This is a genomic window from Bacillus cereus group sp. BfR-BA-01522 (assembly GCF_022662635.1).
Taxonomy (GTDB): Bacteria; Bacillota; Bacilli; order Bacillales; family Bacillaceae_G; genus Bacillus_A; species Bacillus_A cytotoxicus.
Window position 1 is genome coordinate 1 of record NZ_JAKUDY010000014.1, and the last position, 57,671, is coordinate 57,671.

Here is a 57,671-nt window from a genome sequence, read left to right on the forward strand (position 1 = left end):
TTTTTTCGTCATTTTGAAATGTCTCCGATTCTCATTTTTCTCTCATTATACAAGAAATACCCTATAGAATAGACCTTTTTTTAAGTGTCTATCCTATAGGGTACATTTTATCTTTCAATCTGCTTTTTTAACGTTACAGATGAATAGGAAAGTTGTAGATATGGAGGGAAAAAAGTATAGATTTCCTTTTGTTAAAGGAACTTATTCGTATTGTATAAACAGTACCGATATAAGAAAATAATAATGAACAAAGAGCATTTAAGTACATGTTGTTGCCGATGAAAATTCCTTATGTAGAAACTACCAATCCAAACTCATCCTGTCTAAAAAGATCGTTCTTTTTAGACAGGATGATGTATGAGTGTAAAAGTAGTTTACTATTTTTACACTCATACATCATGATTTTATTTGTAATAATAAACCTTTTATTTATAAAATTTAGCCTGTTCTTTTTAGAGAAGATGTTACAATGATAAGATTCTCTTAAAGGAACGGCTTTTTGTATGTAATCAACAAGATAGAAAGGAAAGATAGTAAGAATGAAAAAAAGTAAAAAAAAGTATGGCGCGATGACTTATAAAACATTGCTTGCAATCAATATTTTGTGGGTTCCATTTGCTAGCGGAACCTTTGAAGTAACGAAAGCAGCAGCAGAGTCGATAGAAAATATAGAAACAACATTAGAAGAGCGTACTTTTCTTTTGAAAGGAAAGGGGAATGTCGATCACCTTGCGAATATTCATCAGCGTGCCTTTGCATTCAGTCCATTTGAACCAACAGGGCTATACGCTAAACCAAATGAAACAATAATAATCCATGTTGAAGGAAAACAAAATATTCAAGCATATATAGGCACATATTCCTATGATGGTAATCCTAAGAAATTTTATTTGAAACCTGGGAAAAATGAAATTTCTGCTCCAAAAGGTGGAATGCTATATTTTGAAAATGCTAATCTGAATGGAGAAACAAAAGTAACTGTATCAAGTGGTGGAACGCCTATCCCATATTTCGAATTAGGAAAGCATACGAAAGAAGATTGGGATGCAATGTTAGAGAAGTTCCCTAATGCTTATGCTGTAGAATTAAAAGGAGAAAGAAGCTTATTCACAGTGACGTATAAAGCTGCTAAACAATATTTAGGAGGAAAAGATCCCTCACCGTTATTGCGTAAGCATGATGAAGCGATTCGAATTCAAGATAAAGTATCAGGAGTATCAGAGGAGTATACAGGTGTAGCACAGGCTGATACACATTACGTTCATTTTGTTGAAGATTTTAATAAAAAAGATGGTTGGATGTATGCGACAAACTATCGAACTGGATATGTTTCCGATGCTATGAAATATGTTTTAGATTTAGAACACTTTGAAAAAGATGGATGGGGACCATGGCATGAAGCAGGGCATCAAAGGCAACAAACATGGAAATGGTCTGGTTTAACCGAGGTTACGGTAAATATTTACAGTATGGCAGTGCAAAGAGCTTTTGGGAATCCTTCACGTTTAGAAGCGGAAGAACGATATAACGATATATTTCTTTATTTAATGAAGCCTCAATCAGAAAAAAATTATGATCAGATTGATAATCTTTTCGTGAAATTAGGGATGTTTTGGCAGCTAGATTTAGCTTTTGGAGATAATTTTTATCCGAAGTTGCATCAGATGTATCGTTTAACTTCACTGGAAGAATTAGGGGATGGATCGGATGAAGAGAAAAAACAACTGTTTATAACAATGGCATCCAAGGTGGCAAATCGGGATTTAACTCCTTTCTTTGAAATATGGGGTTTGATGCCGTCAGAAAAAACAAAAAATAGGATTAAACATTTACCTAAACTTCAAAAAGAAATATGGAAGGGAAGAGATTTAAGACCAGTTGTGGAAGAAAGAGTCTCAAAGTACCAAGTTCCAATGGGAGGAATACCAGTTCCAACTACAGTTGATATAGGAGCCATTAATGATATTGACGTAACAAAGCTTGTAACGAATCTTTCACCTAACGTTTATTTGACAGGGAATAGAAGTATAGATATGAGGCAATTTGACTCAGCATCTGTAACGGTTGAAATTGCTGATAAAGAAGGTAATAAGAATGCGGTTATTGTCCCTATGAAAGTAACTTATGGGGATAGTATAGTCTTTCAAGGGTTGAGTGATTGGAATAGTGCAATTATCAGTATTTCTCATGCTAATCGTCAACTGAAAGCTATTACGACGGATGTAACGAAGACAATTCATTACCGTTTTCCAGAAACATACTATTCTTTCAAAGTATATGATAAAGATACAAGACAAGAAAAGCTCTCCGTATCGACAAGCGGACAAGTGGGGGCGAAAGATTTCGTTAGTAAAATACAAAATGTAAAGTTTAACTATGGAGATATAGTCGAAGTGTTCCATAGTGAGCCTAGCAGATTGCATGTATATCATAACAATGAAAAGGTGCCTCAAGATAAGCAAACAACTAAACAATATATTATTACACCAAAAGGATTTCAAGATCCTCAAGATGTAGATTTAGCAGTTATAGATAACAAAGAAAAAGAGAAGAAAGATGAATCTGAAGTTATAGACAACAAGCAAAAAGAGAAGAAAGACGAGCCCGAAGTTATAGATAACACGAAAAATAAGAAAAAAGATGATATCTCTGGAAAATGGTATGAACACGAAATTCGTGAGCTCGCGAAAAAAGGTATTATGGCGGGAGATGGGAAAGGTTCGTATTGGCCAGAGCGCCTTGTAACACGTGCAGAATTTGCGGCGTTAATTGCGCGAGCTTTACAATTATCGGAAGGAACATCAAACTTTAAAGATCTTGGATTGGCACATCCATCATTAGTAGATGGCATAAACCGAGCAGCGGCAGCTGGTATCATTCATGGACGAGGCAATGGTATATTTGCACCAAATGATACGATTACGCGTGAAGAAGTAGTCATTATGGTAGATCGTGCCTTGCAAAGCAAAGGAATTACTGGAGCATTAAAAGAAGTTCCGTTTATAGATCAAGATGCAGCTTATGATAAAAAAGCGCTGCAACGTGTATATGGATTAGGAATTGTTAAAGGAAATGATCAAAATCAATTCTTACCAAAAGGAACGGCAAGCCGTGCGGAAGCAGCAGCATTTTTAAATCGTATGTTAAGAGTTATAGACGAAGAAAAATAATCGATTAAAGAAAACGGCATCTCTCTGCATGAGGGGCCGTTTTCTTTTTGAAGGAATTGTCTTTTCATCTTGATTTTATCTTTTTAGGCGAGAAGATACCCACCTCAAGGAATGTGGAGGGCATAGCCCAATGAGGAGGTGGAAGGCACGTTAGTCAATAAAGCGTATAAGTTTCGCCTCTATCCAAATAAAGAACAAGAGATACTAATTGCTAAAACAACCGGATGTTCTCGTTTTGTATTCAATCACTTTTTAGCGCAATGAAATGAAGCATACAAAGAAACAGGCAAAGGATTCACTTATAAACACTTGTTCTTCTCAATTAACACAACTAAAGAAAGAATGAACTTGGTTAAAAGAAGTGGATAGTATTTCGCTTCAATCCTCATTAAAAAAACTTGCTAATACATATTCACGTCCTTATTAGTAGAATATGTATCAAGCCATGCCCCTGAAGCAACTTAAAAACTATTATAAAGTAGATTGCCACCAATCCATAAAATGAACGAGACAGCAAAAGCGAGTATAAAGTGCCATTTTTTTCACGTTCGCATATAAAACCTCTTTTCTTTACCAAAAGGAAAATGATTGATTCTTTAAAAGACAAAAAATCCGATAAGTTTGTAAAGCATTTCAAGAAATAAAAATAAACAGAGCGAAGATGTCTAATGAATCGCTAGAGTATATATTTTAATCAAGTTTTTGCAGCTAGTTTGGAAAAAATCTAAAATTCCTTTAGAATAGAAATGAAGGTGATAACGATGGAAAAAGAAATTGAGCGCAAAATCAATTTATTAAATATTCTTGTTCAAGAAAAGAAGTGGTTCACGCTTTTAGAATTGGAAAAGCGGTTGAATTCTTCTAGTAAAACGATACGAAAAGATATAGTAGTGATTAATGATTTATTACCAACAGGCACAACGATACATTCTAAAAAAGGAAAAGGTGTAAAGTTATCTTTACCTCAAGATCAATCAATTTCTGAGGTGATTTCGAAACTTTTAAAACAGTCTCGAACGTTTTTAGTTCTTCAGCAATTATTAGAAGAAAGTTCAAGCACAGTTACATCTTTATCAGAAAATTTATATCTACCTATTTCTTCTACTAATACAGTGTTAAGAAGGCTTGCCAGATATATAAAGAAATTTGGTTTGTCTTTACAAAAGAAACCGTTACAAATTATAGGGAATGAGTTTCAAATTATACTTATGTTTTCTGAACGTTATTTAGAAGCTTTTATAGAAGACGAATGGCCTTTTCCAGAATATAAAGAAGAAGTGCTATTAAGTTATGTAGACTATATTGAGGAGAAACTAGGAATTCTATTTTATTCTAACGACCGAAGAAGATTAGTCTTTATTCTGGCAATTCTTTTTAAGCGAATGAATCAAGGATATAAAGTACAATTTAGTGAATGGGTTATTAAAAATACACTTGAATCTTTATATTACAAAAAAATATTTGAAGGGGAGCACATTATAAAGAAAGATGGAAATAGACCTTTACATATTGAAGAACAAGTGTTGTTAATTATCATTATTAAATTATCGAGTTATGTAAGTGAAAATGAAACAAATTCCAAAAGAGAAGAATTAACGCTTTATACAGAAGGGAAAATACAGGCTTATGTTTATATAAAGAATTTCATTGATATGTTGGAGCAAGAATTACAAATGGATTTAGCTAGTCATGAAGATTTTGTATATGGAATGATTGAGTATTGTAGAAATACATTTTATATATTAAAATTCCTTCCTAGAATAAAAGCTCCAGAAAAAGATACGTGTGCATATATAAAGAAAAACTATAAAGAAACGTTTGATTTAGTAAAAAAGGCGTATATAAAATGGGGAAAACAATTGAAACTAACAGATATTCCGGACGAAGAAGTTGCAAAAGTAACTATGAGGATTGCAGCAATAGGAAAACTCCCTAATAAAAATAGAAAAAAAGTGTTACTTCTTACAGGGGAAGGAAAAAGCTGGGAACAGTATATGAAAAGCTGTATTAATAAACGGTATGGTGATCAACTAGAGTTTATAGAAGGGAAAAATAAAAGGGTGTTACAAGGAGATATTGAAGGAATGGATGTAGACTTTATTATTACAACTGTACCGTTAAATATAACTGTAAAATCTATTGTGTATGTATCCCCTATTTTGCAAGAGCGAGATTTTTATGAAATAGGAATTTCTGTAAATCAGTAATAATTGATTTTTTAAGTGTATTTGAGTATAGAATGGGTTAGATAAAAACCTTGCCTTTTTTAGTAAAAGAGAGAATGAATAAAAAGACAAGGTTTTTATAGATCATCTCACTGCCCTAAAAAAGCGGGATCAATAGCCAGATAAAAGAATGTAAAAATATATAAAGATGGGACGGATAAATATGTATGTAACTGTAACAGATACAGCTTATAAAAAAATTATGGATACGATTCCAAACGAGACGAAATTTATGAAGTTATTTTATGATAACGAAGGGTGCGGCTGTGTAATGAGTGGAATTATTGATTTAGTAGCTGTATCTGAAAAAGAGGAACGTGATGTAGACGTTGCGTCAAATAAATTAAAATTTATCGCAGATCGTACAAAGCTTGTATTTATGGATGATAAATTGATTGTCGATTTGCATGAATCGGGTGAGTATTTTCAATTAAAGAGTCCGAGTCAATTTTATAATCCAAATATGAAACTTCATATTCGAGTGTAATGAATGAAGGAGGAGCAAAAATATGCTCCTTTTTTATGGAGTTTTTTAGATAATAAAAACGCAAAATGGATTGAAATTTCTGTATAATTATTCTTATGGGGGAGATAAGAATGAGGAGATGGGGAATTGAAGTATTAATTTTTAGCGTTGTGGTTATATGGGGCATCAATTATACGATTGCGAAATACGGGCTATTAGAATTTACAGCGATTGAATTTACAGCACTTCGGATGATGGCAGCAGCACCGCTGTTATTATTACTTACGTTTTATATTGAAAAGTCGCTCTATATAGAGAGAAGAGATATACCGAGGCTCATTATTGTCAGTGTTGTTGGCATTATACTATATCAAACATTATTTATGGAAACTGTAAAATATACATCTGCAACAAATGCTTCTTTACTCATTTCTATTTCACCTATTTTTACAACACTATTTACAATTTCGCTGAAACAAGAGAATTTTTCTATTCGAAAATTCATCGGTTCTATTATCGCTTGTGCAGGCACAGTACTTGTGTTACGAGCGGGCCATTCATTTGCCAGCTCGTTCTATGGAAATGGGATTGGGGTTATTACTTCAATATGTTGGGGGCTTTATCCAGTATTAGCGGGACCACTTATAAAAAAATATACAGCACTACGTGTCACTGCTTGGTCAGCGGTTGTTGGGGCGATTCCACTTTGTCTACTGAGTGGATGGCATGTCTTTTTATTACCATTTCAAATTGAAAAAGGAATGACATGGTTTGCGCTCTTATATTCTATTTTCTTTGTAACAGTATTTGGTTTGGTAATGTGGTATATAGGGGTTCAAAAAATCGGAGCATCCCATACGATGGTGTATATGTATATTACTCCACTTGTAGCAGTGTTATTTGCAGCGTTATGGGCAAAAGAGCATATTTCTATGCAGCAAATCATTGGTGGATGTATTATTTTTTTCGGATTATGGTTTGTGAAATTTGAAGAGCGAGCATCACAGGCAATCATATCAGAACATATATCAAAATAGGAAAACAGATCAATCGTGATCTGTTTTCCTATTTTTTTATTTTGGGAAGAAATATGAGAAAAAGAATAGCAGTAATAAGAGGGATTAAATTAAGAAACGGTATACGAAATAATGTGATGAGAATGATGCCGGGAAGAAGGACACCGAGAACAGCATAGAAGATACTGTGCTTTTTTGTGTACCAATATAAAGAAAGGCCAATAAGTGCTGGAACAATGAAATGAATAAGAGCCAATAAAAAATAAATCATCAGACGCCCCCTTTATTTATGTGCTTACTACATCATATCCATATGTTTATAGATTGATATCAATTTTTTGGGAAATGGACAGAAAAATGTTTGCAAAAACGTCAAAAAATCTTTAGGATAGGCAGTAAAAATCTTGTATAATGTTATTTTGTAAAAGTATTTTAATAACATAAACGCAGTGTTTATATGATTTTTGTAAATATAACAAATAAAATGTGATGGTATGTAGATAGAAATGAATAACAGTAAAGGAGCATAGTATGATTCGTATGTCATTAAGGGCGTTTAAAATTCAAATGTATTATTTGCTAGGTATTATGCTACTAGGATGGGCAATGACTCCATTTTCTGCACATTTTTTAGGTGTGGGAATCGGTCTACTAGTTAGTATGTATTGTGTTTGGATTTTAGGCAGACGCATTGAAAAGCTTGGGGATAGCATTGTAAAAAAAACAAAGGCACCGTCCCTTGGAATGTTTAATCGATTTGCAGCAGCGATACTGGGTGCAATTATTATGTATGAAATCGAACATCATATGGTAATGTGGGCGTTTGCTGTTGGGATTATGGGTGGTTACATCTTAATTGTCATTAATTTAGGGTATTACAGCATGAAAGATGAGCAGAAATAGATTATAAGTATAAAACGTTCCTTCTTCAAAAGAAGTGAGACACTCTGTTTGGTTTTTGAAGGTAGGATTTTATATAAAGAAAGAAGCTTACGTTTTTTATCGTAAGCTTCTTTTTTATTGTAAGTATGTGTATAACCGATAAAGTCGCATTGGGTTTTGTCGGTGAGTACGCGTAGCTTTATTTTGATTTACAACATACTTATTCATATGGGTAAGAGTCATTCTTAAGCAGTTGGACCGCCAAGGTTGATAATATCTTTTGAGACATTATCGAATTTCTTGAAGTTTTCTTTAAATTGATTAGCAAGTTCAATTGCTTTTTGCTTATAAGCAGCTTGATCAGCCCATGTTTGTTCAGGCATTAATACTTCATCAGGTACACCTGGCACATGAAGTGGAACATCTAGACCGAAGATATCATGTTTTACGGTTTCTACTTTATCCAGTTCACCGTTTAATGCAGCTTGAACCATTGCTCGAGTATAAGCTAAATTCATGCGCTTCCCAACGCCGTATTCGCCGCCAGTCCAACCAGTATTTACTAAGAATACTTTTGCATCGTGCTTTTCAATTTTTTCACCAAGCATTTCTGCATATCTTGATGCATCAAGCGGTAAGAATGGTGAACCGAAGCAAGTAGAGAATGTAGCTTGTGGAGATGTAACACCACGTTCAGTCCCTGCTAGTTTACTAGTGTAACCGCTTAAGAAATGATACATAGCTTGTTCTTTTGATAACTTACTGATTGGTGGTAATACACCAGATGCATCAGCAGTTAAGAAAATAATGGTATTTGGGTGTCCTGCAACACTTGGTAGAACGATATTGTCAATCGCATCTATTGGATATGCAGCACGTGTATTTTCTGTTAACGCTGTATCGCTATAGTCTGCAATGCGTGTTTTATCATCAACTATAACATTTTCTAATACGGATCCGAATTTAATAGCATCAAAGATTTGTGGTTCTTTTTCATGAGAAAGATTAATGCATTTTGCGTAGCAACCGCCTTCAATATTGAATACGCCATTATCAGACCATCCATGTTCATCATCACCGATTAATTTTCGATGTGGGTCAGCTGATAAAGTTGTTTTACCTGTTCCAGATAAGCCGAAGAATAATGCTACGTCGCCTTCTTCCCCTACGTTAGCAGAGCAGTGCATAGAAAGAATATCTTGTTCAGGAAGTAAGAAGTTCATAATAGAGAAAATAGATTTCTTCATTTCTCCAGCGTATTCAGTACCACCAATTAGCACAATGCGTTTTTCGAATGAAACAATAATGAATGCTTCAGAGTTTGTGCCATCAACTGCTGGATCTGCTTTAAAGTTTGGTGCAGAAACAATTGTGAATGGTGCATTATGATTTGCTAATTCCTCTTCAGTTGGACGAATAAATAATTGATGAACGAATAAATTATGCCATGCATATTCGTTTACAACTTGAATTGGCAGACGGTAGTTACGATCAGCGCCAGCAAATCCTTTAAATACAAATAGTTCTTCTTTTTCCTTTAAGTACTCTAATACTTTTGTATATAATTTATTAAAACGCTCTTCAGAAATCGGTTGATTTACAGGTCCCCAAGCGATTTTATTTGCAACCGATGGTTCTTTCACGATAAATTTATCTTTAGGAGAACGTCCTGTATATTTTCCTGTTGAAGCAGAAACAGCACCGGTAGAAGTTAGTTTTCCTTCATTTCTCATCAGTACTTTTTCCACTAACTGCGGAACGCTTAGTTGAATCTGTGCATTGCTTCCGTTCAGTAATTCATGTAATCCAATTTGGACATTCACAGTACTCATAGTTTATATACCATCCTTTTCATTTTATGAAATATTTCTCGTAATCCCCATCAAAAGTATAACACAATTATATAAATAATGTATACTATTTATTTATTTTTGTTTGTGTGAATGTATAATTTTCTTATTTATATTTTAGCGTGAAAAACTTGTAGGAATAAATGAATATTAATTGACAAATGAATAGCATTTCTTTAGTATAGGTTGGGACGGATACTCTCTTATCCCGAGCTGGCGGAGGGACAGGCCCGATGAAGCCCAGCAACCTCACTTGTACTGGTAAAAACAAGTGAATAGGTGCTAAAACCTGTGCGAGGCGAATGGTCTCGAACGATAAGAGCGAAGGGCAAAAAGCAGTATGCAAGTAGCAAACCAAACCTTTCCTCTATATAATGGGAAAGGTTTTTCTTTATACTTGTGTGGGAGAATAAATGAATGTCGCAATTTGTGGCAAGTTAAGGATGAGTTCCGTACAATATATACAATTACTGTAGGGAGGTTTACCACATGACAAAACAACGTCATCTGTTCACATCTGAGTCTGTAACTGAAGGACATCCAGATAAAATTTGTGACCAAATTTCTGATTCAATTTTAGATGCGATCTTATCAAAAGACGCAAATGCACGTGTAGCTTGTGAAACAACAGTAACAACTGGTTTAGTATTGGTAGCGGGGGAAATTACAACTTCTACGTATGTAGATATTCCAAAAATCGTTCGTGAAACAATACAAGGCATTGGGTATACTCGTGCAAAATATGGATTCGATGCAGAAACTTGTGCAGTTTTAACATCTATCGATGAACAATCTGCTGACATCGCTATGGGTGTTGACCGAGCGTTAGAAGCACGTGAAGGTCAAATGACTGATGCTGAGATTGAAGCGATTGGTGCAGGAGACCAAGGTTTAATGTTTGGTTTCGCATGTAATGAAACGAAAGAATTAATGCCACTTCCAATCTCACTTGCTCACAAATTAGCTCGTCGTTTAACGGAAGTTCGTAAAGATGAAACATTAGAATATTTACGTCCAGACGGTAAAACGCAAGTTACAGTTGAGTATGATGAAAATGGTAAACCAGTACGTGTCGACACAATTGTAATTTCTACTCAACATCATCCGGAAATTACATGGGAACAAATCGATCGCGACTTAAAAGAGCATGTAATTAAAGCTGTTGTGCCAGCAGAATTAATGGACGAAGAAACAAAATTCTTTATTAACCCAACTGGTCGTTTCGTAATTGGTGGGCCACAAGGGGATGCTGGATTAACGGGACGTAAAATTATCGTTGATACTTATGGTGGATATGCTCGTCACGGCGGTGGTGCATTCTCTGGTAAGGATGCAACAAAAGTTGACCGTTCTGCAGCGTATGCAGCACGTTATGTTGCGAAAAATATTGTAGCAGCTGGTCTTGCTGAAAAAGCAGAAGTACAGCTTGCGTATGCAATTGGTGTAGCGAAGCCAGTATCAATTTCAGTTGATACATTTGGAACTGGGAAAGTATCTGAAGAGGTACTAGTAGAATTAGTTCGTAACAACTTCGATCTTCGCCCAGCTGGCATTATTAAAATGTTAGACCTACGTCGCCCAATTTACAAACAAACAGCAGCTTACGGCCACTTTGGACGTACTGATGTAGATCTTCCTTGGGAGCGTACAGACAAAGCAGCTGACTTAAAAGAGCAAGCTGGTCTATAATATAATAAAAAAGGTTTTGCGCTTTCGCGCAAAACCTTTTTTATTTATAGTTAGGCTGTAATAGTGCAAAAAGTTCAATATCATGCCATGCCCCATTTCGAAATATCGCTTCTTTACAAGTCCCTTCATGTTGAAAGCCAAGTTTCTTATAAAGATGTATTGCCTTATCGTTAAACGAAAATACTCGTAGAGAAACGCGATGTAAGTTTAATTCTCGAAAAGCGTAGTTTAATAATAGAGTTAATGCTTCTTTACCATATCCTTGTCCCCAGTAATCTTTCTGCCCAATATCGATGATACATTCTGCGTTCTGGTTATAGGAATCAATCTGAATGAGAGAGGTAATTCCTATTGGGAGGTTGTCATTTTTCAATTCGATGATATAACTTTTGGAATTAGCTGCGTGTATGATTTGTTTGCAAAATGCTTCGGTCTCTTCGAATGAATATGTATCAAGTATAGGGCTAGTTGTTTGCATAACTTCAGGATCGTTACGCCAAAGATGATAAGTCGGAATATCGTCTTCTGATAACTTTCGTAAGCGAATTCGGTTAGATTCAAACAATTTGGAAATACCTCCTATTTCATCTCATTATTTTGTTTCGTACATACCTCAGCGCAAGCATTACAATATATTTGTCCATTCAGTTCAATATATTTTTTATATTTGTCATCCCGCTACTAGGGGTAGGCATATGAATCCATGATTTTTCATAAGATTTGATTTCTTTTTTGCAAGACTTACAAAGTATTGGCTTACTGCGGAATATTTGCAATCATCTTCTCTTTTGACGCGCTTTTCCAGCGCAAAATGCACTGCATAGTAAAAAAAACGTGGCAAAACTAATTCCGCCAATCGTTGCATGAGGTACAGCATCTTTTAACGCAAATCCTGCACTTATGGAAGCAGCAAACAAAAGAAGAAATGTTGTTGTAAGTTTTTGATAGAGTCCCATGTATATCCTCCTCATTGTGAAAATACGGTTCGATTTATAGAATGTGAAAAATAGTAATTGTGATTGAGTGAGTCGTAGAGATGATATGTGGTGGAAGAAACAATAAGATTCCTCTTTATGGATTTATATACTAATATTGTAACATATTATTTTGTGTCGTCACTACATAATGATGAAAGTGTGATGTGCTTCATATAAGCAAGGGATTGAATCGGGTATGATAAAATAAAATAGAGTTTGTTAAAAGAGGAGAATGAGCATGAGTGTAGTAGAACATAAAAAACAAGCGCCAAAAGAAGTGCGTTGTAAAGTAATTACTGTGTCTGATACACGTACAGATACAACGGATAAAAGCGGTAAGGTATTACATGAGTTATTAAGCGAAGCAGGTCATTTCGTAACTGCCTATGAAATTGTAAAAGATGATAAAGAAAGTATTAGGCAAGCTGTATTAAGTGGATATCATCAAGAAGATGTCGACGTTATTTTAACAAACGGAGGAACTGGTATTACAAAGCGCGATGTAACGATTGAAGCAGTTTCGGCATTAATAGATAAAGAGATTGTTGGATTTGGTGAGCTATTTCGCACGATTAGTTATTTAGAGGATATCGGGAGTGCAGCAATGTTAAGTAGAGCAATTGGGGGAACAATGGGCAGAAAGGTTGTCTTTGCTATGCCAGGTTCGACTGGAGCTGTGCGTCTTGCGATGAATAAATTGATTTTGCCAGAGCTCGGGCATATTATATTTGAGCTAAATCGCCAATGAAGAGCGTAGCAGGAATTGTATTAGCTGGTGGTATGTCTAGACGCTTTGGAGAACCGAAAGCCTTAGTAAGTTGGCAAGGGTATACGTTTATTGAACGGATTGTTCAAGTGATGCAGGATGTAATGCAAGATATAGTTGTCATTAGTCATGCTAGCATAAAAGAACGTGTAGCTCATTTAATAGAAGTTCCTGTTATAGAAGATATTTCTTTCTATAAAGGAGAAGGACCGCTTGCAGGAATTGTATCTGGTATGGAGCATCTTGAAGCAGAATGGTATATGATTTCACCTTGTGACACGCCGAATATTTCTAGCAAATGGATAAAACAAATAACAGGACAAATTGACGATGAGTATGAAGCGATTATTCCGATTGTTGAGGGGAGAAAGCAGCCGTTATTAGGGGCGTATCATAAGAATGTGAAAGAGAAAATTTATAAGTTATTAGACGAAGAAAAACGGAGCATGGAGCAACTTTTATCACATTGTAATGTAAAGTATGTGACGGGAGATGAATGGAATATAGAAAAAACATGGTTTGTAAATGTGAATACGAAAGAAGAATATGCAGAATTACTTACATGTAAAAAGAAATAAATGGAATGATAACAGAAAAAATGGCTGTTGTGTGTCCAAGATGGAAAAGAATAGCCTTTTAAAGAATGCGATGGATATTTTGCATTTTGGATTGTTAAATAAGGTCGTTTACGTGGATACCATCTTTTTAACATTTGTACAGGAATATGGCTCATTGTTAAGGAAACAGCTGCTGCATAATTTGTAGAATCCCTTTTGAAAAAAATAAGAAGACAAAGGACGAGTGAGATAGAGAAGATTGCATCACCGATGTGTGTAATGATACGGAAAAAGACATTTAATGTTTTTTGATCGAAATAACGGTTAATTCTTTTGAAAATGTAACACGCTATTTTATATAAGGAGCTGACAGATTTCATCTTCATGGAACATCTTCCTTCTCATTTACATATATATTGAGATGATATCTTCTATTTTAATAAGATTTTGTTGAGGAGATAATAAAGTGAAACTTTAATCAGGGGGGCTTCATTCCCCACTGATTATGAGCCCTCACCAATCGGGCTGCCCTAAAATAGCGGGATAAAATTTTGTAAAGAAACTATTTGTATTTTCATAAAATAAGCTGCCATTGTTATGGCAGCAAGAAGAGTTATTTTTGTAATGATTTATAGTATTGTCCTTTTTCAACATATTGCTTACGAATACGTTCCATATCTTTTCGATCTGCATCTGTTAATTCACGAATGACTTTTGCGGGACGTCCAAATGCAAGTGTATGAGGAGGTATTTTCTTTCCTTGTGAAACTAAGCTTCCAGCGCCGATAAAAGCACCTTCACCAATTTCAGCACCGTCTAAAATGATAGACCCCATCCCGATTAAAGCGTCTTTTTTTATCATGCAGCTATGTAAAATTACTTGATGTCCAATTGTAACATCATCTTCTAAAATGAGAGGATATTGCGGACTTTGATGCAGGGTACATTGATCTTGTACATTCACTCTATTTCCGATGATGGTTGGAGACACATCCCCCCGAATGACAGTGTTAAACCAAATGCTGGATTCTTCACCGATTGTAACGTCACCTGTAATCGTAACGTAGTCAGCAATAAAAGCACTACTCGCAATTTTCGGATTTTTATCTTTGTAAGAATAGATCATGTTCAGCCTTCCTTTCCTAGAGACTATTTTTAGTGTATCAAATTATGAAACAGAGTGAAATGGAGGAGAATTATATGTGGAATTATGAAGCGGAATCGGCAAAGGCTGTTATCGTAATTGTGCATGGTGCCATGGAATACCATGGACGTTATGAAGCGCTGGCAGAAGAGTGGAATCACATTGGGTATCATGTTGTTATGGGAGATCTTCCTGCTCATGGAACAACGTCAAGAAATAGAGGACATATTAATTCGTTTGATGAATACATAGAAGAGGTCAAAGTATGGATAAAAGAAGCGAGAAAGTATAGACTACCTATTTTTTTATTGGGACATAGTATGGGGGGACTTATCATCATTCGAATGATGGAAGAAACGAAGCGCGAAGATATAGATGGTATTATATTAAGTTCACCATGCTTAGGGGTGTTAGCTACTCCAGCGGCACCACTTCGAGCTCTGGCGAAGGTATTAAATATTGTTATGCCGAAATTACAATTTCCGACGAATCTTACAGTGGAAATGTCAACAAGAAATAAAGAAGTTCGCGATGCAATGGAAAATGATTCATTGTTCTTGCGCAAGGTATCCGTTCGCTGGTATAGTGAATTGATAAAATCTACACGAATTGCTCATGAAAAAATAGATGAGTTCCCAGACGTTCCGCTCTTGCTAATGCAGGCGTGTGAGGATAAACTAGTAGATAAAACAAGTGTCCGTAAATGGTTTGATAATTTAAAAATCAGTGATAAGGCGTATAAAGAATGGCCGAATTGTTATCATGAGTTATTAAATGAGTATGAGCGAGATGAAGTTTTTAATTATATCAAGTCATTTACTGAAATGCATGTCAATAACAGAATAGAAACAAATAAATAATGAATTTGTACATTTAATAGAGGAGATGAAGGCCGAAGTGAACGTACCGAGTAATCCCATAACGCTCATGGCGAAAGTATACCGTGATGTGTTTCCGGTAGTACACCATGAGCTGGCAATGTGGAAAGAGCGTGCTTATCATATTCCGAATGACGAACTCCATAATCAAGCGCTTGCAAGTATTGAACATAAAACGTTTCATTGTGAGGGTGGTAGTATTTTAGCTCTACTTGCAAATGAGCAAAGGGAGGAATGTATTCGATTTATTGTAGCGTATCAGACGATTAGCGATTACTTAGATAATTTATGTGATCGCAGTACATCGCTTGATCCGAAAGATTTTGCTGCACTTCATGAATCAATGTTAATGGCGTTAACACCTGAAAGTGAAAGTGGTGGCAATTATTATCGATATCGTGATGACCAAGATGATGGTGGATATTTAGATGAACTTGTAGCTACTTGTCAGGATGTGTTAAGGAAAACGAAGCATTACGATAAAATTGCACCTATTCTTCATGAACTTGCATGTTATTATTGTGATTTGCAAATTCATAAGCACGTGAAATTAGAAGAACGAGAGCCGCGTTTACAAACGTGGTTTGAAGCTCATAAAGAAAGTGTTCCACCAATGAGCTGGTTTGAATTTTCAGCATGCGCAGGATCAACTCTTGGAATTTTTTGTCTCGTGGCGTATGCTTTCCATGACGAATTACTTGATGAGGATATTATAAAGATTAAACAAGGGTATTTTCCTTACGTGCAAGGTCTTCATATTTTACTGGATTATTTCATTGATCAAGAAGAAGACCGAATTGGCGGTGATTTGAATTTTTGTAGCTATTATGAAAATGAGCAGGTCATATTAGCAAGAATGAAACATTTTGTGCAAGAGGCGGAAAAAAGTATTAGTGACTTGCCGCATGCGAAATTTCATCGTTTAATTAGCCGCGGATTATTGGGGATTTATTTGTCGGATCAAAAAGTTTTAGAGAAAAAGAATATGCAGCATATAGCACGGCGCATTGTGAAATATGGCGGTTTCACTTCACGATTCTTCTATTGGAACGGTAAGATGTACCGAAAGAAAATGGCGCAGTGACGTAAAAAGACCACTCTGTTTAAGAGTGGCTTTTTACTATTAGCACATAAGGAGGGGAGTCAGTGAAGACAGAGAGAATGCTTTCGATACTTATTTATTTGCTGCAAAAAGATATCATTTCTGCTGAAGAGTTAGCCAACACATTTGAAGTTAGCAAACGAACGATTTATCGAGATATTGATGCGTTATCGGCGATTGGCATTCCGATTATTTCTTATTTAGGAAAGAATGGCGGTTTTACGCTAATTGATAATTATCGATTAGACAAGTTTACATTTAGCGAAGAGGAAAAGCGTTTTTTACTAGAAGGTTTAACTTTAAAAAGCGAGCTTTTTGATGACGAGCAATTATCCATTTTGCAAAAGAAAATAGAGGTATTGAAAGAAACAAAGAGAGATCACACGTCAAATATGACAGTTTCGTTCTCTACGTTACACCGAGAAACGATAGAAGAAGAGACAAAACAAAAGGTGAAAAAAGTGCTTGTGATGATTGAGAAGGAGCAGAAACTGCAGATTTCATATGTATCACAAACAGGACATCTATCAAAGCGAATCATTCAGCCATTAAAACTAAATTTTATGAATGGTAGCTGGTATTTAGAAGCAGTTTGTGTATTAAGAAAGGCTTTAAGAGTATTCAAATTGACTAGAATTAGAAGAATGGACATAATCGATGATAATACTGAGATTGTTTATGATAGAAAGCCTGAATTTATAAAGGAGCGCAAAGAAAAGTTAGAACAGATTATGCTGTTATTTTCTAAAAGTACATTAGGTAAACTGTATGATTTCTTTACGGATGAAGAAATTGAAATACTTGAAGAGGGAGATGTACAAGTCACTTTTCAATATGATATTAATAAAAATATATTACCATTTTTGCTGATGTTTGGCAGAAATGTAAAAATTGTAGAACCGTTATGGCTAAAAAAGAAATATAGAGAAGAAATTGAATATATTTATAAAAGCTGACAGACTGTTGTCATATTTTGTATGTTACCCTTTACTTATTAAATATTGGGGGGATATACATGAATATAGCAGTTACTGAAAAACAGGTGTATGGGAAAAAGGTGAGAACAAGTAACCAAAATATACACAGTATATTTAAGTTATGGGAAGAGTTTCTTCAGCTTGATTTAAAAGGTGACGTATATGGTGTTTATACGAACTATGAAAGTGATTATACAGGTGAGTATGATTTGTATATCGGCACAGAAAAGGAGCTTGTCGCGGCACATAAAATGATTATTCCAGCTGGAAATTATTACGTTGTTGAAGTAGACAATAGCAATCCGCAAGGTGTATTTCACGCTTGGGAAAAAATTTGGCAAAGTGATATAAAACGAGCCTATCAAACGGATTTTGAATTTTACTCTAAGGATGGAAGTATTAAAATATTTTTATCAATTGAAGAATAAATGGACAACCGGCTCCTTTAAAAGAGTCGGTTGTTTTTATTTTGGATATTTAAGATGTAAGTTGTGATTTGTTTCTTATATATTGATGCACAACCGCTTTTGCAAGACATACAGATGAATCTACAAAGTAAAGGCTGCCAGTTTCGCTGTTTGTGACAACATTTAAATCGGTACAGGCAATGATAGCAGCATCTACTGTTTCTGCTAACTCTATAGAAAGAGTATTCCATAATTCATTTGCTTTATGTAGATGACCTTTTTTTATGCTTGAAATGATTTGTATTGTATCTTTTTGCCAACTCTCTTTATGTATATATTCTATACCAAGCTTTGTAATTTCGTTTTGATAAATACGAGATTGCACAGTGGCATTTGTTGCTAAGAGGGTCACTTTATGAATATGATTTGGTAGTTCTTTCAGCGTCTCATCAATTATATTTAAAAGAGGGAGAGCGACTGCATTTTGTATTTCGTTAAAATATAAATGAGCCGTATTACATGGCATGGCAATAAAATCAACACCTATGTTTTCAAGTCTTTGAGCGCCAGTGACAATTGCTTGTTTCATTGCTTCATGATCAATAGGTTTATCTATATAAAATGGTGTCGGACAAGAGTAAATCATCATATGTGGAAAATCTATATCATTTTTTGCCCCATATATTTGTTGACATTGTTCTACTACGGTGTCAATAAATGGCCCTGTTGATTTCGGCCCCATTCCTGCTAGTATTCCAATCATTTCTGTATATCCTCCTAATTTCATAATTTAAATTTAACAATTCTCGTTTTTGTCTACGTGTTCCTTCTTCTTGCAAGATAAAGAAACAAAATCATTAAAATAAAGGAATATGCAAGTGACCATGCAGTAAGCCATAGTGTATGGATAGCCAAGTTATGTTTATAAGAACTCAGCATCATAAAATCGTTAATAGGTGGAAAAATCCATAGTAGTTCGGGCCATTCTTTTTTGAGACGAATGGATGCAATCGTAATCAGTAATATAAATGAAAGGGAAAGCCAAGCTGTGCTTGCTTTTTTTATGATGTTTCGTGTAAATAGTGTTGCAATGGAAACGCCGAGTATAGATAAAGAAAAGTGGGACAGAAATCCTGTGATAAATAAGGAAAGCGTCATTTTTTCTTTAAACATTTGAAAGGCAATAGGATATATAACAGAAATAAGAGAAAGAATACTGCAAATAAGAAGAGCTGTTCCATATTTGCCAAGGTATAAGGTTCGTATATTTTTAGTATGTGAAAGAGTAATTTGTTCTTGAACAGGGTCTTCTGTATGAAATAGTGTAATGGTAATCCACGCTGCAAGTAAATAGAGCATAAGAGCAGTTTCTAAATACGTGGAAACAATTGGGTTTGGTTTGTAGGCATAAACAAAAAGTAAACTTACGATATACATCGCAATTGGTGGTATGTATTTATATGACTTTGTATAATCAAGAAAGTTGTAACGAATGAGTGCAATCATAAAAATCCTCCTTTTGTTTTAACGATTTAGGTTGTAATAATGTAATGGATGCATTGTTATGTAATAAATAGTGAAGTATATCATTTGTGTAAGTTTTTTTGATGTGCAATTGAATAAGATGCTGCTTTACGGCATATGTAACATGGATGTAGCCAGGTTGTTTCTGTAATTCTGAGATAGAAAATGTATGTGGGACGATCGCTTCTATATAAATATGTTCTTTTTGAGTGATATCGGTTACCAATAGTTTGTCCTCTGCAATTGTATGATTGGCAATTGTTACAATTCGGTCGGCCAAGCTTACTAAGAGTTGTTTTTCATGGCAGGTGAAGAGAATCGTGAGACCTTGTTCCTTTAATGTAAGCAATATATGTTCCAGTTTTTGCTGAGATTTTAGGTCGAGTCCAGAAAGTGGCTCATCTAACATTAATATATCAACATCGCTAAGGAGCGCTTGCATAATATTTGTTCTTTGCTTCATTCCTTTTGAAAAGTTTCTTATAACGGAATGATTCGCATGTTGTAAATGAAAAATTCCTAATAATGAAGGGATTTTACTTTGTAAATGCTCTTTTGAGAGGTGATGAATACGGCCGAGGTGATATAAATAATCTTCGAGTGTAAAACGAATATCTTCTGGAAACTGCTCGGGTACATATCCAATCTTTATACTCGATTCTTTGTAAATTGTGCCTGCTGTCGGATGAATAAATCCAGCGATGATTTTGAGCAAAGTGCTTTTTCCAGTACCATTGCCGCCAACTATAGCAACAGCTTGTCCTTGTGGAATGGATAGATGGATGTTTTCTAATATAAGTTGTTTGCCATATTTCTTTTGGATTTCTTTTAGTTCTAGCAACAAAATACTTCCACCTTTCTATATATTATATGTATATCCATTATATGGTTTTTGTTTGGGTGGTACAATACAAAAAAGACGTGCACATACCACACGTCCCTTTGTTGATTTTTGTCGAGCGGCCGATATGTCATGTCGAAACGCCGATATATTTTAATTTGCGCCGATATAATTGGAGTTATGTTCGATATATCAAAAAAATCGCCGATATATTTAACGTTTCTCAATGGCCACAATAAATGGTGGGTTATTTTGTTGATTGATAAATCCATAGCGAAGGACATGTGCTTGTTTTTGATCCAAACTTTCAGCAAATTGTAGAACAGCATCACGCTCTATTTTTCCTTCTGGATGTCCGTGATAAATGACAAGAACGATGATTCCTTCCGGTGCCATAATTTCTAACAATTGTTCAATGGCAGCAATTGTCGAGTTCGGCTTTGTAACGATATGTTTGTCGCCACCAGGCAGGTAACCTAAATTAAAAATAGCTCCCGTTACTTTTCCTTTTGCTTCTGCTGGCAAGACGGATAGTAGCGTATCGTGGCTATCATGAATGAAAACTGTTCGTTCTTCTAATCCTTTTTCTTTTAGGCGAGCAGTGGAATTTTCAATGGCTTCTTTTTGAATATCAAATCCAAATACTTTCCCGTTCTCTCCAACAATCTCTGCTAAAAAACAAGCATCATGACCATTGCCAAGGGTTGCATCAACGGCATAATCGCCCTCTTTGACAGCTGTTTGTAAAAGTGTGCGCGCAAATGGTAGGACACGTTCTAATTTCATACTTGTTTCACCTCGTTTGCAAATTTTCCTTGCCAACTTCCACGGCGTACAAACTCTGCATCGATAGAATTTAATACTTCCCATTTATTTAAGCTCCACATTGGACCAATCATTAAGTCAGGAGGACCATCACCTGTGATGCGATGCACAATCATGTCTGCGGGAATGATTTCAAGTTGGTCAACAACGAGATTTACGTAATCTTTTAAGGAAAGAAATTGTAATTGTCCTTTTTCATATTGCTTCACCATAGGTGTCCCTTTTAGTAAATGAAGCAGATGGATTTTAATCCCTTGCACATCAAGTTTTGCCACTTCACGTGCAGTTTCCATCATCATATCATAGTCTTCAAGCGGAAGGCCGTTAATAATGTGAGAACATACATTAATGCCATGTTTACGAAGTTTATTTACGCCTTCTATATATGTTGGATAATCATGAGCACGGTTAATCAGGTTCGCAGTGCGTTCGTGAACAGTTTGTAAGCCAAGTTCAACCCAAAGATATGTGCGTTTATTTAATTCAGCTAAATATTCTACAACATCGTCAGGTAAGCAGTCTGGGCGCGTTGCGATGGAGAGACCGACTACGTCCTTTTCTGCTAAAAGAGGTTCGAACTTTTCTTTTAATACTTCAACTGGAGCGTGGGTATTTGTATATGCTTGGAAATAGGCAATACATTTTCCATCCTTCCACTTTGTGTGCATTTTTTCCTTCATTTCATAATATTGCGTTACAACATCGTCGCGACGATCACCAGCAAAGTCACCAGAACCAGCAGCGCTGCAAAACGTACAACCGCCGTATGCGACTGTGCCATCACGGTTCGGGCAGTCAAAGCCGGCATCTAATGAAACTTTAAAAATTTTTTCACCAAATTCTTTTCGTAAATGATAGTTCCACGTATGGTAACGTTTGTTATCATTTGTATATGGGAAAGGGTTTTGAACCTTCATACTTATATTCCTCCTACATTTAAGAGCGTACAGTAAAAACAAAATCCATTATAACATACTCATAAGGTTGATATGGAAGGGACACACTAAAGGGGAAGTAACGGCAAGGAGGAATTTGTTATGGCAGAGCGTCAATCACTTGAAGTATACATTACGCAAGCTGAACAGGCGATGGAATATGCAAAAGAGCAGTTAGATATTGGAAGTAGGCAAGAGCATTACAATACAATGGAGTATTCAGATGCTCAGTTAAAGTTAGAACAAGCTTATAATGATTTACAAGTGATGCAGCAACATGCGAATGATGAACAGCGTGAGCAGCTAAATCGTGTGCGTATGGCAATTAGACAATTGCAACATCAAATGATTGTTACGCCGCACTAATAAGGAGTGAATAAAAGTGGCAAAACGTTCTGATCAAAATAATCCAGAGCAAAAAACACAAAATGGGCATAACGCTGAGTTTTCAAATGAACTTGACCCAGTTGTTCAAGCGAAACAACGTAATCGTAAAAAAGGACAACCTCAAAAATCGAAGCAATCAGAGTGAGTCAGGTCGAAGTATGACCTGACTTTATTTTGTAATCTTACGTATTGGACGCTTACAATTTTACAGAAATTAACGATGTGACAAGCTGCTTAAAAAATAAGCCAGCTTGCCTCGTAGCTTATAAAGCATGATGAAAGTCGCTTTTTATAGAGAAATATATTATGCTTGATAACCGAGAAAAGATTTGGAGGAAACAACAATGATTGCACATATTGGCACAGTCGCACTTTACGTAGATGATCAACAACAGGCACTTGAATTTTGGACAGAGAAGGCTGGATTTGAAGTATATCGTAATGACCCAATGGGGGCAAATGCAAGTTGGATTGAAGTAGGACCAAAAGGAGCCCGGTCACACTTAGTTATTTATCCAAAAACAATGATGCCAAATGCAAATGAGTTAAAAGCATCAATTGTATTTGTAACAGACAATATGACAGAGACGTATGAGACAATGAAGAAAAACGGTGTGGGGTTTAAACAAGAACCAAACGAAATGCCTTGGGGAACTTTCGCGATCTTTCAAGATAATGAAGGAAATGAGTTTGTGTTAAAAGGTTAATATATAAAGCTGAGCTTATGTAAGCCCAGCTTTATATATATTACAAAAATGTAAGGTAAATGTAATATTAACCAATGGTAGAGATTCGGGAAAAGATGCAAAATAGGAAGCAGAAAACATGTAGGAGGATGTATATGAGCAAATCAGTTGTAGACGTAAAAAACGTCCAAAAAGTGTACGGTAAAAAAGGTGAAAATCAATCTTATGCTTTAAAAGGTGTATCGTTTTCGATTCAAGAGGGAGAATTTGTTGGGATTATGGGACCATCTGGTTCTGGGAAAACAACATTACTAAATGTGATTTCAACGTTAGATAAAGCAACAGGTGGTGTTGTTGAAATTGCAGGAACGGATATTACAAAGATGAAGCAAGGGGAGCTATCTGATTTTCGTTCTCAAAAATTAGGATTTATCTTTCAAGACTTCAACTTACTGGAGAACTTAACGATTTATGAAAACATTGCTCTTCCGCTATCACTTCAAGGTGTTTCATCACGCAAGATTGGACCAAAAGTAGAAAAGGTAGCAGAAATGCTAGGGATTTCAGAGATACTTCAAAAATATCCATCTGAAGTATCTGGGGGACAAAAGCAACGTTCAGCAGCAGCACGTGCCCTTGTGCATGAGCCAGCTATTATTTTAGGGGACGAGCCAACCGGAGCGCTTGATTCCAAAAATGCAACAAGCCTTTTAGAAGCCATGAAGAATTTAAATGAAGAACAAGGTGTATCCATTATGATGGTAACGCACGATCCATACAGTGCAAGTTACTGTGAGCGTATTTTATTCATTCAAGATGGTGAGTTATATAAAGAGATTCATCGAAGTGGAACACGTGAAGACTTTTATAAAGAAATATTAGATGTGCTTGCAGATTTAGGCACAAAAAAAGCGTAAGAAAGGAGGTAACAGGATGTTATTTAAGCTGTCTATGTCAGGATTAAAAAGTAAGCTGAAAGATTATATCGTCTTACTAATTGGTCTTGTCATGTCTATTTCAATTTTTTATATGTTCCAAACGTTAGCGTTGAATAAAGCATTTCTTCAATCTAACTCGGTCATTCAATCGATTACTTTCGTCTTTCAAGCTGGTTCGTTTTTACTAGCAATTATTACGTTCTTTTATATTTTATATGCGAATTCTTTCTTATTATCGCTTCGCCAAAAAGAATTTGGCATGTATATGATGTTAGGAGCAAAGAAACATAAAATTACTTTGCTTATGTTTATGGAAACAGTCATTATTGGAGTTGCCTCTCTCGTAATTGGGATTATAGTTGGTACAGGGCTTGCACAAGGAATCGGTCAATTATTGATGAAACAATTAGAGTTTACTGGAAGTGGTTATCAAGCGTTTTATATTCCATCGATGACCGTTACTTGTATTTTCTTTTTTGTATTATTTGTATTATCAGCAATTATGAACAGTATTAAGTTATCACGTATTTCCGTTTTACAACTTGTTCATGCAGATGCGCAAGCAGAGCGCATTAGAGTGAAAGGGCAACTAACTAGTATTATTGCGGTACTTGCAGTTATTTTATTAGGAATTGGATATGCCTCCATGATTTATATGGATAAGTTAAAGCAAATGGGCATTATTATTGCGCTAATTACAGTAACATCAGGAACTTACATGCTGTTCGGAGCACTTCTTCCGGTTATTATTAAAAAGCTAAAGAGTAACAAAAAGCGGAATGAAAAAGGATTGAATGCCTTTACATTTGCACAATTAAATTTCCGGATTAATAGTTTAACAAGAGTACTTGCAACAGTGGCGATGTTAATTGCACTGGGTGCAGGAGCCATTTCTGGCGGGATGGCGTTTAAAAATAATGTAATGAATACAGTGGATCTTTTTGAAGTATATGATGCAGTAATTCATAATCCAACAGCTGAACAAAAGAAAATTTTAGACGGGATTTCATTTCAAGAGAAAAGCGAATATCGCTATAAAGTAGACGATAAATTTGTTTACTACTTAAATGAAGATTTAGAAAAGAATCGTCCGATTATAATGGATACATCTAATCGTGAAAATGCGGAAAGTTTAAAAGATGTTGCTAAGTTTAAAAAAGTGTCTGAAGAACTTCCAGTTGGAGCAATTTCAGGTGGAAATGAAAAAGATCCTAACGCAAAGGTACTGCCAGAAGAGTGGAATGAAGTATTCTTTAAAATAGAACCTTTCTATGTCCATCCTAATCATACCATAAAAATTGTTGATAAAAAGATGTATAACGATATGCAAGGTACAGAAGGTATTGTATTTCTTGGAAAAACAGATGATTTTGTCACATACACAAAAGAATGGAAAAAACTTGACGAATTGCAGGAAGCGAAATATAAAAATGCAAAAGAAGGAAGCTTCCAAAGTAAATATACAATGTATACAGGATTTTACACGATTGCTAGCGGGACAGTATTTATGGGGTTCTTCCTTGGAATTGCTTTCTTAGCAATGATGGCAAGTTGCTTAATGTTTAAAATTCTCTCTGGCGCTTCTAAAGATATTACACGTTATCAAATGCTTCGTAAAATTGGAGTGCGTCGTGAGTTATTAACGAAATCTATTTATAAAGAGTTATTTTTCGTATTCTTATTTCCGGCAATTATAGGTATTGTCCATGTGTTAGTTGGTATGAATATCTTCGGATTTATTTTAATTGATCCGTACTTCCGCATTTGGGTTCCAATTGTTATTTTCGTAGTCATTTACGCTATTTACTACTTAATTACAGTTCAATTGTATAAAGGAATTGTTCTTCCGAAAGAAGAGTAAGGGAAAAATACCGAGCAGAGAATGTTCGGTATTTTTTCTACTATTATCTGAATTTCATCAACTATTAATCAGTTGCCTTCCTATTTAAAAACGACTACAATTTTACTGTTATATAAGAACGAAAAAAACAGAATAGGAGGGGACACGATGCCAAGAAAAGTATGGCTATTAGTAGCTGGAATGATTATTAATGTCACAGGTGCTTCTTTTTTATGGCCTTTTAATACAATTTATTTACACGACCATTTAGGTAAATCTTTGTCAGTGGCCGGAATGGTATTAATGATTAACTCACTTACGGGCGTAATTGGAAATTTGCTTGGTGGTACATTGTTTGATAAGTGGGGCGGATATAAATCGACGTTACTTGGAATTGTGATTACACTTGTTGCTATTTTAGGTCTTGTATTTTTCCATGGTTGGCCATTGTATGTCATTTGGCTTGCATTAATTGGTTTCGGTTCGGGAATGGTCTTTCCATCGATGTATGCAATGGTTGGTGCAGTTTGGCCAGAAGGTGGAAGGCGTGCATTTAATGCGATGTATGTTGGACAAAATGTCGGAATTGCTGTTGGCACAGCATGCGGTGGCCTAGTTGCTTCTTATCGCTTTGATTATATTTTCTTAGCAAACTTTATTTTGTACTTTATTTTCTTTTTAATTGCTTTTATCGGTTTTCGCGGTATGGAGGATCAAAAAGAGCAACGTCTACAAACAGAAGTTAAAATGAACAAAGGGTATTCGCTCACACCGGGATTTAAAGCGCTTCTTATTGTTTGTGTAGCATATGCGTTATGTTGGGTTACGTATGTACAGTGGCAAGGGGCAATTGCAACGCATATGCAAGAGTTAAATATTAGTTTGCGTCATTACAGTTTATTATGGACAATCAATGGAGCGATGATTGTTTGTGCACAGCCGCTTGTAAGTATGATGATTCGTGCAATGAAGCGTTCTTTAAAGCAGCAAATTATGATCGGAATTGGTATTTTTGTAGCATCATTTTTTGTATTAAGTCAGGCGGAGCAATTTACAATGTTTCTTGTCGCGATGGTGACATTAACAATTGGAGAATTATTTGTATGGCCGGCTGTTCCAACAATTGCAAATATACTAGCGCCAAATGATAAACTTGGTTTTTATCAAGGGGTTGTCAATAGCGCAGCAACTGTAGGGAAAATGTTTGGACCGGTTGTTGGTGGAGCAATTGTTGATTTATACAATATGGAAGTATTGTTTATAGCAATTATGGTAATGCTTGTAATAGCATTTTTTGCCACAAGCATTTTTGATAAGAAAGTAAAAGTGGAAGAAACAGTGAACGAAAAAATTGCAGTTTAGTTTGACGGAACATATAACATGTTTTAGAATATATTTAACTTCACTCATATTTTTAATAACAGCGAGAAGGAGTAGTAGTAAGCGAAACGGGTCTAGAGAGTTGACGGTTGGTGCAAGTCAATCCATGTTTCATTATGAACTCGCCTTTGAGTTGCGATTGTGAACTTAAGTAGCAATGGCCGTTCATCCACGTTACGGATTTAAGTGAATGTAAGTATTTACATTAATTTAGGGTGGTACCGCGGGAATCTATAACCTCTCGTCCCTTTTTAGGGATGAGAGGTTTTTTGTATTTTAGGCGGTGAAAATAAATTGTATTTTAAGGAGGGAATCTCATGAGCTTTAATCATCAAGAAATTGAGAAGAAGTGGCAAGCGTATTGGGAAGAGAATAAAACATTCCGTACGCCAGATGAGACAGACAAACCAAAATTTTATGCATTAGATATGTTCCCATATCCATCAGGTGCAGGTCTTCACGTAGGACATCCAGAGGGATATACAGCAACAGATATTTTATCACGTATGAAACGTATGCAAGGGTATAATGTTCTTCATCCAATGGGATGGGATGCATTCGGTCTTCCAGCAGAGCAATATGCACTTGATACGGGGAATAGCCCAGCGGAATTTACAGAGAAAAATATTAACACATTCCGTAATCAAATTAAGTCACTTGGCTTCTCATACGATTGGGATCGCGAAGTAAATACAACAGATCCGAATTACTATAAATGGACACAATGGATTTTCTTAAAGCTATTTGAAAAAGGTTTAGCTTACGTGGATGAAATTCCTGTAAACTGGTGCCCAGCACTTGGTACAGTGCTTGCGAATGAAGAAGTAATTGATGGTAAGAGTGAGCGCGGTGGACACCCTGTTGAGCGCCGTCCGATGAAACAATGGATGCTAAAAATTACTGCATATGCAGATCGCTTACTAGAAGACTTAGATGAGCTTGATTGGCCAGAAAGTTTAAAAGATATGCAACGCAACTGGATTGGACGTTCTGAAGGTGCAGAAGTACATTTTAATATCGACGGTACAGATAAGAAATTTACAATCTTTACAACGCGCCCTGATACATTATTTGGAGCAACTTACTGCGTACTTGCTCCAGAGCATGCACTTGTTGCAGAAATTACAACAGAAGATCAAAAAGGAGCTGTAGAAGCTTACATTGATGTTGTAAAATCGAAAAGTGATTTAGAACGTACAGAGCTTGCGAAAGAAAAAACAGGTGTATTCACGGGTGCATACGCAATCAATCCTGTAAACGGAGAGAAATTACCAATTTGGATTGCTGATTATGTGCTTGCTAGCTATGGAACAGGTGCTGTAATGGCAGTTCCAGCTCATGATGAACGCGATTATGAGTTTGCCAAAACTTTTGATCTGCCAATGAAAGAAGTGGTAAAAGGCGGAGACATTACGAAAGAAGCATACACAGCTGATGGGGAACACATCGATTCTGCATTCCTTAATGGTTTAAATAAGGAAGAGGCAATTGCAAAAATGATTGAATGGCTTGAAGTAACAGGCGCAGGAAATCAAAAAGTAACGTACCGCCTTCGTGACTGGTTATTTAGTCGTCAACGTTATTGGGGTGAGCCAATTCCAATTATCCATTGGGAAGATGGTACGATGACAGCGGTGAAAGAAGAAGAATTACCGTTAGTTCTTCCAAAAACAGATAATATTCGTCCGTCTGGAACAGGTGAATCACCACTTGCAAACATCGATGAGTGGGTAAATGTTGTAGATCCAGAGACTGGTAAAAAAGGCCGTCGTGAAACAAATACAATGCCGCAATGGGCTGGTAGCTGCTGGTACTATTTACGTTATATCGATCCAAACAATAACGAAGCACTTGTAGATCCTGAAAAAGCAAAACAATGGCTTCCAGTTGATATTTATATTGGCGGGGCAGAGCATGCTGTACTTCATTTACTATATGCTCGTTTCTGGCATAAAGTATTATATGATATCGGTGTTGTTCCAACGAAAGAGCCATTCCAACAACTATTTAACCAAGGTATGATTTTAGGAGAAAACAACGAGAAAATGAGTAAGTCAAAAGGTAACGTTGTAAACCCTGATGACATCGTAGCAAGCCATGGTGCTGATACACTTCGTCTTTACGAAATGTTCATGGGACCATTAGATGCTTCAATCGCTTGGTCTGAAAACGGCCTTGATGGAGCGCGTCGTTTCTTAGATCGCGTATGGCGCCTATTCGTTCAAGAAAACGGTGAATTAAGCGAGAAAATTACAGATGCGCCGAATAAAGAGCTTGAAAAAGCATATCACCAAACAGTGAAGAAAGTAACAGAAGACTATGAAGAGCTTCATTTTAATACTGCAATTTCTCAAATGATGATGTTTATTAATGATGCATATAAAGCGGAAACGCTTCCGAAAGAATATGTAGAAGGTTTCGTGAAGTTACTTGCACCAGTTGCACCGCACATTGCAGAGGAACTTTGGAGCAAGCTTGGTTATAATGAAACAATCACATATGCAAGCTGGCCAACATTTGATGAGTCTAAACTTGTAGAAGATGAAGTAGAAATTGTTGTTCAAGTAATGGGAAAAGTTCGTGCAAAACTGAAAATGAAAAAAGACGCATCAAAAGAAGAAATGGAACAACTTGCACTTGAAGAAGTGAAAGAACAAATTGAAGGGAAAACAGTTCGCAAAGTAATTGTCGTTCCTGGAAAACTTGTTAATATTGTTGCAAACTGATGAAAAAGAGCAGTCCTTTATAAGAAGGCTGCTCTTTTTCATAGTGGAAAAAAGATGAATTCCTATACAGACAAACACCTATTCAATTGTGTGCAATATGATAAAAAAGGTAGACTAAACTTGAGAAGAAGAGGTGAAAGAAATGAAAGGGATAGATAATAAAGCACCATATGGATTTATGATTAGTGGAGACCATCACTATGCTCCGATGGGAATTGGTGGAGGAGCAGGAGGATTCCCGCCATCTGTAGCTGGTGTGCAAACAGGAATGCCAGGGGTAGCACCAGGGTTTCCAGGAGGATTCTCTCCAGGGGCTGTAATGGGTAGCCAACTAGGGGGACCGACTGTATTTCCAGCACCAGGAATTGGTGTTGCAGCAGGTATAGGAGCAGTGAATCCATATGGTGTTTACGGACATCATGGACACCACGGACATCATGGACACCACGGACATCACGGACATCATGGACACCACGGACATCACGGACAACATGGGCATCACGGACATCACGGGCATCATGGACATCACGGGCATCATGGACATCACGGACATCATGGACAGTATGGACACCACGGACATCATGGGCACCACGGACACCATGGGCATCATGGACATCAACAAGACCAGCACCATCATCAAGGACAACATCATCAAACTTGGTACGGCGGAGCGACAAGGGATTCCGAAGGGACAGATGGTCATACAGGATATAATGGATGTTGATGATTGGAATCTAGCACATATAAAAAATTCTCTTGTGCGCAAGGGGATTTTTTTATTGGGCATAGTAAGGTGAGGAGGTGTTACATATGGGAAAAGGTAGAAGTAATAATGCTGGTAAAAAACAGCCGAATTTTGATGATTCATCTAACTTTGCTAAGCAAAGTCAACCGACAGAGAAAAAGAAGAAATAGTGGAAAGGAGCTATCTTGTTTGGATAGCTCCTTTTTACATAATTTTCATTTTAATGATTTTGCTAATGCTTCTTGGCGTTGACGCTCGATTTCTGCGCGAAGTTGTGGCTCGGGTGCTTGCCAACCTTCTGGTTTTAAAATTTTGCCGTCTCCTTCGCGAAAGCGCGGTTTTCCATCAGGAAATAACTTTGCCATATTGGCATTATTCACAATTTCAAATCCTTTATCTGGACGCACTCCCATTTCTGCAAATGTTCCAAAGGCAAAATAAATAAGATCGATTAATGCATCATATTGATCTTCTAGAGTTGTTGCTTCTAAAAACTCTTCTAATTCTTCTTGCATAAAGCTTGCGCGAATCTTTGCACGTTCTTCCGTTAATTTTGTTGGTACATCTGTAACTGGGTGTCCGAATACTTCATGCATTTTTGCGACAAGTTCATATCCTTTATCTAGACCTTTTTCGTTAGACATGTTGTTTCATCCTTTCTTACTATGTGCCGAATTCCATTGTAACATAAGATCTTTGTTATTCTTCTTTCTTTATGAAAAATGATACAGCGATATCGATTCCGAATATTCCGACAAGAAGTGATGGAATAACAATGAGTAAATAACGAGTGAAAGAAACATTTTTTAAATATGTATGTGCAAATAAAAATACTAAGAGAAATAGAACCCCATTTAAAATAGGTTTTATCAATTTTTTTAACATAAGCTCTCCCGTAACTCCTTTTTCTCTATGTAAGGCATAAAAAAACTCCCCCTTCTCCGTTGTACCATGCTAGAGGGAGGAGTTCAATCTTTATGTTAGATTCTATTATTCAATAACCCCTGAATTTGTAATATTTACTTTATATTGAACTTTAATAGGTACATCTTTATACATTGCTTTCCATTTCTCTAAGTTGAATGGTCGATAGTGCTGCCTAAATCTTGCCCCAAGGCCAATGGGATCGACATCCAAAGATTGAAAGTGTTTAATGAGTTTTGCTGCTCTTGTATTGAGTTGTTTTTCGATAGATCTAGCAATTTTTTGTGTATTCTTCTTATTTTCCAAACTAAATTTTCTTGATAATTCTTGAATACGTGCATCAAGTTTCACTGTAATGAGAAAAGAAGGTCTGCCGTTTTTTACATGTACTTGGTAAGTAGGGGTAGAGCGAATATTATTAATGATTGTGTATCCAGGGTTTGTTTTGAATTCCTGTGAATCTAATCGATGTTTTTCAACTAATCCTTTAAATACAAACAGATCTCGTTGCTTGATTTTCCCGACATATTTATCTTTCTTGAAAAGAGCAATACCAGTAATTTTTACTTTGTCTTTGCTTTTTTTTAAGATAGGAATATAGTAGTCTTGGCCTACGCGATAATAACGGAATGCACCCAAATGTACATTATCGGTTGGCAAAGGACCAGTTTGCATATTATGCTCCAATAACTTTTTTATATAAATTGCAACATTTGATGAGGTTGTATACTTTTCTTCAAATAATTCACGCCCATTTCCATCTAATAAGGCAACATATAAGGCATTTCCGACATTTACATCACGAATGAGCGTGTCAAATGAAGTGGACAATCCTTTTTTAGCGATGTTCATTGTGAACAGAGCAACGCGCATTTGGCCGTTTGCAAACGGTTGGGAAGATGTTAAAGCAGTATCGGCTTTTACTTGTTTTACAGCATTCCCTACCCCTTCAAAAACTTCAACTTTATTTCCTTTTTCCTGTACGGGACAAACAAATGTTACTTTTACTTTATCATCTTTCGCTGTATCAAAAACCGTTCCTTGAATGAGCTGAATATCATCAATAATCGTTTTTTGTAAGCAACCAGTCATACTAAACATACAGAAACAGGAAAGGAGAATTACTTTTGTTTTGATTTTTTCCATTTTCTTTTCACCCACATAATAAGAAATAAAATCGGGATGTACATATAAATAACAAAAAAGCTAGTATGAGATATCATGTTAATAAAATCATTAATATCGTGTCGATTTGTTAATAGTTGTGAAATAATGATTGTAATGAACAAAAGAGCGATTAAAATCTTTTTTTGTTTCACACGAAAGACTTCATATGTACCTCTTGTTGCAGCCCATAATGGAAGTAAGAAACTTGGCATAATGACAAGAGCGTAAGCAGAGATTGCAATGTACTCTAAGCGCTCAATAAAGGGAAGTTGAATAACCTGTGTCATAGAAAGCTGCGGCCATATTGTTTGTAATAACTGATTTTCACTAAAAAAAGCAAAGGCTAGCATAGTACTGAATACGTATAAAATGTTAGAAAATAGTGCGCCATATTGTGCGAATTTATGAGACTTTTGTGCCCCTTTTACAAATGGATAAATCATAAGGTATACTTCAAATCCAGTCATCGTGTAAATAGAGGATTGTGCTGCTTTTAATATATCCTGAACAGAATGAGAAAATATAGGAAGTAAATTTTCCCACTGTGCATATTTTAGAACAAATAAACTAAGGAAAAGATAACCGAAAATTCCGGCGATAGAAATTACGCATATGCCGGTCATAACGCGAAATCCTGATGAGATAATGTAATAGCTAAGTAAGCAGAAGAAAAAGGTCAATGTCCATGTAGAAGCGGTAGGAAACATCCATACTTGAACAATTTCGACATAGGTTCGGATAACGGAAATACTTATAATGAAAAAGTAAGTCACAAAGAGTAGGTTCATTCCTGTTCCAACCCACTTTCCGAACAGCTCTTGATGTAAATCAATTAAATTCCCCTCATTTTCTTTTAACAAGAAATGCATCATCCAGATGAGAATGTGGATGGTAATTCCTACAATGAGAACTCCTATCCAACCATCGTATCCTGCGGACTTTGCGATGATGCGTGCAAAGCCTAAAACCCCCGCTCCAAATTGTGCACCATGAATTAAGAAGAAAACAAAGATAGGTGATATTTGATATTTTGTTTTAACTTTACTCATAAGATGCACCTCGCTTTATTCATCAAAATCAGATCTATGTTTTATTGGAATACCTTTTGCAGTCTTTTTTACGTGCTGTGCTCTTGCTTGTACATCTCTTGTATCAATTACAGATAGAGGAAACCGCACCCAAGAGTCCTTAAAGGATTGTTTCCTTGCTGGATAAAAGAGGGCATATGGTTTGCGTAAAGATGATAGGCGGAATAAATGGGTAAATAAAAAAAGAAATCCAAGTACAATGCCTAAAAGTCCGCCTAATTCTGCACTAATCAGAAATGGGAATCGTAATAATCGCACAGTGTTTCCCATTTTATAAATAGGTGTAATAAAGGAAGCAAGTGCAGATAAAGCAACAATAATTAAGAGAATATTACTTGTTAAACCAGCTTCAACAGAGGCTTGACCAATTACAATCCCCCCTACAATACCGAGCGTTTGCCCTACTTTCATTGGGAGTCTGGCGCCTGCTTCTCTTAATAAATCAATTGCAAGTTCTAAAAATAGCGCTTCTATTAAAGGAGGGAATGGAACTTGGGCTCTGGATAAAATCAATGTTTCTAATAAGTCGCTTGGAATCAATTCATAATGATAGCTTAAGACAGCGACATATAATGGAGTTGCACAAATCGAAAAAAGAACAGCAATTAAACGTAACATTCTCGAAAATGTAGCATACATCCAAGAGACGTTGTAATCTTCAGGTGAAACAAAGAAATCAAAATAAGAGACAGGCGTAAGTAAAACGCTAGGTGAGCCGTCGACAAAAATAGCAATTTTTCCATCGATTAAAGCTTTTGTTACTCTATCAGTGCGCTCTGTATTAATATAGAGAGGGAAAATTGACTTTTCACCCATTAATTCTTGAATATAAGAACTGTCATTAATTTGATCATATTTAATTGTTCGAAGAGACTCTTCTAAGAAAGCAACATTTTCTTTTTCAGCAAGGTTGTCTAAGTACATCATCACAACCTTTGTCTTTGAAAAAGCTCCAATGATAATTTCTTTCGTTTGTAATGCTAATACTGGGAGGCGTTTTCGGACTAAATTTATATTTGTATCAATATCTTCGACGAAACCCTCTTGTGGGCCAACTACTGTTGATTCATTTAATGGTGCAGTTGGTGCTCGATAATTATCAATTGCGATATTTGCAAGTAGACATTTTTGATCTTTTTCATGTAATTGAACAATTGCGTGCCCCTTTAAGACCATATCTTCTATTTTTTGTAAATCATTTGTAATTATAATTCCACTCATTGGAATGTGTTCTTTCAATTCTTCTAATGTAGAGCATGTGCGTTCTAATAATGTTGGCATTAAATATTTTTGTAACTTTTCACCGTCAAGTGATGGCCGATAGTAAGAAATCCAGTATGGCATTGTTTCATCATCGGATGTGTGATAATTGACAAAATCGCTAGATGCTTTCAATTTCTCTAACAAATCTTGAAGAGTGTGAACCTTTTCTTTCTTCGGTTGACTGAAATCATAAATGCTATTGTCACTAGTATGTGTATGGGTTGCTTCTTGAACAGGTTGTTGCTTATTGAGGATCTGTTCTCCTCGCTGAGAAGCTTGATTAAGGTGCTGTTGTTCGGATTGCTTTTGCTCTCTTTGCTGAGAAGTTTGCACAAGGCGTTGCTGCTCGTCCTGCTTAGCAGTTTCCTTTTGGATCTTTGCTGTTTTTTTCTTTCGTAACCAGTTCCAAATCATTGCTTTCTCCCTCTTTAACTTATGTAAGATGATGTTAGTTTATGGTGTATTTTGTTTCTTATACATATGTCTGGAAAGAAAACTGTTATATAAAAAGAAGGTTTTCTTTTAGAAACGTGTAATCTTTTTATAAGCAAAATTGATTTGTTATGAAAATGATGGGACTTGAGATGGAGTATGAAAAATAATCAAATATGTAAAAGCAGTTGCCATTATAGACGGAAAAATTGAGCGGGTTAGTAGAGAGGTTGGAAGAATAAGATGTTTGAAAGGAGAAATGGAACGTGTATGTGAAAAAAGAGTGTTTTTCTTTGAAACAATTTACATTTGCAAATAAAAAGAAAATTCCTATTCAGATGGGATATGAAACATATGGGAAGTTAAATAAGGAAAAATCCAATGCGATTTTAGTTTGTCATTATTTTAGTGCAACGAGTCATGCGGCAGGAAAGTATACGGAGAATGATTTACTGCCTGGATGGTGGGATGGGTTGATTGGACCAGGAAAAGCAATTGATACGGACCAATACTTTGTTATATGTACGGATAATCTTTGTAATGTTCAAGTGAAAAATCCGTATGTTATAACGACAGGGCCAAAGTCAATGAATCCAGAAACCGGTTTGGAATATGGGATGGATTTTCCAGTATTCACTTTTTTAGATGTTGCTCGCATCCAATATGAATTAATAAAAGAAATAGGGATTAACAGGTTACACGCTGTAATTGGGCCATCGGCAGGTGGGATGATTGCGCAGCAATGGGCGGTTCATTATCCACATATGGTCGAACGAATGATAGGTGTAATTACGAATCCGCAAAATCCAGTTGTAACATCTGTGAATGTTTTGCGGAATGCAATTGATGCCATTCAGTTGGATCCGAAATGGCAGGATGGGACTTATGGGGAAGAGCAACCAATTAAGGGATTACATGTAGCAAGTAAAATGATGTTTATCAATGCATTTGATGCGAAGTATTATGAAAAGGAATTTCCGCGTAATAGTACCGAAACAAAACCGTATGAAAACTTTGGTTCACCGACATCATTTGAGAAAGAGATTGATTGCTTAACGCTTCAAAATATTCAATTTGTAGACGCAAATTCATGGATGTATACTGCAAAGGCAACGTTATTACATGATATTGCGTATGGCTTCTCCTCTATGGATGAGGCACTTTCACAAATTGAGGCAAATGTGCTGATGATTCCATGTAAGCAAGACGTATTACAACCAGCACATTATAATTATAAAATGGTTGATAGCCTGAAAAAACAAGGGAAATTTGCAGAAGTATATGAGATTGAAAGCACGAATGGACATATGGCTGGAGTGATGGATATCCATCTATTTGAGAAGAAATTGTATGAGTTTTTGAATCGTAAAATATCTAGTTTTGTATAAAGAAAGGTGCATATTTAGCAAGTAGCACCTTTCTTTATACAAACTTTAAACGAAAAATATACGTGGCAATGCATGCGCCGAAAAAAGCGATGCTAAGTAATAAAAGTAGGAATGAGATTTCTTGAAACGATAGCTTATTATAGTTTTTCTTCATATTAAATACAATGATAGAAAGAATAAGAAAAATAAGGCCCATAAAGAAAAATGAAAGTGTCATGTCACTTCGCTCCTTTCGTAAAACAAGTATTATGAGAATACAATGTGAAAGTTAGCTTTGTAAAGTATAAATATTGATAAAAAGTTGAGAAAGAGATAAGAAAAGGTACAGTTTCATTTCTTTGCGTTCAGCCATCAGCATGCTAAAATTGGTGAGTAAAGAGGAAAAATACTGTTTCAAAGTTTTATTGTATATAAGGAGGAACAATCGATGACAGAAGTAAAAACAATTACAACAGAAGAAGTACAAAAGCGTCTCGAAAATGGAGAGACATTATTTCTAGTAGATGTACGTGAAGATGAAGAAGTGGCGCAAGGGAAAATTCCAGAAGCTGTACATATAAAAATGGGTGACATTCCAAATAAATTGGAATTCTTTGATAAGGAAAATGAATATATTTTTATTTGTAGATCAGGAATGCGCAGTGAAAATGTATGTCACTATTTAAATGAGCAAGGATTTAAAACCGTCAATATGGTTGGCGGTATGCTGCAATATAAAGGAGAAATTAAATAATGAATTTATAAAAACTTGAAACGTGTCTGTTTCAAGTTTTTTTTCTTATGCATACAGTGTACAAAGGAGGGAATAATTTGGGTGCGCGAATTCGTAATATGAAAATTATCAATAATAAAGGCAACGTGAATGTAGGCGATTATTATAGCCTTTCACCTTCAGGGGTTCAAAAAGTATATGCTGGTGCTGGCGGGTCAAGCATCGCTAATTTTTTTAATGGCAAACGTATGCAACCTGAAACGCCAAGAGTTCCAGAGTTTTTCCCGCCATTAGAAACGAGTGAATTAACATTAGGATCATAAAGGAAAGGAGGAATAAATATGCCTGCTCATATTCAAAAATTTGTCATTGTAAATCAGTATGGAAATATATTTACAGGTGATCACTTAAGTGATACTTCATTTGTTGCTTCTAAAACATATAGCGGGGCATTGGGACCGACGTGCATCGATGTTGTAACAGTAGTTGGTACAACATCAAATCTTTGCTTACAACCAGGTGACACAGTGACAACAACGTATACAAGAGGAACACAAACATCTGAAAGTCAAAATACAGGATTATAAGGGGAGAATCCCGTTGGAATTTTGCAAGCAGTGCCAAATACAGATGCTTTTAATTCCGCGCCTGGTTTATAAGAAATAATCCCCTGATTGTAGGGGATTATTTCTTAAGGTGCATGGGCATGCGTTTTCGATAAATTACGTAGCTGCGACGTAAATATTTTACGGGAACACTAAATACATGTACGAGTCTTGTGAATGGCCAAGTTGCAAAAAGGCCTAGTGCTGCAATAATATGAATTTTAAACCAAATCGGTACGTCTGCCATATATTCTGCTTTCGGACTGAAAATGAACAGACTACGGAACCATGGGCCAATTGTTGTACGGTAATCAAAGCCTTTTGCATCAATATTGAAAAAGGTAGAAGAAAGACCGGCTAACATAACAATGAACAGTAGAATGAGAGCTATATAGTCTCCTTTTGTACTTGTTGCAATCATACGTTTTACTGTAAAACGACGATACATTAAGATTACTAATCCAACAATAGAAGCAATTCCAGCAGGAAGTCCGAAACTAATAGCAATGATATGATAAGTATACTCTGAAATACCGAGTGAGCGATAGACAGATTCCGGAATTAAAATTCCCATAATATGACCGCCGATTACAAACATAATTCCAAAGTGAAAGAGAAGACTTCCAATTCGAAGTATTTTCTTTTCGAGCAGTTCACTAGATTTTGATGTCCAACCAAATTGGTCATAGTTATAGCGAAAAATGTGTCCGCCGATAAAGATTGCGAAAATGATATAAGGAAATAGCACCCAGAAAAATTGATCCAGCATGTTTAGAGAACTCCTTTCTCATTTGTTTGTACACCCCATGCATCAATAGCAAGCAGAACGGAAGCGATGATTGGTTCATGTAGACAATTTGCTTTTTTTAATTGCTCATGCAAAGCTTGTATATTTTTCATGTACTTACTTATAAGTGGATCACAATCTTCTTCCGGTGCGTTTGCTAGAAATTCAAGAAGAAGTGGTAAGTAATCAGGAAGCTCCTTATCTGTTACCATAAAGCCAGCTTTTTGATAATGTTGTTTTAATTCTAGTAATTCAATTCCGCGTTCTCTTTGTTCACCTGTATTCATATAAGTTAAGTATAAATTTGTCTTTTTTCCGAAGTCGAATGTATACACATACGAGTCGATTAGTTGCGCATCTGTTTTGTTCTGTACTTGTTTTATGAATCTTGTAAGCAATGTGCGAATTTCTTCATTTGTAATCGTACGGATTGTTTCTTGTAGTTCGGGTAAAGCTTCTCTCCATCCTGCTTCAGGATAGGAGAGAAGGAAGGAAGTACAAGAAAAAGCGGTTTGTAAACTTTGTTTCATCGTTGTTACCTCCCTTAGTTAAGAAAGCGTCATGCAAGAGCCTGGACCACCGGCAAAGGAAAGGCCACAGCTTCCTTGTTCACTATATAAATCAGCAACTTGCTCGCGGTGAGTTGTTGGAATAACAAAGCGATCTTTATATTTTGCGATTGCTAGTAGGCGGTACATATCTTCTACATCTTCTTTTGTTAATCCAAGTTCTTTTAATACCATTTCATCTGGCTCTTTATGAACTTGTAGTGCTCTCATATGTGTGCGCATGACAGCCATTTTTTTCAATGTAAGTCGAATGTGGGATTCGTCCCCAGCGGTAAGTAAATTCGCTAAATATTGAATTGGAATTCGCATATTATCAATTGCAGGGAAAATATCCTCTTCTTTCCAGTTGCTTCCTTTTCCTTCGACTATATTCATAATTGGACTGAGCGGTGGAATATACCAAACCATTGGCATTGTTCTATATTCAGGGTGAAGCGGAAGAGCGATTTTCCAATCGATAATCATTTTGTAAATTGGTGAATGTTGCGCTGCTTTTATCCATTCTTCAGGTATTCCTTGTTTTTTTGCCTCGGCAACTACTTCTGGATCATTTGGATCTAAGAAAACAGTAAGCTGCGATTCATATAAGTCTTTTTCATTTTCGATGGAAGCGGCTTCTTTTACCTTGTCAGCGTCATATAACATAACACCAATGTAGCGTATACGCCCTACACATGTTTCAGAACAGATGGTAGGCATACCCGCCTCAATACGCGGGAAGCACATTGTACATTTTTCCGCTTTATTCGTTTGCCAGTTGAAATACACTTTTTTATATGGGCAAGAAGATACACAAAATCTCCAAGCACGGCATGCATTTTGATCGACAAGAACAATTCCATCTTCTTCACGTTTATACATCGCGCCAGATGGACAAGAAGAAACGCAAGACGGATTCATACAATGTTCGCAAATGCGAGGTAAATACATCATAAAGACGTTTTCAAAGTCTGTCTTAATATCTTCTTCCATTTTCTTTACATTCGGGTCTTGTAAGGCAGTGATATGTCCACCAGCTAAGTCATCTTCCCAGTTTGGCCCCCATTCAATTTTATCGATAAATTCGCCTGTAATTGCCGATTTTGGACGAGCTACTGGTTGATGTTTGCGCTGCGGGCTGTTTGTTAACGTTTCATAATCGTAGTTCCATGGCTCGAAGTAATCATCGATTGTCGGTAAATCTGGATTATGAAAAATATTTAGTAGACGTTTCACTTTAGAACCGGATTTGAGCTGAAGTTCACCGTTCTTTACTTCCCAGCCGCCTTTATATATTTCTTGATTTTCCCATTGTTTTGGATAGCCAATACCAGGCTTTGTTTCCACATTGTTAAAATACATATATTCAGCACCTGGACGATTTGTCCAGGTATTTTTGCACGTTACACTACAAGTATGGTAGCCGATACATTTATCTAAGTTCATTACCATTCCGACTTGTGCTTTAATCTTCAAGCCAATCTACCTCCTTCAGTTTGCGGATGACGACGTTTAAATCACGCTGATTACCCGTTGGACCATAGTAGTTAAACCCATAGCTTAATTGACCATATCCGCCAATCATATGCGTTGGTTTTACATGGATGCGCGTTGGACTATTATGCGTTCCACCACGGTTACTTGTTAAATTTGTACCAGGCACGTTAATATGACGGTCTTGTGCATGATGCATAAAGGCCATTCCTCTTGGTATGCGATGTGTAACAACTGCACGTGCTACAACAACGCCGTTTCGGTTGAAACATTCAATCCAGTCGTTATCATCTACACCAGCTTCAGCGGCGTCATCTTTATTCATCCAAACAGTTGGACCACCACGGAATAGTGTTAACATTGGTAAGGAATCGAAGTACATACTATGAATAGACCATTTATTATGCGGCGTTAAATAGTTTAGCGTAATTTCTTTTCCTTCTACTTCCGGACGTGATTTTTGAAACGGTTTATGCTGCAAGATTGGTTTAAATGTTGCCATTGTTTCACCAAACTCTTTCATCATCTCGTGATCTAAGTAGAATGATTGTCGTCCTGTAATCGTTCTCCAAGGAATAAGACGTTCTACATTTGTTGTAAATGGTGAGTAGCGGCGTCCCCCTTTTTCTGAGCCAGTAAAGGCAGGAGAAGTAATTACTGTTTTAGGTTGTGCTGTAATTTGCTCGAATGTGAAACACTCTTCTTCGCGTTCTGCTGCTAAATCGCGTAATTTTAAATCTGTTTGTTTTTCAAGAGCTTCCCACGCTTTTACAGCCATATGACCATTAGTTGTTGAAGAAAGAGTAAGGACTGCTTCTGCTGCATGGACTGCTTCTGTTATATTAGGGCATCCTTTTGCGATAGAATCGGTGCGGATGACTCCTAAGCGACTCTTTAATTGTTCGTACTCTTTTTCTGCGGACCAAGAAATACCTTTTGTCCCAATTGGTTGTTTACCAGCATTTGGTCCAAGCGCAGTCATTTTGTCATAAATTGTTTTATAATCACGCTCGACAACATGAATTTGTGGCATCGTTTTACCTGGAATTGGTTCACATTCCCCTTTGCTCCAGTCTTTAATCTTGCCAAGTGGCTGTGCTAATTCTTGCGGTGTATCGTGAAGAAGCGGAGTTGCAACAACTTCTTTTATTGGATCAAGATCAAGTTCTGTTGCTAATTTAGAGACTGCTTTTGCAAGGGAGCAGAAAATGTCCCAGTCGGAACGAGCTTCCCATGGTGAACCAATAGCTGGATTAAATGGATGTACAAATGGATGCATATCTGTACTACTTAAATCGTGTTTTTCATACCATGTTGAAGCGGGTAGAACAATATCGGAATAAAGTGCTGTCCCGGCCATACGGAAATCTAGGTTAACAAGTAAATCTAGTTTGCCTTCAGGGGCCGTTTCATGCCATTTTATTTCTTCTGGTCGCAATGAATCGCTATCATCGTTCATTAATCCATTTGTTGTACCGAGTAAATGTTTTAAGAAATATTCGTGACCTTTACCTGAACTTGAAATTAAGTTTGCACGCCATACAAATAAGTTACGTGGGAAGTTATTTTTGTTATCTGGATCTTCAATGGCAAATTTCAGTTCTTTTTCTTTTAATTTCTGTGCCACATATATTCCAATTTCTTCTTTTGTGGTTGCCCCATTAGCGACAGCTTCTTTATAAATTTCAATTCCATTCTTTTCGAAAGTCGGATAAGAAGGAAGCCAGCCAAGACGAGCTGCTAATACATTGTAATCACCATGATGTTGATAGCGTGAGTTGCCAACAACTGGTGATGCTAAGTGACCGACTGGTGTATCTTCATAACGCCACTGATCTGTTACAAAATAGAAGAATGATGTCCCGTTTTGTAGCTTTGGAGGACCTTGCCAGTCTCTTGCCATCGCAATGGTTTGCCATCCTTCGGCTGGACGTAATTTTTCTTGCCCGACATAATGTGCCCAACCACCGCCATTTACGCCTTGTGCCCCAACGAGAAGAACGAGGTTTAAAACAGCGCGATAAATCGTATCAGAGTTAAACCAATGGTTAATACCAGCACCGACAATAATCATGGAACGACCATTTGTATCGATGGCGTTTTGAGCAAACTCACGAGCGATTTGAATGACTAAGTCTCGTTTTACACCTGTGATGTTTTCTTGCCATGCTGGTGTAAATGGAATCGAATCATGAAAGTCTTTTGGTTCTTGGCCGCCAAGTCCACGGTTTACGCCGTAGTTAGCTAATGTTAAGTCGTACACAGTTGTAACGAAAACATCACCATCTCGTGTTTTCATTTTCTTCACTGGAATTGTTCGTTCTAGTATTTGATTCCCTTCATCAGAGAAGTATGGAATCTGTACAGTACCAATGGCATCTTCCATGCCAAGTAAAGAAAGCCGCGGATTAATTTTTTCTCCCGTTTGCTCATCTTCTAAGCGCAAGTTCCATTTCTTCTCATTATCCCAGCGAGAGCCCATTGTACCGTGAGGAATAGCAAAATCATTCGTGTTATCATTCCAAAGAACAGGCTTCCATTCGCCAAGCTTTGTTTCACGGCCAATATCATTTGCATGTAAGAACCGATCTGCTATGAATTGGTCTCCTTGCTGTTTTAATGTGACGAAGAACGGGAAATCAGTATATTGTTTTGCATAATTTGTGAAGTATTCTACTTGTTTGTCCACATAAAACTCTTGTAAAATGACGTGCCCCATCGCCATCGCAAGTGCGCCATCTGTCCCTTGTTTTACGCTCATCCAGTCATCAGCAAATTTTGTGGATTCAGCAAAGTCAGGACTTACGGAAACAACTTTTGTTCCTTTGTAGCGTACTTCAGCTAAGAAGTGCGCATCTGGCGTTCTGGTCATTGGAACGTTTGAACCCCATGTCATAATGTAACCAGAGTTATACCAATCACTACTTTCTGGTACATCTGTTTGATCACCCCAAATTTGTGGGGAAGCAGGTGGGAGGTCAGCGTACCAATCATAGAAGCTGAGCATAGGTCCACCCATCAGCTGCATAAAGCGGCTACCAGCAGCATGACTTAACATAGACATGGCTGGAATTGGTGAGAAACCAACGTTTCGATCGGGACCATATTTCATTACTGTATATAGTAAGGAGGTTGCAACAAGTTGCAATACTTCATCCCAGTTCGCACGAATGAATCCACCTTTACCACGTGCACTTTTATAGGTGCGAGCTTTTTCAGGATTTTCTACAATGCTTTTCCAAGCATCTAATGGTGATGTATGATTTTGAAGTTCTTCCTTCCACATATTCCAAAGGACGCCGCGTACATATGGATATTTCACGCGAAGTGGACTATAAATGTACCAAGAAAAACTTGCGCCGCGTGGACAACCCCGAGGCTCAAAATCCGGCATATCAGGGCCAGTAGTTGGATAATTTAATTCTTGTCCTTCCCAAGTTACAATTCCATCTTTTACATAAATGTTCCAACTACAAGAGCCAGTACAGTTTACTCCATGTGTAGAGCGGATGACTTTATCATGTTGCCATCTTTTGCGATAGACGTTTTCCCATTCGCGATCTTCGTATGTTTCTTGTGTATGGTTCTCGTTATATCGATCTATTGGCGAAAAATATTTTAACCGTTTCATGAATGCTGAAGATTTCTTTTTCATACTGCTCACTCCTTTATTACCTCTCATTTTCTTATCTTCACTATAAGAGGAGGGAATAAATAGGGATGTGATATCTATCACAGTTCAACAGATTGTCAAAAATCATTTCGTAAGAGTGTGGTGTTTTTCACATTTCATCATGTGTTTTTCGTGTAGAGTGAAGGAGAAAAGAAAAAGTAGCCTCTCACATAGAGAGACTACTCAATACTACAAATAGAAGAGGGACAATCTTCACAAGAAATTTCACATTTTAAAAATTGTAAATTATGAATTGTAATTTTTCCTTTCTGAATAGAAAGGATTCCTTGTTTTTTTAATTCATTTAACATACGGTTGACACTTTCGCGTGAAGTAGCACAGAAGTTAGCAAGCTCTTGGTTTGTTAAAGGCAAATCAATCAAGATCCCATTTTCTTTTAAAATACCGTAACTATTTGTCATGCGAATGAGCGTGGAATATAAAGCACCTTTTTTTCCATGCAATACTAAATCACGAAATTTTGTTTGCATTCTTCTTAGATGTTCACTAATCCATTTCATAAATTCAAATGCAAGAGCTGGCTTTTGAAGCAATGCTTTTTCTAAGGCATCTCGTTTTATTACACCAATCTCAACTTCTTCGAGACATTTTGCATTTAATAAATACTTTGCATGATCTGCAAATAGTGTTAATTCTCCGATAATATCATCCTTTGAACAAATGCGAAGTGTTAATTCTTGTCCATCAGCGCTAATTTTACTAATTTGTACTTTTCCAGATCGAATGATATAGAGTTCTTTTGCTTCTATACCTTCTTGAAAAATATAGCTTCCTTTGCTGACGTTCATTTTATATTCAACAGATGCAAGTAGTTCTTTTAAATCATTTGATAATGCCGTACGATTTGTCACAGCAATCACCTTTCTTTTTCGAGCAGTCTATCCTTTATTGTGAGTATAAGTATGATGAAAATGCAAGTAATATTTCCTGTATAATATAAAAAAGTAGATGTTTCATGCAAACACCTGTTTAAGTATAATAATATAGGAAGTCCTTTATTATTTAATCTATTTTTTTGATACTCGTTTTTTTAGTATGCTTATTTAAAAAAGTAACGAAAACTTTTAGTAGTGGATGACTGATAAGGAGAACCACTATAATCATGATTTGATTCAATAAATAGACAGTATTCACCTTGAGACAGTTTGTTTCAAGGTTTTTTTATGGGGAATTTTTCTTTCAATGTGAACAAATTACGAACGGATTTGTGAAGAATTTTTGAATGGCGCATATGATGTGAGAAATATCACAACAAATATTAGATTACTTGATTATGATGAAGGCAAATAAAATATGGAAAGCAAACAAAGAACATGAGCTAAAACATCACAGTTCAAAAATATATTATAATAGAATGAAGAAAGATATGAATGAAGCAAAAAGGAGGGGTGACGATGCACGAGAAGGTGAGGGATTCTTTCGGGCGCCCGCTTCAAGATTTACGGATTTCAGTTATAGATCGCTGTAATTTTAGATGCACGTACTGTATGCCGGCTGAAGTATTTGGACCAGATTATGCTTTTTTACAAGAAGAATTTTTACTTACATTTGATGAGATTGAAAGATTAGCAAAATTATTTGCTGGCATAGGTGTAAAGAAAATTAGACTTACAGGTGGAGAACCATTACTTCGAAAAGATTTACCGAAGCTGATTAAGCGTCTAGCAAGTCTGGATGGTATAACGGATATTGGACTAACAACAAATGGTATACATTTGACAAAACAAGCAAAAGCATTAAAGGAAGCAGGCTTGCAGCGAGTAAACGTTAGTCTGGATGCGATAGAAGATAATGTATTTCAGAAAATAAATGGACGGAATGTTAGTACGAAACCTGTGTTAAAAGGGATTATAGCTGCTAAAGAGGTCGGTCTTGAAGTAAAGGTAAATATGGTTGTGAAAAAAGGAATGAATGATAGTCAAGTTCTTCCAATGGCTACTTGTTTTAAAGAACAGGGAATACCACTTCGTTTTATTGAATTTATGGATGTTGGGAGTACGAACGGATGGAATTTCGAACAGGTAGTTACAAAACAAGAATTAATTGAGATGATTGGCAATGTATATCCGATTGAACCCGCTGAACCACACTATTTCGGAGAGGTCGCAAAGCGCTATTGTTACATAGGAAGTGATGTGGAAGTTGGATTTATCACTTCTGTTTCTGAATCATTTTGTTCTTCATGTACAAGAGCGCGAATTTCAGCTGATGGAAAGTTTTATACGTGTTTGTTTGCGACAGAAGGTACGGATTTAAGAGCGTTGCTTAGAACCAATTGTTCTGATAATGAGTTATTACAAGTCATACAAGATGTATGGAGATATCGAAAAGACCGATATTCTGATGAGCGGACGGAAGAAAGCGCGAAAAATCGTGCGAAAATTGAAATGTCTTATATTGGAGGATAAGAAGGGAGGGAAAACATTGCAGGACCGATATTCAAGGCAAATGTTATTTTCAAGTATTGGTGAAGATGGACAGAGGAAAATAAGAGAAAAGCATGTATTGCTTATTGGTGCTGGAGCTCTTGGTGCCGCCAATGCTGAAGCTCTTGCTAGAGCAGGAATCGGAAAATTGACAATTGCGGATCGAGATTATGTCGAGTGGAGCAATTTGCAGCGGCAGCAATTATATACAGAAGAAGATGCCAAGCAATATAAGCCAAAGGCGATTGCAGCTGCAGAACATTTACAGAAGATTAATTCTGAAGTTGAGATTATTCCAGTTGTGACAGATGTGGCGATACAAGAGATGGAAGATTTCATTCAAGGTATAGATTTAATAATAGATGCAACAGATAATTTTGATACGCGTCTTCTTATTAATGATATTTCACAAAAATATAATGTACCTTGGATATATGGAGGATGTGTTGGTAGTTATGGCGTAACGTATACAATTCTTCCAGGAAAAACACCGTGCTTTCGCTGTTTGATGGAGCATCCGACAAGCGGTGCCACATGTGATACGGCAGGGGTAATACAGCCGGCGGTACAAATGGTCGTTGCACATCAAGTAACCGAAGCTTTAAAAATATTAGTAGAAGATTTTGGAGCACTTCGGGAGACAATGTTGTCATTTGATGTTTGGAATAATCAACATATGGCATTTAAAGTGAATAGGCAGAAAAAAGAGAGCTGCCCATCTTGTGGCAAGTTACGTACGTACCCAAGTTTGGCATTTGAATCACAAATGAAAACCGAAGTATTATGTGGGCGAAATACGGTTCAAATCCGTCCTGGCGTTTCGAAATCTCTTAATCTAGAAGAAATTAAAAAGCGCTTACAAAAAAACATGGATATTCAAGTAACACCGTATTTATTATCCTTTTTCATCGAGGAGTATCGTTTTGTTCTCTTTAAGGATGGTAGAGCGTTTGTTCATGGGACAAATGATAAGGCAGAAGCGAAGCGATTATATACAAGGTATATAGGCTAAACCTAAAGGCGACCTTTAGGTTTAGCGGATGCGTTATATTTATGAATTTCGAAGATAGTCGCCGCTTTTTCCTCCTGTTTTTTCGAGAAGATATGTTTCACCGATAATCATTCCTTTATCGACAGCTTTACACATATCATACACGGTAAGAGCAGTCATAGAAGCGGCTGTTAAAGCTTCCATTTCAACGCCTGTACTTCCTTCTGTTTTTACCTTTACTTCAATAAGTAAACGATATTGTTTTTTTTCTTGTTTCCAATCAAAGGAAACATCGACTCCTTTTAAAAGTAAGGGATGACACATTGGAATAACATCAGAAGTACGTTTTGCCGCCATAATACCAGCGATTTGAGCGACGCCTAGTACATCTCCTTTCCCAATTTCATGATGGGAGATTTTATCATAAATTTCTTTTGTAACAAGGATGCTAGAACAAGCAATTGCAGTGCGCACTGTTACTTTTTTATCACTAATATCGACCATCTTAGCACGGCCTTGGTCATTAAAATGAGTAAATGAAGACATGGAATTCCTCCTTGAAGTAATTGCTAGTATGGTTAGCATTGTACAATATAAAGTGTAATCAAGATGTGATATTTTGCAAACAGGGGTGAAAAAATGCTAGAAAAACGAGTACCAATTCCAGTTGCTGAAGCAGTAAAGAGAGTGATGAAATATGCTCAGCGCGGTGAAATAGAAGAGACGATTCTTATGGAGAGTTATGGAAGAGTGCTTGGAGAGGATGTTGTAGCTGATCACGATGTACCTTATTTCAATCGTTCTCCTTATGATGGATTCGCAATTCGGGCAGAAGATACGAAAGAGGCAAGTCAAAGTAATCCAATTGAATTTCAAGTAGTGGGAGAGATCGGAGCAGGGTCTGTTTTTCAAGGAGAAGTGAAAGCATTTGAAGCTGTTCGAATTATGACAGGAGCAGCGATTCCAGAAGGATGTAATGCTGTTGTTATGTTAGAGTTGACAGAAGTTTGTACAAGAGATGGAAAAACATATATGAAGTTGAAACGTTCTTTTCGAGCAGGAGATAATGTTTCATTTAAAGGTGAAGATATAAAGAAAAATCATGTGCTCGTGAAAAAAGGAACGAGAATAAATCCAGGTGTGGCAGCGTTATTAGCAACGTTTGGATACAGTTCCGTTCATGTTGTAAAACAACCAGTTGTTGGAATTATCACAACTGGAAGTGAACTGTTAGAAGTGTATGAACCACTTGAACTGGGAAAAATTCGAAATAGTAATTCCTATATGATTGCAGCTCAAATTATGAAAGCAGGCGGAAAAGTGCGATATTATGGGCAACTTGCAGATCAATTGGATGCCTGCTATGAAGCTGTGAAAGCGGCACTGGATGAAGTTGATATTTTAATTACAACCGGCGGTGTTTCAGTAGGGGATTATGATTATTTACCTGCTATTTATGAACGATTACAGGCGAATGTACTATTTAATAAGGTTGCCATGAGACCAGGTAGTGTGACAACAGTAGCGGAAGTGGGGAGAAAGCTATTATTCGGATTATCGGGTAATCCATCAGCTTGTTATGTTGGGTTCGAATTATTTGTTCACCCAGTTATACAAACGCATCTTTATGCAAAGGAACCACATGTATATCGCGCAGATGCCGTTTTGCAAAAAGATTTCCCAAAAGCAAATCCATTCACACGTTTTGTAAGGGGAAAAGTAAGCATTGTAAATGGTATGTTACATGTAACTCCGGTAGGATTGGATAAGTCGAGCGCTGTATCATGTCTTGCAGAGGCAAATGCATTCATTGTATTACCAGGAGGAACGCGAGGGTTCGAAACAGGTATGACCGTCTCGGTTCTATTGCTTGATTCGAGTCAAGGAAGTGAATGGCCATGGGCAGAGCCACTCCAATCTTACAAATAGTAGGATATCAAAATAGTGGGAAAACAACATTAATGGAGAAGTTAGTTCATGCTTTTTCAAGTGAAGGAAGGAAAGTTGCCACAATTAAGCATCATGGACATGGTGGGTTTCCTGAACTTTCGCAAAAAGATAGTGAACGGCATAGACAAGCAGGTGCAGTTGTAAGTGCTGTAGAAGGAGCTGGATTGTTATCTCTTTCAGCACTTCGTAATCATTGGATGTTAAAGGATGTAATTCAGTTATATGAATTCTTTGCAGTAGATCTCATTTTAATAGAAGGATATAAAACAGAATCATATCCGAAAATTGTCTTACTTCGTTCGCTAGATGATATGTCTTTATTGGAACAGGTGGATAACATAAAAGCTGTTATTGTCTGGGATGAAGCGATTTTACAGTTACAAAAAACATATAAAATTTTTCATATAACAGATGCCGATTCTTATATGAAATGGCTTGTAGAAATGGTAAGGGGTGCAAAATGACATATACGTATTATGAAGTAATTGATACACCGATTTCAATTGAAGAAGTAACAAATAAAGTGATTAGCCGAGAATGCGGCGCAGTAACAACCTTTATTGGGACTGTTAGGGAATTTACGAAAGGGCGTCGTACATTATATTTAGAGTATGTCGCTTATAAAACAATGGCTGAAAAAATGCTTGCAAAAATTGGTGCGGAAGTGAAAGAAAAATGGCCAGGGACACATGTTGCGATTACGCATCGCACTGGTACACTTCAAATTTCTGATATCGCAGTTGTTGTTGCGGTATCAACACCGCATCGAAAAGCTGCTTATGAGGCGAATGAGTATATTATGGAACGCATCAAACAAATTGTGCCCATTTGGAAAAAAGAATTTTGGGAAGATGGCAATTCGTGGATTGGTGATCAATTAGAAAGAGTATCGTATCCAGATGGAGAACCGGGAAAGGAGCTGGAATTATGATTCAAGTATTATTGTTCGCACATTTGCAAGAAGAAGCTGGAACAAGTGAATTGAAAATAGACTGTGACAACATAACAGTTACAGAGTTAAAACAGTTTCTTACAAAAGAGTATCATGTATCAGTTGACCAGCAAATTATGGTTGCAATTAATGAAGAATATGCAAATGATACGGATACCATTCAAGCAGGCGATGTTGTTGCACTTATTCCACCTGTAAGTGGAGGTTGATTTTTTCCAGTCTAATCACGAGATCACGTGATTAGACTGGAGGGAATGAATATAAAATTGTGAAACATTGAACAAATTAGGAGGCGGAAAGAGATGAGAAGTCCGAATTTTCAGTTAGGTTTACAAACTTCTAATCTTATTATTGGTTTTATGGTATGGGTGATTTTATCTTCGTTAATGCCATTTATTAAAACAGATATTACGTTAACGGCAGGGCAAATCTCCCTTGTAACAGCAGTACCTGTTATTTTAGGATCGGTGCTTCGAATACCAATTGGGTATTGGACAAACCGATATGGAGCAAGAAAATTATTCTTTATCAGTTTTATTATTTTACTGTTCCCTGTTTTTTATATTAGTATTGCAAACTCTATGATGGATTTAATTATTGGTGGTCTATTCGTAGGAATTGGTGGCGCTGTATTTTCTGTAGGTGTGACGTCATTACCGAAATATTATCCAAAAGAACGTCACGGTTTTGTAAATGGTATTTATGGGGCGGGAAATGCAGGAACAGCAATTACTTCTTTTTTAGCACCAGTCATTGCAAGTTCATTTGGTTGGAGAGCAACTGTACAGTCATTTTTAATTTTATTAGCATTGTTTGCGTTATTAAATTTCTTATTAGGTGATCGCAATGAAAGAAAAGTGAACACACCATTATTAGAACAATTAAAAGGTGTGTATAAAAATGAGAAACTTTGGTTTTTATGCATTTTCTATTTCTTAACGTTTGGATCATTTGTTGCTTTTACGGTGTACTTACCAAACTTTTTAGTGTCTCACTTTGGATTAGCAAAAGTCGATGCAGGTATGAGAACAGCTGGATTTATTGTATTAGCAACAATTATGCGCCCGATAGGTGGATGGCTTGGTGATAAGTTTAATCCATTTAAAATTTTAATCTTTGTATTTATTGGATTGACGTTATCGGGTATTATTTTATCATTTATGCCAAGCATGAATGTCTATACATTTGGTTGTTTACTCGTTGCGTTTTGTGCAGGAATTGGAAATGGGACAGTCTTTAAACTTGTACCGATGTATTTTTCTAAGCAAGCAGGGGTTGTAAATGGGCTTGTTGCAGCATTAGGTGGATTAGGTGGATTTTTCCCTCCGCTTATTTTAACAGTACTGTTCCAATTAACAGGTCATTATGCAATTGGATTTATGGCACTTTCAGAAGTGGCACTTGCTTGTCTCATTATTACAGTTTGGATGTATAGTCAAGAAAAGCTATTACTTATGCTAAATAATAAATAATTCCATTGTTTGAAAAAGAGAGCAGCATGGTTTCAGTTGGAAAACTAGAAGCCTGCTGTTTTTTGTATTGTTTGAAAAGATTGAGGGGAATATAAAGGCGATAAAATGTTATAGATTTTAGCATAGAAAGGTTTGGGAAAATGGATATCTTTTTAGCGATTTTACCTGCTTTATTTTGGGGAAGCATTGTACTTTTTAATGTGAAACTTGGTGGAGGCCCCTACAGCCAAACGTTTGGAACAACATTAGGTGCACTTATTTTTTCAATAGGTATTTATATCTTTGTACAACCAGTAATAACGCCGGTAGTGATTGGTGTAGGAATTGTATCGGGCTTATTTTGGGCGCTTGGGCAAGCAAATCAATTAAAAAGTATTGATTTAATGGGCGTTTCGAAAACAATGCCGATTTCAACAGGGATGCAATTAGTCGCGACGACTTTATTTGGCGTTTTAATTTTTCGTGAATGGTCAACAACTGTATCTATTGTATTAGGTATTCTAGCAATCATTTGTATCATTGTTGGGATTGTGTTGACATCACTTCAGAGTAAAGAAGAAAAGAATGAAGCGCAAGCAGGAACTTTTAAAAAAGGAATTATGATTTTACTTGTTTCAACTTTTGGGTATTTGGTATATGTCGTAGTTATACGCCTATTCCATGTAAATGGATGGTCGGCTTTATTGCCGCAAGCAATTGGAATGGTAATAGGGGGTATTTTATTAACATTTCGGCATAAACCATTTAATAAATATGCGATTCGAAATATCATTCCAGGTCTAATTTGGGCAGCTGGAAATATGTTTTTATTTATTTCACAACCACGCGTAGGAGTAGCAACTAGTTTTTCTCTTTCACAAATGGGAATTGTGATTTCAACTTTAGGTGGAATTTTTATATTAGGTGAAAAGAAGACAAAGCGTCAATTTATTGCTATTATCATTGGGATTCTTTTCATTATTGGAGCTGGAATTATGCTAGGAATTGCAAAAGGGTAAGAATACAATATTATAAAGTGAAATAACATTTTGTATTAATCGTTGGAAGCATCTATATACAATATTTATCAGTTTATTCCGCTATTTTAGAGTAGTAAGACTCCCATCTCAAGATTGAGAGAGAAGCGAGGAAGATAGATGAAGTCTTACGTGGGAATAAAGAAAGCTACACTGATTCAAGTTTTCTTTATATGCAACATTGCATAGAGCTATAATTGATCGTGATGGTATACTGAAACTGCTCAATATTTTTCATCAATGATTAGATTGAAAATGTAACGTTTTATGAAATGTAGATTATGTATAAACTTATAAAAAAAGAAGAGACGCCCATCTAGGCGTCTCTTCTTTTTTCTAAGCTGAAACTTTAGGATATTTATAATTAGCAATAATTTTTACGCAAAAAAAAAGCGTTTGACTATGTTTGCGTTGTAGATGTGTATTTATTAATGATTAATCGTGTTTTGTAAGAAATCTGTTGCTTGATTTTCAGAAACATTTTGAACAAGTGCTACTTCACTAATTAAGATTCTGCGTGCATTGTCTAACATTTGTTTTTCACTCGCATTTAATGTTCTTTCTTTATTGCGGTGGAGTAAATCACGTACGACTTCAGCTCCGTCTACAAAATCACCGCTTTTCATCTTTTCCATATTTAATGTATATCTTTGTTTCCATGACAGTGATTTGTCTGGGGCTCCGTTATGAACGTCAACTAAAGCGTGATTTAATGTTGTTTGATCTACGACATAACGTATGCCAGAATCTTGAACTTTATCCATAGGAATCATTACTTGCATATCGCTAATCACCATGTGTATAACGCAATATTGACGTGTCTTGCCTAACACTTCTTTATCTTCAATGGCCTCAATGATTCCAGCTCCATGCATAGGGTAAACAATTTTATCACCAATTTGAAACAAATCATCCACCTCCAGATGTTGTAACTAGTTTTAGTATAACATCTGGAGGTTTAAAAAGTCAAATTTTATATAATACCATATCGGTTAGTTGTTGGTCAATAGGAAGGCGTTGTTTTTTTGAGGGGGATGAGAAGAGACAGAGTGAGGATATCATGGTGAAAATACAGGGCATATCCGCTTAAAAGGAAGCATAAAATGTAAAATCGTTAATACAATATACTTAAATCCGTTCTTTGTTAAAGGAGGGAGAAAAGGTGGGACGCACAATTAAAATCGATATTACAAATCATGTAGTAGCGAAATTTAAAGCAGATTACTTGGAGTTATATACAAGTAAATTTATGATAGGTAAATTTTATGTCAATAATGAAGAAAAACAGTATGTGTTAGAAGACGGATATGTACATGAAGGTGGAAAATTTTATCGCATCATAGATACGCACCGTGGCAATCAATTAGTGGCGGAGAGCTGCGATCTAGGATGGTGTTCAAATGATTCGCGTTAAAGTATTTGACGAAAGTCATGAAAAAGATTTAGAAGATGCTGTGAATGTTTTTTTAAAGAAATTGAATGATGAACAACTGATAGATATTAAATATCAAGTTGGGGTTTCAATTAATGATGATGAAAATCAAATTTATTGTTTTTCTGCAATGATCGTCTATAAAACATAAAAAAGAGCCGGAGTTTTCCAGCTCTTTTTTATGTTTTTAAGTAGGGAGAACATGTGTTGGCAAAGTATTCATAATAGATGGAGCTGCTTTAGTATTCGCTTCTGGTAGAACAACTTCCTCAGCTTTGGCATCATGTATGTTTTTACACATACCTAGGTGATAACGTTCACCTAAAAAAGGATCGATGTAAAAACCATTTTTAAATATTTTATCATTGTTACTTTTTTTTAGATGGATTTCAGAACAACTAATGCAGTAGTACATAACTTTCCTCTCCTTTATTTTACAGTAATTTTTTATAGCTGATTGAAAAAAGGGAACAAGTAGTAGAGGGAGATTCTCGCCACATTGTCATGTTTAAAATGCTGAGGAAGTACTACCTGTTCATAGAGCAATATAAGTTGTGGACATACCTCACAATTTATATTTGTTTGCTTATTAATCTCAAGGGAAGGAGGAGAGACTAAAAGCAAGTAAGGTAGATAAAACCTTCACGCATCGTAAATGATGCGTGAAGGTTTTCTTTTTTATTTACCTTTGTGAGCATATTATGAGGAAATGTTGAGAGTGTGTTTGTCCTGTTGAAAAAATGTTGTGAATTTCTCAACAGTCTAGAATGCATATTGTTGACATGAAACTAAAAGGGGCACGGCAACGATTCCTTCTTTTGGGTCCACTTAAAATAGCCACAGTCTATTTATAAATAGATTGTGGCTATTTTTGTTTAATTTGCAGCTTTTAACCCATTAGGTGAAATGGCCATATCAAATTTGATATCGGGTGGTTGACGATTATCGTCCAATCCATATTTCCTGAATCGATTTATATGGAAGGCAAGGTATGGGCTCAAATCAGATAGCACTTCTTCGTCTAATTCATTTCCTTCTTGGATGTATTCATGCAGGATATGAGTGAGTTGAAAGACGTTATAAAAAATGACACAATTTGCAATTAGATGATTGTATTTTATAATTTTTCGTTGATATGATTGAAGCCATGCGAATCGCTCGGTAAATATCCGTGTCGAGCATGCTGGGCTATCACAAAAGAATTTCTTTACTTGTAATTGTAGGTGAATAGATGTTTGTTGAATAGCTAGGTCTTGAACAAAACGTGTATAAAGACTATGTACTCGTGATGAAATCTTTCCACAAGAAGGGCAGGGGCATGATTTATAGATGGATTTTAGGATATAAACATGAGTGTGGGCCGCTTGAAACGAAGACATAAGTTCAATACCTTCAAATGAAGGAATAACAATATGCATAAAATGGAATTCTCCTTTTTATCTTACTATGCCATTTCTTGTATTCCTTCACCAAAAGTGCGTAAGTTTAATAAGTGGTTCTTACGCAGATTTGGTGAAATCTCATATAACGTTGTTACCGTATAAAATTTTATTCTTTCAAAATAATAAATCAGAATTTATATAACATGCGTTTTTGCAATATAGCTAAACCAGCTTGCCCATACAACATTCGTTTGATTGATTTCAAGCGATTTACCTGTCCTTCTAACAAGCCATTACTATAGGGAAGAAGAAAGGCATGCTTCACGGCTTGTAAATCGTTGCGTAAATGACGGGCATATGAATAAAAGGGTTGTTCTTTATGGGAAAGTTGTTTTCTTAGCCATTGCAAAAATCCTTCATAATCAGATTGTTTTATCATTGCACGATACTCTTGTATGACTTCATAAACAGTTTGGAGATTAGGATATTTTTCGAAACACCGCTCTAAATCCCTTCTTTCTGAGGTATTCAGATGATTGGGATGAATCCAAAACCATCTGGCAAGACGTTTTCTAGCTATTTGATAGGTAGGAGATGGGTAATTAGCATGTTTCTGTTTGCGCCTTATCCCTTCAACAAGTGTGCGCACAGCCGAAAAGGTGCCGTTATACCCCTTCTTACGGATAAGTGGATCAATCGTTTTAAGTGTTTTTCCCTCTTTTTCAAGACGAATAATAGATTCAAGATACCCTTGAGCTGGACTGATGCGACAACGATTGGTAGTAGGTGGAGTCATCATTTTTATGTATTTTTTAATTGTTCTCCAATTTAAATGATATTCTTTCGTTAGGGAATTGATAGATTTCCCGGAGCGATGGGCTTCCTTTATTTCTTGAATCAAGTCCCATTGCGTATGAGTTTTATTTTTTCTGCTTTTGTTAACGCTGTTTCAATGGAAATAGATGAAGGTTCATTCCAAGTAATAGTAGAAGGAACGGCTGACAAGAGGAACGTA

60 protein-coding genes, 4 pseudogenes, 1 riboswitch and 1 other annotated feature (1 of these 66 running past the window's edge) are annotated in these 57,671 nt (G+C 36.3%); of the genes and pseudogenes, 35 read left to right on the plus strand and 29 right to left on the minus strand.

What is annotated here, in order from left to right; all coding sequences use genetic code 11:
- Nucleotides 1-539 precede the first annotated feature (539 nt).
- From MR059_RS17235 to MR059_RS17255, 5 genes and pseudogenes are all read left to right on the plus strand, one after another.
- Nucleotides 540-3,170: a M60 family metallopeptidase gene (locus MR059_RS17235; RefSeq protein ID WP_012095904.1), complete on the plus strand. Its 2,631-nt coding sequence runs from the start codon at nt 540-542 to the stop codon at nt 3,168-3,170.
- Nucleotides 3,171-3,308: 138 nt separating this feature from the next.
- Nucleotides 3,309-3,588, plus strand: a pseudogene (locus MR059_RS17240) (helix-turn-helix domain-containing protein); the annotation flags it as partial.
- 343 nt (nt 3,589-3,931) lie between these two features.
- On the plus strand, nt 3,932-5,377 hold the full coding sequence (locus MR059_RS17245; protein WP_012095902.1) for a BglG family transcription antiterminator: 1,446 nt from the start codon (nt 3,932-3,934) through the stop codon (nt 5,375-5,377).
- A gap of 181 nt (nt 5,378-5,558) precedes the next feature.
- Entirely contained in the window at nt 5,559-5,882 is a 324-nt protein-coding gene (locus MR059_RS17250) for an iron-sulfur cluster biosynthesis family protein (protein ID WP_012095901.1), read from the plus strand.
- A gap of 110 nt (nt 5,883-5,992) precedes the next feature.
- On the plus strand, nt 5,993-6,898 hold the full coding sequence (locus MR059_RS17255; RefSeq protein WP_012095900.1) for a DMT family transporter: 906 nt from the start codon (nt 5,993-5,995) through the stop codon (nt 6,896-6,898).
- A gap of 28 nt (nt 6,899-6,926) precedes the next feature.
- On the opposite strand, the gene MR059_RS17260 is transcribed toward MR059_RS17255, so the two are convergent.
- On the minus strand, nt 6,927-7,148 hold the full coding sequence (locus MR059_RS17260; protein ID WP_012095899.1) for a hypothetical protein: 222 nt from the start codon (nt 7,146-7,148) through the stop codon (nt 6,927-6,929).
- Between the two features lie 260 nt (nt 7,149-7,408).
- On the opposite strand from MR059_RS17260, the gene MR059_RS17265 reads away from it, so the two are divergent.
- Entirely contained in the window at nt 7,409-7,780 is a 372-nt protein-coding gene (locus MR059_RS17265; RefSeq protein ID WP_012095898.1) for an ATP synthase subunit I, read from the plus strand.
- Between the two features lie 224 nt (nt 7,781-8,004).
- On the opposite strand, the gene pckA is transcribed toward MR059_RS17265, so the two are convergent.
- Nucleotides 8,005-9,591, minus strand: a complete 1,587-nt coding sequence (pckA, locus tag MR059_RS17270; RefSeq protein ID WP_048723967.1) for a phosphoenolpyruvate carboxykinase (ATP) — start codon at nt 9,589-9,591, stop codon at nt 8,005-8,007.
- Between the two features lie 218 nt (nt 9,592-9,809).
- Nucleotides 9,810-9,931, plus strand: a riboswitch (SAM riboswitch).
- A 167-nt stretch (nt 9,932-10,098) separates the two neighbouring features.
- Here pckA and metK point away from each other — a divergent pair.
- A complete protein-coding gene (gene metK / locus MR059_RS17275) occupies nt 10,099-11,298 on the plus strand; it encodes a methionine adenosyltransferase (protein WP_012095896.1) in 1,200 nt (399 codons plus the stop codon).
- Nucleotides 11,299-11,338: 40 nt separating this feature from the next.
- Here metK and MR059_RS17280 read toward each other — a convergent pair whose 3' ends face one another.
- From MR059_RS17280 to MR059_RS17290, 3 genes and pseudogenes are all read right to left on the minus strand, one after another.
- Entirely contained in the window at nt 11,339-11,863 is a 525-nt protein-coding gene (locus MR059_RS17280; protein ID WP_012095895.1) for a GNAT family N-acetyltransferase, read from the minus strand.
- A 14-nt stretch (nt 11,864-11,877) separates the two neighbouring features.
- A pseudogene (locus MR059_RS17285) lies at nt 11,878-12,068 on the minus strand (hypothetical protein).
- 6 nt (nt 12,069-12,074) lie between these two features.
- Complete coding sequence (locus MR059_RS17290; RefSeq protein WP_041810083.1) at nt 12,075-12,254, minus strand: hypothetical protein; 180 nt, start codon at nt 12,252-12,254, stop codon at nt 12,075-12,077.
- 259 nt (nt 12,255-12,513) lie between these two features.
- On the opposite strand from MR059_RS17290, the gene MR059_RS17295 reads away from it, so the two are divergent.
- Both MR059_RS17295 and MR059_RS17300 read left to right on the plus strand, forming a co-directional pair.
- The gene (locus MR059_RS17295) at nt 12,514-13,023 is read left to right on the plus strand and encodes a MogA/MoaB family molybdenum cofactor biosynthesis protein (RefSeq protein ID WP_012095893.1); all 510 of its coding nucleotides are present in this window, start codon (nt 12,514-12,516) and stop codon (nt 13,021-13,023) included.
- Complete coding sequence (locus MR059_RS17300; protein WP_012095892.1) at nt 13,020-13,619, plus strand: molybdenum cofactor guanylyltransferase; 600 nt, start codon at nt 13,020-13,022, stop codon at nt 13,617-13,619. Before MR059_RS17295 ends, MR059_RS17300 begins: the two co-directional genes overlap by 4 nt.
- Here the strand turns inward: MR059_RS17300 and MR059_RS17305 are convergent.
- Both MR059_RS17305 and MR059_RS17310 read right to left on the minus strand, forming a co-directional pair.
- A pseudogene (locus MR059_RS17305) lies at nt 13,609-13,984 on the minus strand (phosphatase PAP2 family protein); the annotation flags it as partial. The gene MR059_RS17300 and the pseudogene MR059_RS17305 sit on opposite strands and share 11 nt — an antisense overlap.
- Before the next feature lie 227 nt (nt 13,985-14,211).
- On the minus strand, nt 14,212-14,724 hold the full coding sequence (locus MR059_RS17310) for a gamma carbonic anhydrase (RefSeq protein WP_012095891.1): 513 nt from the start codon (nt 14,722-14,724) through the stop codon (nt 14,212-14,214).
- Between the two features lie 74 nt (nt 14,725-14,798).
- On the opposite strand from MR059_RS17310, the gene MR059_RS17315 reads away from it, so the two are divergent.
- The 4 genes from MR059_RS17315 to MR059_RS17330 all read left to right on the plus strand — a co-directional run bounded on the left by MR059_RS17315 (nt 14,799) and on the right by MR059_RS17330 (nt 18,127).
- Nucleotides 14,799-15,602 (plus strand): alpha/beta hydrolase, encoded by an 804-nt coding sequence (locus MR059_RS17315; RefSeq protein ID WP_012095890.1) that lies wholly within the window; start codon nt 14,799-14,801, stop codon nt 15,600-15,602.
- 37 nt (nt 15,603-15,639) lie between these two features.
- Nucleotides 15,640-16,704, plus strand: coding sequence for a tetraprenyl-beta-curcumene synthase family protein (locus MR059_RS17320; RefSeq protein ID WP_012095889.1), 1,065 nt, complete (start codon nt 15,640-15,642; stop codon nt 16,702-16,704).
- A 62-nt stretch (nt 16,705-16,766) separates the two neighbouring features.
- Complete coding sequence (locus MR059_RS17325) at nt 16,767-17,678, plus strand: helix-turn-helix transcriptional regulator (RefSeq protein ID WP_012095888.1); 912 nt, start codon at nt 16,767-16,769, stop codon at nt 17,676-17,678.
- A 59-nt stretch (nt 17,679-17,737) separates the two neighbouring features.
- A complete protein-coding gene (locus MR059_RS17330) occupies nt 17,738-18,127 on the plus strand; it encodes a GyrI-like domain-containing protein (RefSeq protein ID WP_012095887.1) in 390 nt (129 codons plus the stop codon).
- A gap of 49 nt (nt 18,128-18,176) precedes the next feature.
- Here the strand turns inward: MR059_RS17330 and MR059_RS17335 are convergent, their stop codons facing one another.
- From MR059_RS17335 to mnmL, 5 genes are all read right to left on the minus strand, one after another.
- Nucleotides 18,177-18,869: an aspartate/glutamate racemase family protein gene (locus MR059_RS17335; RefSeq protein WP_041810081.1), complete on the minus strand. Its 693-nt coding sequence runs from the start codon at nt 18,867-18,869 to the stop codon at nt 18,177-18,179.
- Nucleotides 18,870-18,922: 53 nt separating this feature from the next.
- Complete coding sequence (locus tag MR059_RS17340) at nt 18,923-19,612, minus strand: hypothetical protein (protein WP_012095885.1); 690 nt, start codon at nt 19,610-19,612, stop codon at nt 18,923-18,925.
- Nucleotides 19,581-20,474 (minus strand): ABC transporter ATP-binding protein, encoded by an 894-nt coding sequence (locus tag MR059_RS17345; protein ID WP_012095884.1) that lies wholly within the window; start codon nt 20,472-20,474, stop codon nt 19,581-19,583. Before MR059_RS17345 ends, MR059_RS17340 begins: the two co-directional genes overlap by 32 nt.
- 210 nt (nt 20,475-20,684) lie before the next feature.
- The gene (mnmM, locus tag MR059_RS17350) at nt 20,685-21,257 is read right to left on the minus strand and encodes a tRNA 5-(aminomethyl)-2-thiouridylate-methyltransferase MnmM (RefSeq protein WP_012095883.1); all 573 of its coding nucleotides are present in this window, start codon (nt 21,255-21,257) and stop codon (nt 20,685-20,687) included.
- Entirely contained in the window at nt 21,254-22,213 is a 960-nt protein-coding gene (mnmL, locus tag MR059_RS17355) for a tRNA modification radical SAM protein MnmL/YtqA (RefSeq protein ID WP_012095882.1), read from the minus strand. Before mnmL ends, mnmM begins: the two co-directional genes overlap by 4 nt.
- A gap of 120 nt (nt 22,214-22,333) precedes the next feature.
- Between mnmL and MR059_RS17360 the strand changes: the two genes are divergently transcribed.
- The 8 genes from MR059_RS17360 (at nt 22,334) to MR059_RS17395 (ending at nt 30,912) form a co-directional block, all read left to right on the plus strand.
- Nucleotides 22,334-22,597 (plus strand): YtzC family protein, encoded by a 264-nt coding sequence (locus MR059_RS17360; RefSeq protein WP_012095881.1) that lies wholly within the window; start codon nt 22,334-22,336, stop codon nt 22,595-22,597.
- 16 nt (nt 22,598-22,613) lie between these two features.
- The gene (locus tag MR059_RS17365; RefSeq protein WP_003208774.1) at nt 22,614-22,763 is read left to right on the plus strand and encodes a hypothetical protein; all 150 of its coding nucleotides are present in this window, start codon (nt 22,614-22,616) and stop codon (nt 22,761-22,763) included.
- Between the two features lie 199 nt (nt 22,764-22,962).
- Complete coding sequence (locus MR059_RS17370) at nt 22,963-23,325, plus strand: VOC family protein (protein WP_012095880.1); 363 nt, start codon at nt 22,963-22,965, stop codon at nt 23,323-23,325.
- Nucleotides 23,326-23,459: 134 nt separating this feature from the next.
- Complete coding sequence (locus tag MR059_RS17375; RefSeq protein WP_041810079.1) at nt 23,460-24,221, plus strand: ABC transporter ATP-binding protein; 762 nt, start codon at nt 23,460-23,462, stop codon at nt 24,219-24,221.
- 16 nt (nt 24,222-24,237) lie between these two features.
- Nucleotides 24,238-26,103 (plus strand): FtsX-like permease family protein, encoded by a 1,866-nt coding sequence (locus tag MR059_RS17380; RefSeq protein WP_012095878.1) that lies wholly within the window; start codon nt 24,238-24,240, stop codon nt 26,101-26,103.
- A 147-nt stretch (nt 26,104-26,250) separates the two neighbouring features.
- A complete protein-coding gene (locus MR059_RS17385) occupies nt 26,251-27,444 on the plus strand; it encodes an MDR family MFS transporter (RefSeq protein WP_012095877.1) in 1,194 nt (397 codons plus the stop codon).
- Nucleotides 27,445-27,496: 52 nt separating this feature from the next.
- Nucleotides 27,497-27,714: a binding site (T-box leader), on the plus strand.
- Between the two features lie 65 nt (nt 27,715-27,779).
- The gene (gene leuS, locus MR059_RS17390; RefSeq protein WP_012095876.1) at nt 27,780-30,188 is read left to right on the plus strand and encodes a leucine--tRNA ligase; all 2,409 of its coding nucleotides are present in this window, start codon (nt 27,780-27,782) and stop codon (nt 30,186-30,188) included.
- 142 nt (nt 30,189-30,330) lie between these two features.
- Nucleotides 30,331-30,912, plus strand: a complete 582-nt coding sequence (locus MR059_RS17395) for a vrrB protein (RefSeq protein ID WP_180566377.1) — start codon at nt 30,331-30,333, stop codon at nt 30,910-30,912.
- Nucleotides 30,913-31,148: 236 nt separating this feature from the next.
- On the opposite strand, the gene MR059_RS17400 is transcribed toward MR059_RS17395, so the two are convergent.
- The 5 genes from MR059_RS17400 to MR059_RS17420 all read right to left on the minus strand — a co-directional run bounded on the left by MR059_RS17400 (nt 31,149) and on the right by MR059_RS17420 (nt 35,789).
- On the minus strand, nt 31,149-31,577 hold the full coding sequence (locus MR059_RS17400) for a pyrophosphohydrolase domain-containing protein (protein WP_012095871.1): 429 nt from the start codon (nt 31,575-31,577) through the stop codon (nt 31,149-31,151).
- Nucleotides 31,578-31,632: 55 nt separating this feature from the next.
- A complete protein-coding gene (locus MR059_RS17405) occupies nt 31,633-31,818 on the minus strand; it encodes a hypothetical protein (protein WP_012095870.1) in 186 nt (61 codons plus the stop codon).
- Nucleotides 31,819-31,923: 105 nt separating this feature from the next.
- A complete protein-coding gene (locus tag MR059_RS17410; protein ID WP_012095869.1) occupies nt 31,924-33,003 on the minus strand; it encodes a Ger(x)C family spore germination protein in 1,080 nt (359 codons plus the stop codon).
- Nucleotides 32,979-34,073, minus strand: coding sequence for a spore germination protein (locus MR059_RS17415; protein WP_242161921.1), 1,095 nt, complete (start codon nt 34,071-34,073; stop codon nt 32,979-32,981). Before MR059_RS17415 ends, MR059_RS17410 begins: the two co-directional genes overlap by 25 nt.
- Before the next feature lie 15 nt (nt 34,074-34,088).
- Nucleotides 34,089-35,789, minus strand: a complete 1,701-nt coding sequence (locus MR059_RS17420; RefSeq protein WP_012095867.1) for a spore germination protein — start codon at nt 35,787-35,789, stop codon at nt 34,089-34,091.
- A gap of 284 nt (nt 35,790-36,073) precedes the next feature.
- Here MR059_RS17420 and MR059_RS17425 point away from each other — a divergent pair, with 284 nt between their 5' ends.
- Nucleotides 36,074-37,195 (plus strand): homoserine O-acetyltransferase family protein, encoded by a 1,122-nt coding sequence (locus tag MR059_RS17425; RefSeq protein ID WP_012095866.1) that lies wholly within the window; start codon nt 36,074-36,076, stop codon nt 37,193-37,195.
- A 34-nt stretch (nt 37,196-37,229) separates the two neighbouring features.
- Here MR059_RS17425 and MR059_RS17430 read toward each other — a convergent pair whose 3' ends face one another.
- Entirely contained in the window at nt 37,230-37,412 is a 183-nt protein-coding gene (locus MR059_RS17430) for a hypothetical protein (protein ID WP_012095864.1), read from the minus strand.
- A 210-nt stretch (nt 37,413-37,622) separates the two neighbouring features.
- Here MR059_RS17430 and MR059_RS17435 point away from each other — a divergent pair, with 210 nt between their 5' ends.
- From MR059_RS17435 to MR059_RS17445, 3 genes and pseudogenes are all read left to right on the plus strand, one after another.
- Complete coding sequence (locus MR059_RS17435; protein ID WP_012095862.1) at nt 37,623-37,928, plus strand: rhodanese-like domain-containing protein; 306 nt, start codon at nt 37,623-37,625, stop codon at nt 37,926-37,928.
- Between the two features lie 77 nt (nt 37,929-38,005).
- A complete protein-coding gene (locus MR059_RS17440) occupies nt 38,006-38,230 on the plus strand; it encodes a spore germination protein (protein WP_048723997.1) in 225 nt (74 codons plus the stop codon).
- An 18-nt stretch (nt 38,231-38,248) separates the two neighbouring features.
- Nucleotides 38,249-38,566: pseudogene (locus tag MR059_RS17445) on the plus strand (hypothetical protein).
- Nucleotides 38,567-38,591: 25 nt separating this feature from the next.
- Here MR059_RS17445 and narI read toward each other — a convergent pair.
- The 5 genes from narI to MR059_RS17470 all read right to left on the minus strand — a co-directional run bounded on the left by narI (nt 38,592) and on the right by MR059_RS17470 (nt 45,886).
- Entirely contained in the window at nt 38,592-39,281 is a 690-nt protein-coding gene (gene narI, locus MR059_RS17450; protein ID WP_012095859.1) for a respiratory nitrate reductase subunit gamma, read from the minus strand.
- A 2-nt stretch (nt 39,282-39,283) separates the two neighbouring features.
- Nucleotides 39,284-39,829, minus strand: coding sequence for a nitrate reductase molybdenum cofactor assembly chaperone (gene narJ, locus MR059_RS17455; protein ID WP_012095858.1), 546 nt, complete (start codon nt 39,827-39,829; stop codon nt 39,284-39,286).
- An 18-nt stretch (nt 39,830-39,847) separates the two neighbouring features.
- A complete protein-coding gene (gene narH / locus MR059_RS17460) occupies nt 39,848-41,323 on the minus strand; it encodes a nitrate reductase subunit beta (RefSeq protein WP_242161922.1) in 1,476 nt (491 codons plus the stop codon).
- A complete protein-coding gene (locus tag MR059_RS17465) occupies nt 41,313-44,996 on the minus strand; it encodes a nitrate reductase subunit alpha (protein WP_087095456.1) in 3,684 nt (1,227 codons plus the stop codon). Before MR059_RS17465 ends, narH begins: the two co-directional genes overlap by 11 nt.
- 197 nt (nt 44,997-45,193) lie before the next feature.
- Nucleotides 45,194-45,886, minus strand: a complete 693-nt coding sequence (locus MR059_RS17470; protein ID WP_012095855.1) for a Crp/Fnr family transcriptional regulator — start codon at nt 45,884-45,886, stop codon at nt 45,194-45,196.
- Between the two features lie 543 nt (nt 45,887-46,429).
- On the opposite strand from MR059_RS17470, the gene moaA reads away from it, so the two are divergent.
- Together moaA and MR059_RS17480 are read left to right on the plus strand one after the other, a co-directional pair.
- The gene (gene moaA / locus MR059_RS17475; RefSeq protein WP_012095854.1) at nt 46,430-47,443 is read left to right on the plus strand and encodes a GTP 3',8-cyclase MoaA; all 1,014 of its coding nucleotides are present in this window, start codon (nt 46,430-46,432) and stop codon (nt 47,441-47,443) included.
- A 16-nt stretch (nt 47,444-47,459) separates the two neighbouring features.
- A complete protein-coding gene (locus MR059_RS17480; RefSeq protein ID WP_012095853.1) occupies nt 47,460-48,473 on the plus strand; it encodes a molybdopterin-synthase adenylyltransferase MoeB in 1,014 nt (337 codons plus the stop codon).
- Between the two features lie 39 nt (nt 48,474-48,512).
- Here the strand turns inward: MR059_RS17480 and moaC are convergent, their stop codons facing one another.
- Nucleotides 48,513-48,998, minus strand: a complete 486-nt coding sequence (gene moaC / locus MR059_RS17485) for a cyclic pyranopterin monophosphate synthase MoaC (RefSeq protein WP_012095852.1) — start codon at nt 48,996-48,998, stop codon at nt 48,513-48,515.
- Nucleotides 48,999-49,091: 93 nt separating this feature from the next.
- On the opposite strand from moaC, the gene MR059_RS17490 reads away from it, so the two are divergent.
- The 6 genes from MR059_RS17490 (at nt 49,092) to MR059_RS17515 (ending at nt 53,824) form a co-directional block, all read left to right on the plus strand.
- The gene (locus MR059_RS17490) at nt 49,092-50,381 is read left to right on the plus strand and encodes a molybdopterin molybdotransferase MoeA (protein ID WP_012095851.1); all 1,290 of its coding nucleotides are present in this window, start codon (nt 49,092-49,094) and stop codon (nt 50,379-50,381) included.
- Nucleotides 50,345-50,866 (plus strand): molybdopterin-guanine dinucleotide biosynthesis protein B, encoded by a 522-nt coding sequence (gene mobB / locus MR059_RS17495; RefSeq protein WP_012095850.1) that lies wholly within the window; start codon nt 50,345-50,347, stop codon nt 50,864-50,866. The genes MR059_RS17490 and mobB overlap by 37 nt, the downstream gene beginning before the upstream one ends.
- A complete protein-coding gene (locus MR059_RS17500; RefSeq protein WP_012095849.1) occupies nt 50,863-51,333 on the plus strand; it encodes a molybdenum cofactor biosynthesis protein MoaE in 471 nt (156 codons plus the stop codon). Before mobB ends, MR059_RS17500 begins: the two co-directional genes overlap by 4 nt.
- On the plus strand, nt 51,330-51,563 hold the full coding sequence (gene moaD, locus MR059_RS17505; RefSeq protein ID WP_012095848.1) for a molybdopterin converting factor subunit 1: 234 nt from the start codon (nt 51,330-51,332) through the stop codon (nt 51,561-51,563). Before MR059_RS17500 ends, moaD begins: the two co-directional genes overlap by 4 nt.
- Before the next feature lie 93 nt (nt 51,564-51,656).
- Nucleotides 51,657-52,826 (plus strand): nitrate/nitrite transporter, encoded by a 1,170-nt coding sequence (locus tag MR059_RS17510; protein ID WP_012095847.1) that lies wholly within the window; start codon nt 51,657-51,659, stop codon nt 52,824-52,826.
- Nucleotides 52,827-52,966: 140 nt separating this feature from the next.
- Nucleotides 52,967-53,824, plus strand: coding sequence for a GRP family sugar transporter (locus tag MR059_RS17515; RefSeq protein ID WP_012095846.1), 858 nt, complete (start codon nt 52,967-52,969; stop codon nt 53,822-53,824).
- Between the two features lie 446 nt (nt 53,825-54,270).
- Here MR059_RS17515 and MR059_RS17520 read toward each other — a convergent pair whose 3' ends face one another.
- Nucleotides 54,271-54,750, minus strand: a complete 480-nt coding sequence (locus tag MR059_RS17520) for a CarD family transcriptional regulator (protein ID WP_012095845.1) — start codon at nt 54,748-54,750, stop codon at nt 54,271-54,273.
- 254 nt (nt 54,751-55,004) lie between these two features.
- On the opposite strand from MR059_RS17520, the gene MR059_RS17525 reads away from it, so the two are divergent.
- The gene (locus MR059_RS17525; RefSeq protein ID WP_012095844.1) at nt 55,005-55,256 is read left to right on the plus strand and encodes a DUF2553 family protein; all 252 of its coding nucleotides are present in this window, start codon (nt 55,005-55,007) and stop codon (nt 55,254-55,256) included.
- Nucleotides 55,243-55,425, plus strand: a complete 183-nt coding sequence (locus MR059_RS17530) for a sporulation protein Cse60 (protein WP_012095843.1) — start codon at nt 55,243-55,245, stop codon at nt 55,423-55,425. Before MR059_RS17525 ends, MR059_RS17530 begins: the two co-directional genes overlap by 14 nt.
- A 36-nt stretch (nt 55,426-55,461) precedes the next feature.
- Here MR059_RS17530 and MR059_RS17535 read toward each other — a convergent pair whose 3' ends face one another.
- From MR059_RS17535 to MR059_RS17550, 4 genes are all read right to left on the minus strand, one after another.
- Nucleotides 55,462-55,689, minus strand: coding sequence for a DUF3973 domain-containing protein (locus MR059_RS17535; RefSeq protein ID WP_012095842.1), 228 nt, complete (start codon nt 55,687-55,689; stop codon nt 55,462-55,464).
- A gap of 460 nt (nt 55,690-56,149) precedes the next feature.
- Nucleotides 56,150-56,692, minus strand: coding sequence for a Tn3 family transposase (locus MR059_RS17540; protein WP_012095841.1), 543 nt, complete (start codon nt 56,690-56,692; stop codon nt 56,150-56,152).
- A gap of 151 nt (nt 56,693-56,843) precedes the next feature.
- Nucleotides 56,844-57,557: a transposase gene (locus MR059_RS17545; RefSeq protein ID WP_012095840.1), complete on the minus strand. Its 714-nt coding sequence runs from the start codon at nt 57,555-57,557 to the stop codon at nt 56,844-56,846.
- A protein-coding gene (locus MR059_RS17550; RefSeq protein ID WP_012095839.1) for a hypothetical protein crosses the window boundary here: on the minus strand, nt 57,554-57,671 show its 3' portion. It continues 113 nt past the right edge of the window; 118 of the gene's 231 nt are visible here — the last part of the coding sequence; its start codon lies beyond the right edge, outside the window; it ends in the stop codon at nt 57,554-57,556. The genes MR059_RS17545 and MR059_RS17550 overlap by 4 nt, the downstream gene beginning before the upstream one ends.

What these genes read in the sequence shown, in the direction of transcription:
- MR059_RS17235 (WP_012095904.1), top strand. Translation starts at nt 540, where the DNA reads ATGAAAAAAAGTAAAAAAAAGTATGGCGCGATGACTTATAAAACATTG.
- MR059_RS17245 (WP_012095902.1), top strand. Translation starts at nt 3,932, where the DNA reads ATGGAAAAAGAAATTGAGCGCAAAATCAATTTATTAAATATTCTTGTT.
- MR059_RS17250 (WP_012095901.1), top strand. Translation starts at nt 5,559, where the DNA reads ATGTATGTAACTGTAACAGATACAGCTTATAAAAAAATTATGGATACG.
- MR059_RS17255 (WP_012095900.1), top strand. Translation starts at nt 5,993, where the DNA reads ATGAGGAGATGGGGAATTGAAGTATTAATTTTTAGCGTTGTGGTTATA.
- MR059_RS17260 (WP_012095899.1), bottom strand. Translation starts at nt 7,148, where the DNA reads ATGATTTATTTTTTATTGGCTCTTATTCATTTCATTGTTCCAGCACTT.
- MR059_RS17265 (WP_012095898.1), top strand. Translation starts at nt 7,409, where the DNA reads ATGATTCGTATGTCATTAAGGGCGTTTAAAATTCAAATGTATTATTTG.
- pckA (WP_048723967.1), bottom strand. Translation starts at nt 9,591, where the DNA reads ATGAGTACTGTGAATGTCCAAATTGGATTACATGAATTACTGAACGGA.
- metK (WP_012095896.1), top strand. Translation starts at nt 10,099, where the DNA reads ATGACAAAACAACGTCATCTGTTCACATCTGAGTCTGTAACTGAAGGA.
- MR059_RS17290 (WP_041810083.1), bottom strand. Translation starts at nt 12,254, where the DNA reads ATGGGACTCTATCAAAAACTTACAACAACATTTCTTCTTTTGTTTGCT.
- MR059_RS17295 (WP_012095893.1), top strand. Translation starts at nt 12,514, where the DNA reads ATGAGTGTAGTAGAACATAAAAAACAAGCGCCAAAAGAAGTGCGTTGT.
- MR059_RS17300 (WP_012095892.1), top strand. Translation starts at nt 13,020, where the DNA reads ATGAAGAGCGTAGCAGGAATTGTATTAGCTGGTGGTATGTCTAGACGC.
- MR059_RS17310 (WP_012095891.1), bottom strand. Translation starts at nt 14,724, where the DNA reads ATGATCTATTCTTACAAAGATAAAAATCCGAAAATTGCGAGTAGTGCT.
- MR059_RS17315 (WP_012095890.1), top strand. Translation starts at nt 14,799, where the DNA reads ATGTGGAATTATGAAGCGGAATCGGCAAAGGCTGTTATCGTAATTGTG.
- MR059_RS17330 (WP_012095887.1), top strand. Translation starts at nt 17,738, where the DNA reads ATGAATATAGCAGTTACTGAAAAACAGGTGTATGGGAAAAAGGTGAGA.
- MR059_RS17335 (WP_041810081.1), bottom strand. Translation starts at nt 18,869, where the DNA reads ATGATTGGAATACTAGCAGGAATGGGGCCGAAATCAACAGGGCCATTT.
- MR059_RS17340 (WP_012095885.1), bottom strand. Translation starts at nt 19,612, where the DNA reads ATGATTGCACTCATTCGTTACAACTTTCTTGATTATACAAAGTCATAT.
- mnmM (WP_012095883.1), bottom strand. Translation starts at nt 21,257, where the DNA reads ATGAAATTAGAACGTGTCCTACCATTTGCGCGCACACTTTTACAAACA.
- mnmL (WP_012095882.1), bottom strand. Translation starts at nt 22,213, where the DNA reads ATGAAGGTTCAAAACCCTTTCCCATATACAAATGATAACAAACGTTAC.
- MR059_RS17360 (WP_012095881.1), top strand. Translation starts at nt 22,334, where the DNA reads ATGGCAGAGCGTCAATCACTTGAAGTATACATTACGCAAGCTGAACAG.
- MR059_RS17370 (WP_012095880.1), top strand. Translation starts at nt 22,963, where the DNA reads ATGATTGCACATATTGGCACAGTCGCACTTTACGTAGATGATCAACAA.
- MR059_RS17375 (WP_041810079.1), top strand. Translation starts at nt 23,460, where the DNA reads ATGAGCAAATCAGTTGTAGACGTAAAAAACGTCCAAAAAGTGTACGGT.
- MR059_RS17380 (WP_012095878.1), top strand. Translation starts at nt 24,238, where the DNA reads ATGTTATTTAAGCTGTCTATGTCAGGATTAAAAAGTAAGCTGAAAGAT.
- MR059_RS17385 (WP_012095877.1), top strand. Translation starts at nt 26,251, where the DNA reads ATGCCAAGAAAAGTATGGCTATTAGTAGCTGGAATGATTATTAATGTC.
- leuS (WP_012095876.1), top strand. Translation starts at nt 27,780, where the DNA reads ATGAGCTTTAATCATCAAGAAATTGAGAAGAAGTGGCAAGCGTATTGG.
- MR059_RS17395 (WP_180566377.1), top strand. Translation starts at nt 30,331, where the DNA reads ATGAAAGGGATAGATAATAAAGCACCATATGGATTTATGATTAGTGGA.
- MR059_RS17400 (WP_012095871.1), bottom strand. Translation starts at nt 31,577, where the DNA reads ATGTCTAACGAAAAAGGTCTAGATAAAGGATATGAACTTGTCGCAAAA.
- MR059_RS17405 (WP_012095870.1), bottom strand. Translation starts at nt 31,818, where the DNA reads ATGTTAAAAAAATTGATAAAACCTATTTTAAATGGGGTTCTATTTCTC.
- MR059_RS17410 (WP_012095869.1), bottom strand. Translation starts at nt 33,003, where the DNA reads ATGGAAAAAATCAAAACAAAAGTAATTCTCCTTTCCTGTTTCTGTATG.
- MR059_RS17415 (WP_242161921.1), bottom strand. Translation starts at nt 34,073, where the DNA reads ATGAGTAAAGTTAAAACAAAATATCAAATATCACCTATCTTTGTTTTC.
- MR059_RS17420 (WP_012095867.1), bottom strand. Translation starts at nt 35,789, where the DNA reads ATGATTTGGAACTGGTTACGAAAGAAAAAAACAGCAAAGATCCAAAAG.
- MR059_RS17430 (WP_012095864.1), bottom strand. Translation starts at nt 37,412, where the DNA reads ATGACACTTTCATTTTTCTTTATGGGCCTTATTTTTCTTATTCTTTCT.
- MR059_RS17435 (WP_012095862.1), top strand. Translation starts at nt 37,623, where the DNA reads ATGACAGAAGTAAAAACAATTACAACAGAAGAAGTACAAAAGCGTCTC.
- narI (WP_012095859.1), bottom strand. Translation starts at nt 39,281, where the DNA reads ATGCTGGATCAATTTTTCTGGGTGCTATTTCCTTATATCATTTTCGCA.
- narJ (WP_012095858.1), bottom strand. Translation starts at nt 39,829, where the DNA reads ATGAAACAAAGTTTACAAACCGCTTTTTCTTGTACTTCCTTCCTTCTC.
- MR059_RS17465 (WP_087095456.1), bottom strand. Translation starts at nt 44,996, where the DNA reads ATGAAAAAGAAATCTTCAGCATTCATGAAACGGTTAAAATATTTTTCG.
- moaA (WP_012095854.1), top strand. Translation starts at nt 46,430, where the DNA reads ATGCACGAGAAGGTGAGGGATTCTTTCGGGCGCCCGCTTCAAGATTTA.
- moaC (WP_012095852.1), bottom strand. Translation starts at nt 48,998, where the DNA reads ATGTCTTCATTTACTCATTTTAATGACCAAGGCCGTGCTAAGATGGTC.
- MR059_RS17490 (WP_012095851.1), top strand. Translation starts at nt 49,092, where the DNA reads ATGCTAGAAAAACGAGTACCAATTCCAGTTGCTGAAGCAGTAAAGAGA.
- mobB (WP_012095850.1), top strand. Translation starts at nt 50,345, where the DNA reads ATGGCCATGGGCAGAGCCACTCCAATCTTACAAATAGTAGGATATCAA.
- MR059_RS17500 (WP_012095849.1), top strand. Translation starts at nt 50,863, where the DNA reads ATGACATATACGTATTATGAAGTAATTGATACACCGATTTCAATTGAA.
- moaD (WP_012095848.1), top strand. Translation starts at nt 51,330, where the DNA reads ATGATTCAAGTATTATTGTTCGCACATTTGCAAGAAGAAGCTGGAACA.
- MR059_RS17510 (WP_012095847.1), top strand. Translation starts at nt 51,657, where the DNA reads ATGAGAAGTCCGAATTTTCAGTTAGGTTTACAAACTTCTAATCTTATT.
- MR059_RS17515 (WP_012095846.1), top strand. Translation starts at nt 52,967, where the DNA reads ATGGATATCTTTTTAGCGATTTTACCTGCTTTATTTTGGGGAAGCATT.
- MR059_RS17530 (WP_012095843.1), top strand. Translation starts at nt 55,243, where the DNA reads ATGATTCGCGTTAAAGTATTTGACGAAAGTCATGAAAAAGATTTAGAA.
- MR059_RS17535 (WP_012095842.1), bottom strand. Translation starts at nt 55,689, where the DNA reads ATGTACTACTGCATTAGTTGTTCTGAAATCCATCTAAAAAAAAGTAAC.
- MR059_RS17540 (WP_012095841.1), bottom strand. Translation starts at nt 56,692, where the DNA reads ATGCATATTGTTATTCCTTCATTTGAAGGTATTGAACTTATGTCTTCG.